The following is a 57,671-nucleotide window of genomic DNA, read 5'->3' as shown; positions in this document are numbered from 1 at the left end:
TTTAATTTGCATAAGTTCAGCAAGTACATTTAAGCTTTCGCCTTGACCTACCGCCATATCACGCGCTAAAGACTCAGCATTTTCATTGGTAAACGTCACAACTTGTGCAGTAACAGTTCCACCTTGACGGCAACCTAAAGTACCGAAAGTAATACCTAGTAATTGGTTAGTAAAAATACCATTGGTGGTCGCAGCAAGAATTTTAGGTCCAACACCTTTTTTACCAGCCCATACCTGTGTACCAACACCACAACCAACATCATTATCAGCCATTGCCATGGTTGAACCAGCAGCGAGTAATGCAGCTAATGCAATTTTTTTTAACATAAGAAAGTCTCCAGTATCAATTATTCTTCAATATTTGTTATTGCTATCGTGCCGTGAAAGTCACACACACAAAATAAAATAGCGAGGTTCAACTTTTTTAGCAAATGAAATTTGAAATATCGCTGAAATATTTATACAGATCCGTTTATAAATAAATTGATTAAATCAAAGAAGCGCCTATTTATTTCAATCGCCAAGTTCCATTTTTACCTCTAGTCCCTAAGATTTTAAGTACCAATACCAAACTTAACAGGAGCAATAAATACCAAGAACCAAGTTTTCCCCACCCCACCATATGCCAATTATTGACCTGACTCGGATAAAGCCAAATTTTATAAAAAGTACTGATATTTTCCGCAATCCATATGAGAAATGCGAGCAACAGTAAAACAGGCAACATCGGGATTTTAAAACGATGCTGATCCAGTTGGAAATACAATTTGGTTTTCCAAAAAATCAACACACTCCAAATAAACAGCCCCATACGAATATCTAGAATAAAAAATTTGCTCATAAAATTAAAATACGACAACACCGCCAATAACAGCATATTGCCGAAAGTGGGTAGGTTCTCGAATGAAACTTGATATAATCGCAATGATCGAGCAAAAAAACTGCCAACAGCCGAATACATAAAACCAGCAAATAAAGGCACTGTTAATAATTTAAAAATGGCAGGTTGCGGATATTGCCAAGAGGCAATGGCAGGATGAGTTAGAAAAACTTCCATTCCCATTGCCATGATATGAAACAAAGCAATGACTTTGGCTTCTTCCCATGATTCGAGCTTTAAATACAACAAGCAAACCTGAATCACTAAGGCATAAAACAACAGATAGTCATAGCGAAAGAAGCCATAATATTCATGGCTACCCATCGGGGCGGTTAATGCAAATGCAATTAAAAGCAATATACCGAATAAAGCAGCCGAAACTGCCTTAGTCAAAAAACTGAGTACCAATCCAATTAACTGCACAAAATCCGCCCTTCAAATGCGTTTAAAAATATCAGCCTAAATATTTTTGGCTGTATTCATGTACAGTATCAACAAAGATTTTAGGTTGTGCAGGGTCAACCCATTGGGTAATGCCATGACCTAAGTTTGCAACATAACCTGTTTTTTCACCATTGGCATAGGCATCATCAAGCATTGCTTTCACTGCTTTTTCAATCGATGCTGCCGAACCATAAAGTACAGCTGGGTCCAAGTTTCCTTGCAAAGCGGCACGACCAGCAACCACATCACGCGCTGTATAAAGCGGCGTGGTCCAGTCCAAACCAACTGCGTCGGCACCAGTCGTGAGGATGGTTTCTAACCATTGCCCACCACCTTTAGTAAACACGATAATTGGAATACGGCGTCCATCTTTTTCACGTTGCAGCCCAGCAATGATTTTGGTCATGTAATTCATCGAGAACTCGACATACTCACGGTGAGCAAGCGCCCCCCCCCAACTGTCAAAGATCTGAATCGCCTGTGCACCAGCATCTATTTGCGCATTGAGATAATCAATGACTGAATCAGCAAGATGATCTAGTAGAGCATGTAACACTTCTGGCTGGGCATACATCATTTGCTTAAGGAAACGAAACTCTTTGCTCGAACCACCCTCAACCATATACGTTGCTAAAGTCCAAGGGCTACCTGAAAATCCAATCAGAGGAACTTGCCCATTTAATGCTGATCGAATTGTAGAGACTGCATTCATCACATAAGCGAGATCAGATTTTGCATTTAGCTTCGGTAAATTTGCGACATCCTGTTCAGTACGCACGGTTTTATGAAACTTTGGACCTTCTCCAGTTTCAAAATACAGTCCTAAACCTAAAGCATCAGGCACAGTGAGAATATCTGAAAATAAAATCGCAGCATCAAGCTCATAACGACGCAAAGGCTGTAAGGTCACCTCACAAGCAAATTCTGCATTTTTACATAAGGAAAGGAAATCCCCTGCTTGCCCACGAGTTTCACGATATTCTGGTAAATAACGCCCTGCTTGACGCATCATCCATACTGGTGTGGTGTCTACAGGTTCACGTAACAAAGCTCGTAAAAAACGATCATTTTTCAACGTTGTCATTACCAATCTCTAAATTTTTTCAGGTGGCAAGCATGATAGCAAAAATCGTCCCAGATATATAATGCTATGCGGTACATGACTTTAACTGACGAAAAAAACGCTTGATCACAAAATTGCTACTGCAAGCTTGATCATTTTCTGTAATACTTGCAAAGTCTTATATTCCTAAATGAATAATTCTTAAGGTTGAATTACATGTTTGTTCGCTCATTACTCGCTATGAGTTTAAGTTGTATTCTTGCTAATGTTGCTTTTGCTGCGCCAACAACTGAGCAAGCATTAAATCCCCAAAAGATTTCTGCAGTCCAAGATCCGATTGATCCTTTGGCAATTGATTACGCAGCACCAAGTAGTAGTGCTGTTACATCTGCTGCATCTGAACCTCAGCTTAGTCGAAACCCAGCAGCAGATGTTGCTCAAAAAATAGAAAATACACCTGAAACTGCTGTAACAGCAGCGCCAGCTCGTGAAGCAACGTTAGATACAGCAACAACTATATCTAAAACGCCATCACAAGCCCCAGAAGTTCCTGCATCTTGGACCATGGATGCCATTAACTCCGCTGAATGGTATGAAGATATGCCAAGACGCCAATTGCCTGCTTATGCACGTGCACATGTGATGTTAAACAATGCGCATGCTTCACCAGGTGCAATTGATGGTTCAAATGGTCAAAACACGTTAAAAGCAATTGCTTCATTCCAGCAAATGAATGGTTTAACACCAACAGGTCAGCTCACCAAAGAAACGTGGGATGCATTGGTTGCCAAACAAACCAAACCTGCATATGTTGAATACACCATCACTGAAGCGGACTTAAAAGGTCCTTATGTTGACTCAATTCCTTCAGACTATGCTCACCAAGCGAAAATGAAAGGGTTGCACTACACTCGCGTAACAGAAATGTTAGGTGAAAAGTTTCACATGGATGAACGATTCCTTAGACAACTGAACCCAAAAGCAAACTTTAATAAAGTGGGCCAAAAAATTGTTGTTGCAAATGTACGCAACGATTTACCTGAAGATATTCATTTAATTGTGGCGCACAAAGGCGCAAAACAACTTTATCTATTTAACAGCCGTAACCAAATGATTGCGTCATTTCCTGCAACAATTGGCAGTACAAGTACGCCTTCTCCGACGGGTACTTATAAAGTAACGGGTGTTGCTAAAAACCCTTGGTACAGCTATTCGCCATCGAACTTTGTACAAGGAAAAAATCTTAAGCCATTATCACTTCCACCGGGTCCAAATGGTCCTGTCGGTAATATTTGGATTGGTTTAAGCAAGAAATCATTTGGTATTCACGGTACACCAAACCCATCACTTATTTCCAAGACTGCATCACATGGTTGTATCCGTTTGACCAACTGGGATGCCAATGATTTGGGTAATAAAGTTCGTTCTGGTGTAACTGTAAGATTCTTAGAGTAATTCAAATCGTTTGAATAAAATAAAACCGAATATCATTCATTTGATCTTCGGTTTTTTTAATTGTTAATATTTTCTTCGATATTTGGTAATGGTTGATAATAAATCTGATTGCGCCCTAATTGTTTGGCACGATACAACGCTTTATCAGCAGTATGGATTAACACTTCTTGGCTAATTTTTGGATTTCCATTAAAAACGGTAATCCCCAAACTGATGGTGACATGATTTGAAACTAAAGACTTTTCATGCGGAATCAGCTGTCGCTCGATGGCACGATATATATTCGTCGCAACAGCATAAGCACCTTGCGCAGACGTTTGCGGTAAAAGCACTACAAACTCCTCTCCTCCATAACGTGCAACAAAGTCCATATGTCTAATTGAACCTTTTATGGTTTTAGCGATTTCAGAAATCACTTGATCACCCATCTGATGACCGTAAAAATCATTATAATTTTTAAAATAATCAATATCGATAAACAATACAGATAAAGATGTCTGCTCTTGACACGCTAAGTCATAATAATAAGAGCACATCTCTTCAAAAGTACGCCGATTTGAAACATTAGTAAGTTCATCATGCTGACTCAGATGCAATAACTCAGAAGCTTGTAAACGTAGAATTTTTTCATCTATTTCTGAGATTTTTGACTTTAAAAATATTCGTCGCTCTTTAGAGTTGAGCATCACACTAATCGAAAAACCAAGTAATATACTGCCAATCAAGGTTCGCCCGATCATGAGGAAATCACAAGGAATTTTAAATAAATACAGAAATAGTAAAATCGCGATGGCAGCAAGCGTACCGATTACCAACATATGTAGTGGTTTAATACCACTTAGAATAAAACCCAACATATATAAGAAAGCAATCAAGACCATTGCCTGATTTTGAAGAACAACATTTGAAACGCTCATCATCAGTAATGAGGTCAGAAAAATAGTGTAAAAAACAATGGTGCAGGATGCGGGGTAAAATAAAGCATTCAATTTTCTAAAGCGCGCAAACACCCAAAATAGAAACAGTGATATGCCAACCACGATTAAACTCAAAATGCTATAGATAAAATCTGAGACAAAATCTGCACTTTCACGAATCACGATAAAGTTAGAAGGCAAAATCAACAACACAAAAATCGCATAGGTGATCACACCTTGACCAAAAAATTGGATCGCATTTACGCGTGTTCGATCAATATTAAACCGCCAGAACTCATTTTCTAATTTTTCAGGTAAAGCTTGATGGGTTTTTTTTGACTTAAAATGCTGGACAACGAGCTGCTCGAGTGCTTCTTTAGACCGCCTTAACCGCTCAAGATCATATTGATTTTCCATCCTTTTTACTCTTCTTATAATACGGTATTTTTATGCTGGATAAAAATAACACAAATCCACATCCAGTCGTGCACTTTACTTAACCACTTATCCGTAATTGTAGTTACCATTTTCACACTTTATGCATTATTATTTGTATTATTTTTAAGTTTGAAGTACACCTTGAATACTCTTACACTTTTACAACCAGATGATTGGCACGCTCACCTACGTGATGGTTTAGCTTTAAAACGCACAGTACCCGATTTGGCAAAACAATTTGCCCGCGCGATTTGTATGCCAAATCTTGTTCCACCAGTCAAAACTGTAGAAGAGGCTTTAGCGTACCGCGAGCGTATTCTTGCCCATGTTCCTGAAGGGCATAATTTTGACCCTCGTATGGTGCTTTATTTTACCGATTTCACTTCACCTGATGAAGTTCGTAAAATCAAAGAATCAGATCATGTAAATGCCATCAAACTTTACCCTGCTGGCGCAACAACAAACTCTGATAACGGTGTAAGTGATATTCGTAAAGTGTATGCAGTGATTGAGCAACTTGAAGAGCATCAAGTGCCTCTATTACTTCATGGCGAAGTCACGCATAATCATGTTGATATTTTTGACCGTGAAAAAAGATTTCTAGATGAGGTGCTTTCACCTTTACTGAGACAATTCCCAAAATTAAAAGTGGTGTTAGAACATATTACCACCAGTGATGCAGCGAATTTTGTCGTTGAACAAGATCGTAATGTTGCTGCCACAATTACACCTCAACATTTATTATTTAATCGTAATGATATGTTGGTAGGTGGTGTAAAGCCGCATTTCTATTGCTTGCCGATTTTAAAACGTCAAACACATCAAACGACATTGTTAGAAGTTGCCACCAGTGGTAGCCCTAAATTTTTCTTAGGTACGGACAGCGCACCGCATGCTCAAGATGCCAAAGAAAATGCATGTGGCTGTGCAGGTTGTTACAGTGCGCCATCAGCGATTGAACTCTATGCACAAGCATTTGATCAAGTCGGAAAATTAGAGCGTCTTGAGGGCTTTGCAAGCCATTTTGGGGCTGATTTTTATGGATTACCACGTAATACCACGACGATCACCTTAGTCAAAGAAGAACACACCGTTCCTGAGTCGCTTGATTATCTTGCTGACCAGAAAATCATTCCACTTCATGCAGGTAAAACACTGCAATGGAGAAAAGTGTGACACAAGAAAATAAAGCTCCCGTCATAGGGCAGCGCTTTCGCGGTTTTTTACCTGTTGTTGTTGATGTTGAGACAGCAGGTTTTAACTGTCAGACCGATGCACTACTTGAGATTGCATGCATTCCGATTGTCTATGATGAACAAGGGCAGTTTGTACCTGGCCCATCTTTTCAAGCGCATATTAATCCTTTTGAAGGTGCTAATCTTGATCGCCGCTCATTAGATTTCATTGGTATTGATCCTTTCAACCCAATGCGTGTTGCGATGGCTGAAGATGAACGCAGTGCTTTACGCCGTATTTTCAAGTCACTGACTGAGGTACGTAAAGCACAACATTGTACGCATGCCGTACTGGTTGGGCACAATGCGCACTTTGATTTGGGTTTCTTGCAAGCAGCGATTGCACGCACTGGCACTAAAAATCAGAATCCGTTTCATAGCTTCTCGGTGTTTGATACCGTTACGCTTAGTGCAGTGATGTTTGGGCAAACCGTCCTCGCAAGAGCTTGTATTCAGGCTGGAATCGAGTTTGATGGTAAAGAAGCACACTCTGCTTTATACGATACACAGAAGACTGCTGAACTGTTTTGCTATATTTTGAACAAACTGTCTCCTCATCTTCTTGACAGTTTGGTGACAGAACCCTAATATACACCCACCTCAAGAAGTCCCTATCGTCTAGAGGCCTAGGACATCGCCCTTTCACGGCGGTAACCGGGGTTCGAATCCCCGTAGGGACGCCAAATTTGGAAAAGCCACTGCATCTTTTAAGACAGTGGCTTTTTTATTGCTTACAGATTAAATTCCTTTTTGTTCGGTTGATTCTGTTTCAATTACAAATGCATCAGACACAAAATCAGTTTTAGCTAATGTAATAGGCGTAGCTATCGATACGCTGCTCAAACCGACCCCAAAATCTTTTTTAACTTGATCAAAATCAGGCGTCCGTTGATAACGGATAAGTCGATGACCAGCCTCGGCTATCAGCGCATCACGTTCAGCATCTTTCGCTTCCCTTCCTTTATGCGATGAGTCATCAAGCTCTACGATTGCCACAACATTAAACTGTTTATCTAATACAACAAAATCAGCGACCTTACGGTTAAATAAGTTTCGGGTTGCATATCCTTTAGCAGTCATGAATGCACTGAACGCGACCTGAGCTAGAACAATGTGCTCTGGTAGTGCCTCTCTAAGTCTCAAAAATGTTGGTTGTTCATTCATGGAGATGAGACGTCGGCCTTTTATAGGATTACGTTCTCCTTTTTTATTCCCTTTATTTACATTTCCGAAAACAAATACAAAAATTGCGCATACAATTATAAGAATAATGATCCAAATCATAGATACCCCCTTAAAAAGGAATATTCTAAATGAAGATCAAATTATTTATACATCAAAATTAAAAAGGACTCCGAAGAGTCCTTAAAAGCATTAGGCTGATTTTCGAGAATTAACCCGCCCTTTCACCACGGCTTTGATATTCCCTTTTGCATAATTTAAGAATACCAATAACGGCGACAATTTAGGATTTGGTTTTTTACCTTGTCCAATCGCTTTGAACTGTGCCGCATACCAAATGATTTCCATGATTGCCATTTTATCGACAAAAGGAATGCCTGTTTTGATTTGGTTTACCGCATAACGTACATCATGACCTGCGATTAAACGATCGGTTAAATCTGTTTCAACAGCCAATGGACGAGCAATACCAATAAAATCGCAGGCACCACTTTCAAGCGCAGCATTCATACCAGCAACAGTGCGGAAGCCACCTGTCACCATTAATTTACAAGAAACATGCTGACGGATTTTTTCAGAGAACTCTAAGAAATATGCTTCACGTGCAATCGTGCTTGCCTTACGAGAACTCGCTTTAGCACCAGCCATTGCCGGGGCTTCATAAGTACCACCAGAGATTTCAATAATATCAATACCAGCAGCATCTATAGCCTTGAATACCGTAATCACATCTTCTTCAGTAATCCCACCACGTTGGAAGTCCGCAGAGTTAAGTTTTACAGAAATAATAAAGTTTTCTGAGGTTGCAGCACGGACAGCCTTATATGCTTCAACCAAGAAACGCATACGATTTTCAACCGAACCACACCACTCATCAGTACGTTTATTGGTCAGCGGTGATAAAAACTGGCTAATCAGATAGCCATGTGCACCGTGTAACTGCACGCCTTCAAAACCCGCTTTCTCGCAAATCGCAGCAGCTGTGGCAAAGCGCTGAATAATATCTAAAATTTCTTCATGCTTGAGTTCACGTGGTGTACCAAACATCGTCGCCAACATCGGACTAAATGGAACAGCAGAAGGCGCAACTGTTTCTTTATTCAAACCTTTTGGACATTGACGACCTGGATGAGACAATTGAATCAACTGTACCATACCGTATTTTTTACCGACTGCAGCCCATTGTTGTAGTCTTGCCAAATCACGTTCAGTTTCTATTGCAACGACACCAGGCTCGTTCTTGGCAGCGATATTGACCATGACATTACCTGTAATAGCACAGCCCAAACCACCTTTAGCCCATGCTTCATATAGCCCGATATGCAAATCATTGGGTTGTCCTTCATGATTGGCCAATGCTTCACTCATCGCACCTTTAATAATGCGGTTTTTAAATGTGGTATTACGAATGGTGATACTGTCTGCAATCTGACTCATGGTCATCCTCTGCTACAAAAGTTAGAGTACTTATTCAATTATAATCTGATCACTTGACAATACCACATGTCAACTTAATTACAAGCTAGTACTGACTGGCAGCAATCAACTGACGGGTATATTCTGTTTTTGGTTGTGAAAAAAGTAACGCAGTTGATTGATATTCCATTACTTTTGCATGACGTAATACCATGACCTTTTGACAGAGTGCTTTGACGACTTGCAAGTCATGACTGATAAAAATATAACTAATCTGCTCTTGCTGTTGCAATCGTCTGAGCAACTTCACGATTGCACGTTGTGTTGTTCGGTCTAAGGCTGAGGTCGGTTCATCCAAGATCATCAATTTCGGTTGTAAGACCAACGCACGTGCTAATGCAACACGTTGCCGTTGACCTCCTGATAGCTCGTGTGGATAACGATTTTTAAAATCAATCGGCAATTCCACTTTCTCAAGCGTTTGCTCAATCTGTCGCTCTACAACAACCTGATCTAATGCTTTAAGCGCCAATCCTTCACCGATAATCTGTCCAATCGTCATACGAGGATTTAAGCTACTAAATGGATCTTGAAATACAATCTGAAAATCAGTGCGCAATGGACGTAATTTTTTTTCATTGAGTTGGTTTAAATCTTTCCCCAAAAAAACAATTTTCCCTTCACTCTCAATCAAACGGGTAATTGCTAAAGCCAAAGTTGATTTACCCGACCCACTTTCTCCCACCACACCTAAAGACTCACCCTGCTCTAGCGTCAAATCTAATGGTTCAACCGCAGTAAAATAATCTTTCACTCGATTCAACAATCCTTGTTTAATCGGAAATCTAACCCCTAACTGTTCTAATTCAAGAATGACCTGACCCTCTGTATATGAGAGTGCCTGACCAAAATCATGATCCAGTAAATGCTGGGTATAAGCCGCTTGTGGACGAGTAAAAATCTCATTCACCGCCCCTTGCTCTTCCACTCGCCCTTTATTCATGACAATCACGTCATCAGCATAGCGCTTGACCAGATTCAAATCATGACTGATCAAAATCATCGCCATATTGCGTTGCTGCTGTAGCTGTTTCAGCAAATTCAAAATTTGTGTTTGTAAAGTGACATCCAATGCCGTTGTTGGCTCATCTGCTATTAAAATATCGGGCTCTAGCGCCAAAGCCATCGCAATCATCACCCGTTGACGTTGTCCGCCAGATAACTCATGCGGATAACGACGTAATTTTTGTTCTGGTTCAGGTATACCCACATCGTTCAATAAGGCAATGACTTTTTCTTGCACCTCGGCTTTAGACCAACCTTGCAATAACAAACTTTCTCCAATGATTTTTTCTACCCGATGTAAAGGGTTCAAAGCGGTCATCGGTTCTTGAAAAATCATGGCAATTTTTTGTCCACGAACTTGTCGTAAAGCTGGCGTATCTAAAGCCAATAAGTCTTGATCCTGTAGCCATGCTTGCCCTTGTATTTTTAAATGGTTAGGCAATAGCCCCAACAAAGCCAAACTACTGACAGATTTGCCTGAACCACTCTCACCCACTATTGCTAAAGTAGCTCCAGCACATAAATCAAAGCTCAATTGATCAACCAAAACCTGACCTGTCGCTGTGGAGACGGTGAGTGCTTTGACCTTGAGCACATCATTTTTTATAGAATCATTGTCTTGGATCGAATGCATCACGTGTCGCCTCCCCAATATAAATCAATAATGACAACACAATTGCAAGCGTAAAAAAGCCTGACAATGCTAACCACGGGGCGTTGAGATTATTTTTTCCTTGTAATAACAATTCACCAAGAGAAGCCGCATCTGGTGGTAAACCATAGCCTAAAAAATCCAATGCCGTTAATGCCGTGATATTTGCAGTCAACATAAATGGGAGTTGTGACAAACTCGAACTCATGGCATTGGGTAAAATATGCCGAAAAATAATGGTTCGATCAGTCACCCCAAGCGCACGTGCGGCCCGAACATAATCAAAGTTTCTGGCGCGTAAAAATTCTGCACGAACCAATCCAACCAATGCAGTCCAGCCAAATAACAACATAATTAGAAATAGCCAATAAACGTTGGGGGTGAACATACTCACAAGGATCATCACCATAAATAACATTGGCAACCCCCCCCAAACTTCGAGAATACGCTGTCCAATTAAGTCAATCCAACCGCCATAATAGCCTTGGATTGCACCCACAATAATGCCTAATACCGCCGCGCAAATGGTTAAAGCAAAACCAAATAGCAAGGACACACGTAAACCATACAGTACCCGCGCCAGTACATCCCGTCCTTGATCATCCGTCCCCAACCAGTTTTGTGCAGTCGGCTTAGAGGGTACAGGTACGGTTAAATCAAGGTTTGGTGTCTGAAATGAAAAAGGAACGATAGGTGTGAGCATCCAGCCATGAGCAGAAATCAACTCACGCACTGCTGGGTCTTGATAGTCGGTTGCGGTCTCAAACACACCACCATAAGTGGTTTCTGGATAATCTTTAAAGACAGGAAAATAAAAACTGTCTTGATACTTCACGATCAAAGGCTTGTCATTGGCGATAAACTCAGCAGCCAATGACAAAATAAAAATGATCATAAATAGAATAAAACAGCGGAAACCGAGTTTATTTTTCTTAAAGCGGTTTAAACGTGCTTGCATCACGGGAGACATTATTTCACTCCTCGCGCATCAAAGTTAATACGAGGATCAATCACCTGATACAGTACATCACTGACTAAACGTAGAATCAGTCCAAGTAAAGTGAATAAGAACAATGTACCAAAAATCACAGGATAATCACGCTGCACAATTGCTTCAAAGCCGAGCAGCCCAAGTCCATCAAGATTAAAAATAATCTCAATAAATAAATTACCAACGAAAAAGATTCCAACCAATGCTTCAGGCAATCCAGCAATCACAATCAACATGGCGTTACGAAAGACATGACCATACAACACGCGATTTTCAGTCAGTCCTTTAGAACGTGCCGCAAGTACATATTGTTTGTTTAATTCTTCCATGAAAGAGTATTTAGTCAGGTAGGTTAAACCTGCAAAACCACCCAACACGATACTCAACAATGGCAAACTCATATGCCAAAAATAATCTTTAATTTTGTCGAGCATACTGAGTTGGGAAAAATTCTCTGATACCAATCCTTGCAGTGGGAACCATTGGAAATAACTGCCACCCGCAAAGAACACAATCAATAACACGGCAAACACAAAAGATGGGACGGCATAGCCTACTGCCAATAATAACGATGTAGATTTATCAAAAATCAAGCCATGCTGTTTGGCCTTACGTATTCCCAATGGAATAGATACCAAATAAATTAACAGCGTACTCCATAAACCCAATGAAATAGTGACTGGCATTTTTTCATAGAGTAGTTGGGTAACAGGCTTATCTTTAAAAAAACTGGTGCCAAAATCAAAAGATAGATAACCTTTGAGCATAAGCCAAAAGCGTTTGGGCGCTGATTTATCAAAGCCATACTGCGCCTTGATTTGCTCCACCATGTCCGCACTCAGCCCTCTGGCGCCCTGATATTGAGTCTGGGAACTTTGTTGTGCTGTTTCCCCTCCAGACAACCCCACACCTTGGAAATTTTGCGCTTGCTGAATCGCTTGCTCAACAGGTCCACCTGGCGCAATTTGAATCACTGCAAAATTAATCAACAAAATAAAAAACAGAGTTGGAATAATCAGGAGTAGCCGTTTGAATATATATGTTCCCATCAATCTTATCCCTATTGTCCAGACTGATTATTTTTTCCGCAAATATTGACTTACTTTCTTTGCTTTTTCAGTATCCACCCACCAGTAATCAACACCAATCGATAGTTTTGGTTTTTGCGTTGGTTGTTGGTACATATCCCAATACGCCAACCATGTTTCGGGCTTTCCATACGTTGGAATATGATAGTAGCCTGCTCGCAATAACCGATCTAATACACGAGTATGCAATACCACTTGTTCACGACTCTCGGCAGCAATAATTTTTTGGATCACTTGATCAATGGCTGGGTTTTTAATACCTGCAAAATTATAGTTTCCTTCCTCATCTGCAGCCTTTGTTCCCCATAACTGTGCTTGTTCCTTACCAGGTGTAATGGTCTGAGGTAAGCGCATGGTGGTTATATCAAAATCACTGCGTCGCATTCTCTCAATATACTGTGGCACATCGACATGCCGAATAGTGACTGTGATGCCCAAACGTTTCAAATTACGAACAAAAGGCATTAATGTCCGTTGCATACCATCTTGGTGAATTAAAAGTTCAATTTCAATTGGCTTAGCTTGACGATCAAGTAAGCGACCATTTTTGACTGTATAACCTGCATCTTGCAAGATTTGGCGAGCAGACAATAAATTTTGTCGATTGAAACCGCTGGCATCCGAAGCTGGAAATTTCCAATCCGCCAAGACACCTTTTTGCATCAATGGATTTAATTTAGATAAGTAAGGATTGATTACTGACATTTCTGCTGCGGATGGTCTTCCAACTGCGGCTAACTCACTGTTGGCAAAGTAACTTTGTAAACGTTGATATTGTCCATAAAACAGGGCTTTATTTTGCCACTCAAAATCATAGGCATAGCTTAGTGCTTTACGTAAATTAATATCATCGAATGGTTTTCGTCTGGTGTTAAATACAAAGCTCTGAAAATCTAAGGGCTTTGCTAAATTTACTTTATATTTCTTGACCAAGCCATCTCGAACTGCGGGAAATTTATATTCAGTCACCCAACGACGCGAAATATTTTCTTCCTGCAAGGTAAATTGCCCAGATTTAAATCCTTCAAAGGTCACATCCAAATTACGATAGTACACATATCTGAGGCGATCAAAGTTATAACGTCCCCGATTGACAGGTAAATCCTTCGCCCAATAATTTGGATTACGTTTATAAGTAATACTTCGACCTGCATCAATCCGATCGATCAAGTATGGCCCTGATCCCAAAATTGGCTGCATGGTGACACGGGTAAAATCTCTATTTTGCCACTCTTGCTTGGAATAGATCGGTAAGCTTGCGACGATTAACGGCATTTCAGCATTGTCATCAGATTTAAAAGTAAATTTGACTTGGTATTTAGATAACACCTCTGTCTTTTCTAAATCTGACAAATACATTTTCAAGCCTGGATTGGCTTTTTCTTGATAGGTATCAAAAGTAAATTTGACATCATCAGCAGTCAAAACATCGCCATTGCTAAACCGCGCTTTGGGGTTCAGATAAAAAATAACAAATTTAGGCTTATGTGGATCATATGTGGCCCTTTCCGCCAGCAATGGATACATGACATTCGGCTCATCTAAGGAAGAATCCATCAAGGTATCAAATAAATAATTGACCCCATCGGTTGAACTGCCTTTGCCATTCATACTGTTCAGATTATCAAATGTTCCATTACTCGACTGGCTCAGCATCCCACCTTTAGGTGCATTTGCATTTGCATAAGGCATCACTTTTAAATGCGAATATTGAGGTGTTGCATGCACAGCCAAAAAAGGCGTGGTTTGTTGAGTAGCCAAACTGAATTGGCTACTCAACCCCAAACCAAACAAAAGGATGAGGGTTTGTGCTCTTCCATGAGACAAGTTCATATTTATCCTTATAAATTTGGAACTTTAATGACGTCACCGATACGTAATTGAGTATTTGGAGCTAAATCATTCATTTCCGCAAGTGCGTTGGTTTGTAAACCATATCGACTGGCTAGACCGATTAAAGTATCACCCCGCTTAACTTTATATTCCGTCACAGTTTTAGGGATCAAAATGGTTTGACCACGTTGTAAACCTGTATTGGCGCGCAATTGATTTAAATCTGCTAACTCACGCCCAGTCATCCCCAAACGGCTCGCAATACTATTCAACGACTCCCCTGCTTTAACGGTATATTGTTCTGTATTTGCAGTATTTCGGTTTGCTGGTGCGTTACTTGCTCTGTTAACTTCTGGTTGAGCTGGTGTTTCGGCTTTAGCCACTTCGCCAGTTAATTTTAAACGTTGACCGATACGCACACCCGAAGTTGGTTGCAAGCCATTCAAGTCCGCCAGATAGCTCACTTGTAAGTTGTATCGACCAGCAATCGCATTCAAACTATCCCCTGACTGAACCACATATTGATCAGGAGTTGTTGAACCTGCAGGAATCTTCAAGCTTTGCCCGAGACGAACACCGCTATTTGACTTCAAATTATTCAGCTCAGCCAATTCATTCAGTGTGATCTTTGATCGGGTTGCAATACTGGATAAAGTATCGCCACGTTGCACGGTATAATTTTCAGTTTTATAGCTGGTCGATGCGGTTACATTTTCATATTTAACCGTACTTTTAGTCTCAGCAACTTCTTGCAGAGGAACATTGATTTTTTGCCCGACCAACAAACTACTACTTGCAGTTAGGCCAGAGGTTAGATCAGCAAGTTCTTGGTTAGATAGCGCATATCGATCAGCGATCAATTTCAAATATTCGCCACGTTTAACCGTATAAGATGTAGTGGCAACTTTTTGTGTGGCAGCAGCTTTTGTTTCAGTCGCGCGGGCTGTTTGTTGCGGAGCACGCGTATTATTTTTTGGTTCTTTGAGCGTTAATCGTTGCCCAACAAACAAACCATCTGTCACCGACAAGTTATTGTAATCAGCCAATTGCTTAAGCGTTAAATCAAAACGAGCCGCTAAGGTGGTTAGGCTATCACCCGATTGTACAACATAGCTCTCAGGTTTAGCTTCAGTTGCTTTTACAGCTTCGGCTTGAGGCTTCGCATCATATAAATATAAACTTGTACCTACAAATAAAGTCCCTGCTGGATCAACTTGGTTCCATTTGGCAATATCACGCCAACTCACACCATTTTTTTGGGCAATCACAGCTAAAGTATCACCCGGCATGACCACATAGGTACTACGCTTGCCTTTTGGTGCAACCACGACAACATCATTGTCAGTGCTGATATAAGGCTTACCCTGATTACGTTTGGCATCATCACTATTCGCCGTCGCTTTGTCTTCAACCAAGTTTTTCGGATAAGCAAAACCTTTACTGACTTCTTGACCTTTTTCGTCGGAGACCGATTGGCTCGTCTGAATCGCAGTTAACTTAATCTTGCCGTCAAATGGATCTACGATTTCAGTGCCTTTGGGTGCAATCGCTTTGATTTCAGCAACAACCTGATCCTTTTCAGCTTGTGTTGCTTGAGGTTCTAATACCTGTGTAGCAGACTTCGGCTCACCTTCGATTTTCATCGCTGCAACAATTTGCTCACGCTCTTGATTTGAAATTGGCGGCTCTATATTTACAGGCTTTACATTTGCAGCTGGAGTGATGGCAACAGGAATACGTGGCGCACTTGGCACATTCGCTGATGCAGCAAATGATGCCAACGCATCAGATCCACGCGGAGTATTTACCTTAACATTGGTTGCTGCTGTCGTTGAGCTTGGACGTGAAGTATTACTCGCGGTCAAAGGTGCTGAGGACTTTGGTGTGGTGCTACTCGTCTGTGCTGGATTGGTTGTGGTACGAATCGTGGTTGATGCACCTGATGAATTGTTCATCACAGGTGGTGGCGTTTTACTTGCCCAAAAACCACCTGAACCAGCTTTATTAGAACGCAATCTTGCATCGATTGAAGGGCTTAGATCTGCTGGAATTAAGATTCGCAATGGACTCATCGGATCCATCGTCTCGCCACGATGCGCAGGGTTTAAGGCATATAATTCCGAACGGCTTAGACCTGTGATCGATGAAATTTCATTCAATGATAAAGGCGCAGCTAAGTTAACTTCACGAAAGTGAGGTCGATTGGCAATCGGTGGTAACGCAACACCATAAGCATTTGGATTTTTAATAATTTGTGCGACAGCTAAGAAACGAGGTACATAGTTCATGGTTTCTTGTGGAAGTTTTAAAGACCAGTAATCCGTCGGTAAACCTGCGGCTTTATTACGGTTAATCGCTTGTTGAATACGTCCTGGCCCTGCATTATAAGCAGCCAAAGCCAGTTCCCAAGAACCGAATTGATTATATAAACTACCTAAGAACTCATAGGCAGCACGTGTAGATTCCACAACATCACGGCGACCATCATATAAACTGGTTTGTTGTAAACCATAGATACGCCCAGTACTTGGAATAAACTGCCATAAACCTGCCGCTGCTGCGCTACTGGTCGCCGCAGGATCATAGGAACTTTCAATCACAGGCAATAATGCGAGTTCGGTTGGCATGCCGCGACGTTCTGCTTCTTTCACAGTGTGATATAAATATCGACTGGCACGTGCGCTTAGACGGTCTAGATAAGGCTGACGAGAAATAAACCAACCACGTTGTGCTTCAATTCGAGAGTCCCGACGATTCAAATCCATCTTGAAACCTACGGTCATTCGCTTCCACACATCACCGTGTTTCAACACCAGTAGGCGATCACCTTCTACTGCTCGCATATCCGTCGCTGAAAGTAAATCTTCAAGTGAATCTAAACTACTTGCATCTAAATAACCCGAGCCAAGTTGCTTAGAAGACGAAGCCTTATTTGATTGAGGTGTTGAGGAACACCCCGTTGTAATTCCCAACGCAGCCAGAGCAGAAGTAAGTACAGTAATTTTGAATAATGATGTTGCAGATGCTTGCCACACCAATGTGTTCGATTTATACATAAAATCTTCCAGTCCACTTACGCGAGTTTATTACTTTGATTTGCCATTGTAGTAAAGCATGTCACTTAGACAAGGCAATAATTTAACGTGATTTGCATGGAAATGTTACAAGAAATTAAAAAAGATGAGTTTTGTAACGCTCACAAGCAAAATTTAGCATTTACAATGCAAGTTATCATGAGGGAATGCTAATATTCTCTATCCACTTGAATGTCTACTTCTGCGTATTTGCATGAGAAAGACATCAAACTTTTCATCCGTTTTATTGTTCAGGTTCAAATATGTCACAGACAATCACGCTTTATGTTGATGGCGCATGTAAAGGTAACCCAGGTCTCGGGGGTTGGGGGGCATACATCATTACTGAACAAGGTGAACATAAACTCTATGGTGGTGAGCCTGAAACCACCAATAATCGCATGGAGCTTCAAGCAGCCATTGAAGGCGTTTCTTTTTGTCCAATGGATGCTCATCTTATTATTTGGACAGACTCTAACTATGTCAAACAAGGCATTACCGAGTGGATTCATGGTTGGAAAAAGAAAAACTGGAAAGACGTAAAAAATCCAGATTTGTGGAAAAAATTAGATGCAGTTTGTGCCAATCGTGATATCGAATGGAACTGGATCAAAGGTCATGCTGGACATGAAGGCAATGAAATGGCAGACCAGTTAGCCAATCAAGGCGCTGAACAAATTGCTCAACAACTCAAATCCCCCACACAGGCTAACGCTGATATAAAAAAGCCTGAAGCTGATTGGCTCTTAAATGATCCTTTTGGCTTAGATCTAGAAGCTGATACAGATGAGATGATCGAGGCGTCAGAACCTGAGGAAATTATAGACAATGTAGAGAAAGCTGAAGTATCTACTGAAGTTGTAATGGATGCGCCATCCACAAATCAGCACCTACATATTGTGATTACTGAGGCGAAAGTACATCTTCAAGGCCCTCGCCAGCTTATTCTCGATACAGAAACCACGGGTTTTTATTTTCAAGATGGTGACCGCATTATCGAAGTAGGCGCGATTGAAATGATCAATCGCAAACTCACAGGCAGCTCGATTCACATCTATATCAATCCAGAAAAACCTGTCGGCGATTCTGAAAATGTGCATGGTATTAGCGATGACTTTTTAAAAGACAAACCTAAATATGCAGAAATTGCCGATACACTATTTGCCTTTTTAAAAGGTGCTGAAATTATCGCGCACAATGCCGCATTCGATATGAACTTCTTAAATATGGAGTTTAAACGTGTTGGTTTGCCTTTACTCTCAGAAGTCTGTGAGGTCACCGATACCTTAGCGCTAGCGAAAAACAAACACCCTGGCCAGAAAAACTCCTTGGATGCACTGGTAAGGCGCTATGAGATTCCTGCACGTGACCGTACCTTCCACGGTGCGTTACTCGATGCTGAAATTTTAGCAGATGTCTATCTTGCGATGACTGGTGGACAAGTCGCATTTGATATGGACACCCTGACCCAAGCAGAACAAGATGAAAAGAAAATAACCCGTCAAAGTGTTCAAGTTGACTTAGTTGTTATCAAGCCATCAGAACATGAGTTAAATGAACATGAGACATGGGTCAAACAATATGAAGAAAAACATGGAGAAGCTTGCCTTTTCGCCAAATAATTTTTTTGATCGAGGTTGGTTTTTATATTTTAAGTGCTCAAAGTTAAGTTATATTAACTGTCAGTGATTTAGACCTCCTGAAAAGGAGGTACATGGATATAACAACTCAGGAAAGGTGTAGGTCATATGTCTTACCAAACCTCGATTCATTTCGACCCAACGGCATTATTAATAATAAAAAATGAGATCGATAACTCGATTAAATTGGTAGAAACCGCAGTAAATACGCTTGCCGAAGAACAAGCCCTACCCTTTGGGATTGATGACGCGCTCAATCAATTTGAACAATGTACGCAAGTACTTGCCTTGATTGATATGCCGCATTTGTCACAAATTACACAATATTCTACTGAGCTTATGCGTAAAATCATGGCTCAACCTGAACAAATCAAGATCAGTGATGTCGTTGCGCTCAGTGAAGGAACAACGATGTTGAGACGTTATATTGAGTTTATCTGTCTCCGAGAAGTTAAAGTTCCGCAATTCTTGCTAGATACACTCAATCGGTTAGAGCTTGCTTTGGGCAAACCGATGACTAAAGAAGGTCAAACCATCCAACCCTTACTTGGATTTATCACACCGAGCTTTAACATTCCTAAAGCACCGAGCTTAGAACAATCCAAATATATTCATCAGCTTTATAAGCTATGTTTAAATAAACTGATTAAACAAGTCGAAACACCATTAGATTTGCAAGGAATTAAACTGGTTGGCGTTTATCTAGCTGGCTTAGCTTCAAACCTTCCTAGCCAACAGTACTGGCAATTGGTAAATGTCGGCTTAGGTCTCATTGATGAACTTTCGATTACAGAAGCGCGTCTGCGTACCCTGATTCAAATTGAAACCAATATCGGTAAGTTCTTAGCAGCACCGCCTGCTTTTCAAAGTAACATTGTCGATCTCGCCGATATTTTATCGATTTGTATTAGCCAAGAAGATCATATTTCGCAGCATATTCGAGAACAACTCAATATTGGTGATGAGCTATTAAGTGATACACAACTTCAAGTTTTAAGTCGTCATTTATACGGCCCTGACTATGAAACCATTCATACCATCAGCCAATTGATGACGGATGAAATGGCTCAAATTCGCAATGAAATTGAGTACAATCACCAAAATATGTCGAATGAAAAAACCCAAGAAATTCAGCAAAAATTAAATCAGCTTTCTAATGTATTCAAGGTGCTGAATTTAAATGAAGCATCAAGAGAACTTACACAACAAGCTGAGAAATTGAGCCAATCCAATACCTTGACTGATGCCACCTCAGTTCAGCAGTTGATGAATAGTATTTTAGCATCCATGAATTCAATTGGAATTTTGGAGCGTAATTACACCTCTAGCCGTCTACAGTTACGCGTCAATAATATGCATATCTCGCTAGATCGGTTGGATGAAGCCCATAAAGCCTTGTTGACTGAGACAAAGTCACTTGTGGAAACATTGACGCAAACTTTAAGCCTTTATGTTCAAGACCCAACTGCGCACAGCTTGGAAGCCTTGCCTAAATACTTAAAAGAGCTTTCTGGTGCTGCCCAATTCTTAGGAAGCTCTGCGCAACAAACGGCGCTCTTAGGTGCAGCACATTTTGCCGAAAATCGTTTGGCACAGAACCTTGTGTTCGATGCAGAACAAATCAACTGTATTCTGAATGTCGTCGCAGGTTTAGATTTACTTGTTGATAACTTAAGAAACAAACAGCCTGTATTGCAATCTATGTTCGATGTGGCATTATCAAATAGTCAGCAATTACAAACTTTAGCAGCCTAATGTCTCAACTATCACTTGCTTATATTTTTCAACATCAAAAACTTTTAGTAGATGAAAACTTCCAACTACCCAAGGTTGAAAAATTAGCAAGTGACTTGCCGATACACCACAATGATCGTGTCGTCGCACGTGATCTTTTTGACGGCGAATCAATTCCCGAAGGGTATCAACTTATCCCCATTCGGGAACTGATCCAAAGATGGTCAACCGCAGATTTTTTACAAGCAAGTCGCGCCGTTCAACTACTTGAGTGGCGACGCAATCACAAATTCTGTAGTCATTGTGGACACGCAACTGATATTCATACCAAAGAGTATGCAATGGTTTGCCCTGCTTGTGCATATCATCAATACCCACGTGTACAGCCTTGCATCATTACCATCATTACCAAAGGTCATGATGAAGTGTTATTGGCTAAATCAGCGCATAACAAAAGCAATATGTATGGGTTAATTGCAGGATTCGTTGAAGTTGGTGAAACCTTAGAAGAAGCAGTACAACGAGAAACATTTGAAGAAGTGGGTTTAAAACTTAAAAATATTCGCTACATGTCAAGCCAACCGTGGCCCTTTCCGAGTAATCTCATGATCGCGTTCCATGCGGAATACGATTCTGGTGAAATCGAATTACAGCTTGAAGAGATCAGTGATGCTCAATTCTTTAGATTTGACCAATTACCAGAGATTCCTTTCAAGGGCAGTATCGCACATGCCATGATTATGCAGATGATGGAAAATAAAAAAGCATCTTAATGATGCTTTTCCTTTAAGGTTCTAACGCCTCTTCCATAAAATGTAAAATCGTACGCTTGGTTTTAAAATAATGACTCATCAGACTTGCTAATGTCGCCAAAATCGTAACATGCCCCGTCTTTGGGATCACGGCAATATGACTATGGTTGCCTTTTTCTCTTAAAGCATTATCAAGCTTATAACTATTTTCTTTACCGACTAACTGATCTTGTTCAGCCATTAATAAATAATGCTTAATTTGGTTTGGCTCAATAAAATAGCAAGGCATGACTTGTTGATAAGGAATATTTAAATTAAAAGCATGTTCTGATAAAGGATCACCGACATAATCAAAATGATAAGGTCCAGCCAATCCAATAATCGCTTTAATCTTATCTTTGTATTTAAAACTTTGTGCTTGAGCAGAATACACCACTGACATGACATTGAAAGCGCCAGCAGAATGCCCCATCAAAATCAAATTCTCCGTAGAGATATTTAACTTACTTTGATTCTGATTTAAATAGTGAATGGCTTGTGCAATATCATCAATAAATGTTGGAAAGATATGCTCAGGTGCAAGATGATAATTAATGACTGCAACATCATAACCTTCTCGCGCAAATGTTTCTCCAATAAACAGATAATCACGTTTATTGCCATGCTGCCACGAACCACCATGAACAAATACAATCAACGGTCTCTGTTTCTTCGGATTTTTGGTGCGATATAAATCTAAACGCTGTCTCGCTTTCAAGCCATAAGCAAGATGTACTTCTTTTTCAAAGGTATCTTTAGGCGTCAAATAGTTAATTGAATAACTTGCAAAATCATACAGGCGAAACTCTTGATAAAAGTTTTTCGCCCGCATTACATTTTGTTGTACTTGTTGAATAATTTGTTTCATAAATTAGGGAGTAGTTGGAGTAATAGTCACTGGCTCAGCTTGATCTGGATCAATTGCCACAGGTGTTTCAACCAAAGGTTGTGTTGTCGCAGCACCGACCATCGGCATCGCAGCCGTCGAGCTTGCCATTGTTCCTGAAGACTGGTCAATATTGTCAATCAGAGTAACAATTCTACTCACATTACCAACTTTTTGTAAAACGTCGTCTAAATCTCTGATCTCAGCAGTATTTAAACGCCCCATTACATACAACACACCATTTTCAGTATGCACAAGAACTTTACTGTCAGAGACAACTGGTGCTCTCATGAGCAAACCACGTGTGTTCGCAGTCACCGTACCATCTTGCATAATGGTGCTATAACCGACTTTGTCACCGACAGTAATGTAGTTATGCACTGCTTTGACATCAGTCATTGCACGAACATTGTCTTCAGCCAATTGTTTCAAATAAGGATCAGGCACTTGGCCTGTCAATAGAACATTGCTATGGAAGCTTTCGATATTAATCCGAGACTGTCTAAAGCGATTATCGAGTTTATATAAATTGACATTTGCAGTACGTTTGATTGAAGAATCAATAAAAACCTGCCCTAGACTACGCTCACCGCTACTTGTCCCAACAGGTGCCGTTCCCGTTCCACCAGAAATAAAACTTGCACATCCCGATAAACTTGCAGCACAAAGCAGCGTAATCGATAAACGTTTTAACACTTGGCCAGACTCCCTATTCACACATTTTCTCAATCTTCCACATTTATCTTCAGACCGTTATTGCCACAATTAATCTAAAATAAATGCATGTTCAATCCATTGCTGATCATACTGCAATTTTGAAAAATCTGGTTGTACTGTTTTTGCAATTTTCTGTGGAAAATCAAAACAAATCACATCAAAACGACAATCAAAGTCTCCATAACTCGGATATCTTTGTAAAAAGAACTGAGCAGTTTTAATAATCTTACGTCGCTGTGCGTTTGAAATCACTTCGAAAGCCTGTGCATAACTCCCTGCCGACCTCGCTTTTACTTCAACAAAAACAAGCTCTTTCCCACGTTTTACAATTAAATCAATTTCACCAAACCGTGAATGATAGTTTTGATTTACACATTGATAACCATGTGAACGGAGCAATGACATTGCGGTTTGTTCTGCCCATTGCCCCAATAAATTTGACTGTTGTTTCATTATTCAGTGATCTTATTTTAAAATATGAATCCCATTTTTTTGTTGTTCATAACAAAATGGCTGTCTGTTAATCACCCCAGCTTTCACATTGATTGCACCCGTCCGACCCTCAAATGAAAACTGCGGATCTATCGGACTCGATAAAAACTGTTGACTGATCGTCCATGCATCTCCACCAAAGGCAAGTAGTCTTTGAAATGCCATATTTTCAGGTTGTTCTTTATAGGCTTCAATTAAATCTGCCCATTGCCCATTGTACAAAGCTGGAGTATCGCAAAAACGCAATCCATTTGGTATATGCTTGCCCTGCTCGATGCTGAGTGGTGTCGCATAAATATTTTGTTTGGGTAATGAACCTAATTGCTCCATCCATTGATGATCACCAAGCAGTAGCAGGCCTGTTTTTTTTGCTAATTTTTTCGGCAGCTCATTGATAACTTCGATCTCAGATCTAGATTCAGACATCAGCGCCATCATAAGCAATTCAGTAGCAGATTCTGTTCCCGCTTGGCGTAAGATCAATAGTTTCTTGATCTGGTCTTTTTCAAGTAATTTGTTTAAAGCCACTGCATCATGTTGTTTGGCTAAGCTAAATTGCCAGACATTGTTTGCTTGCGTATTGACATCATTTAAGCTTAAAACTGGAATTTTCGGCTTCAATTTTATCACCGTTTCAATTTCAGATCGTGCCAATGGCCCAACCACCAACCGCGTCTTCTTATTCACCCTTGTCTTAAAAATTTGTTCGATGCTACTTTTTGCTGAATCAACAAAAATAATTTTTTCTTTACTGCCTGATGCTGTATAAGCACTCAAGTAACCTCGTTTGATGCTGTCACCAGCTCGCGCCATTGCACCAGATTCAGGTAGAATCACCAACACGTCCGCATAAGCGGGGCTAATCAATGCTGCCAAACTGAGTAGCAGCCAATATTTTTTTAAATACATTATGGAGTTACCTTTTATGAGTGCTCAATTATTTGTTGTAGCAACCCCGATTGGGCACTTGGATGATATGACTTTCCGTGCAATCGATATTTTAAAATCAGTCTCGGTGGTTGCAGCAGAAGATACTCGTCAATCTGCTCAGTTATTCAAGCACTATAATATCGCAACTCCGCTTACGGCGTGTCATGATCACAACGAAAGTAACAAAATTGATCAACTTCTCCAAAAAATGTTAAAAGGCGAATCAGTTGCTTTAATTAGTGATGCTGGTACGCCCCTTATTAGTGATCCCGGTTTTAAATTGGTTCGCGCTGCCCAAGCACATGGTATTCGCGTGATTCCTGTACCTGGTGCATGTGCGGCTATTGCTGCTTTAAGTGCAGTGGGTTTACCAAGTGATCGTTTTAGTTTTGAAGGATTTTTACCGTCAAAGGCATCGCAACGCATCAGCCAACTCGAAAAACTTAAAAATGAAACGCAAACCTTGATTTTCTATGAAGCGCCGCATCGGATTTTAGAAAGTATTAAAAATATGGCTCAGGTCTTTGGTGAAGATCGACCCGTTGGTTTTGCGCGTGAAATCACTAAAACCTTTGAAACCATCAAGAAAATGACCCTCAAAGAATTGGTCAGTTTTATTGAAAATGATCATAACCAACAAAAAGGTGAAATTGTCGTTGTTGTTGGTGGGGCATTAGAAGTTAAAGACATGGAACAAGAAAAATTAGACGAGTTGCTCAAGCGTTTATTGCAAGATCTCTCGGTTAAAGCTGCATCACAATTGGCTGCGGATTTGACAGGAATCAAAAAGAAAATCGCTTATCAACGTGCTTTGGAGTTGACCCAAGCGTAGTCGTCTTGATTTGAGCAAGGTGATGAACACTGCACAGCATTACCTTGCATCTCTCTTAAACAACATAGATTTCTTAGAAAATCCCAAATAACTATATCAATATTTTTTTAGCTGCCTGCACAATCGTTTCGGTCAACAGATCAAGTTGTTTAGACTGCCGTTTCCAGTGATGCCAATATAAAGGAATGTCGAGTTGAGCTTCTGGCATGATCTCTACAAATGCACCACTGCTTAATAAAGATTGAACCTGAATTTCAGGTGCCATTCCAAAACCTAAACCGAGTTGAATTGCTTTCACAAATGCATCTGTTGACGGAATAAAATGATAAGGATAACTTTGCATTGGCAATCCAAAACACTTCAACAGCATCTCTGAGTGCATCAGATCTTTATGGTTAAAAATCACCGCGGGCGCTTTTCTTAGACTTTCCCTATTCACACCCTGTCTAAACCAATACGCAGCAAAATCTGCAGAAGCCAACATTTTATAACGCATTTTGCCTAATGGCTGAGCCAAACAACCTGACATAACCTGCTCTTCCGCCGAAATACAGGCATTGACCTGTCCCGTTTCTAGTAACGTGTGCGTATGCGACTGGTCGTCAATTTTCAATTCCAACACGATTTTTTCTTTAAACAACGTGGGCTGAATACTCGGCAAAAGCCAAGTTGCTAATGAGTCTGCATTTGAAGCCAATGCAATCTTATAAAATTCGGAATCAGATGATTTTCCCATCAAACCTTGTAAAAGATTTTGTTCCATGAGCCGCGTATGACGTAAATGCTGCAACAAGGTTTGTCCAGCTTTGGTGAGCACACTTGGTCGACCACGGATAATTAAAATCTGACCTAAATATTTCTCTAAGGCCTGCACACGTAGCGAGACGGCGGAAGGCGTAATATATAATTGCTCGCCAGCAGCATCAAAACTTCCTACTTCTGCGACTGCAAGAAAGGCTTCACATTGCTTACTATCCAACATAGACAAACCTAAATTATTTTTAGTTAAACCTAAATATTCTTAATTTTACTTATTTTGTATTTAAAAGTCAGATAATTCTCACATCTGTTTTTTTCGTTTTATTGATATGCTCTCTCTTAGCGTTTTTTTTAAAGGTTTTGGTATTGGCAGCGGTCTCATTGTTGCGATCGGCGCTCAAAATGCTTTTGTTCTAAAACAAGGACTCAAGCAACAATATGTCTTTTGGTTGTGTTTCCTGTGCGCACTCTCTGACTCGATCTTAATTGCACTTGGTGTGTTGGGTTTCGCTGAATTGATGACGGCATCACCGCTTTTAGTTACGATCGCCAAATATTTAGGTGCAACATTTTTATTGGTTTATGGTGCTAAAGCATTTTATGCTGCATTTAAAACGACTCAAACGATGCAACTGGAGAGCAACCATAAACAGACTTTGACTCAGGTCCTCTTAACAGGTCTTGCCTTTACTTGGCTAAATCCACATGTCTATCTAGATACCATCGTACTGATTGGATCAGTTGCAACTCAATTTGAAGATAAGATCAGTTTTGCACTCGGGAGTATTGTGGCTTCATGGATTTTCTTTTTTAGTCTGGGTTATGGCTCAAGACTCTTGAAACCGCTGTTTAGTAATCCGAAAGCATGGAAAGTTTTAGATTTTATGATCGGCTGTATGATGTGGAGCATTGCAGTATCTCTGCTGCTCTAATTCATTTTCGAAGCAAAAAAGTATCATGGCGGTATGATACTTTTTTGCTGACTAAATTGATTTATACATTATGACCTAACACAGCTTTGGACTGCTTTCTTTCTCGCAGCGACTGTTTAATCACAGAGTAACCTGAAGAGACACCTAGATAAGCAATAATAAATGCTACGATTAAGTCTGGAAACATTGTTCCTGTTCCAAATACACCGACTGCAGCGATAATAATCGCTAAGTTCGCAATCGCATCATTGCGGCTACAAAGCCAAACTGAACGCATATTGGCATCCCCATCGCGGAATGCATACAACATCAATGCTACTGCTACGTTCACCACGAGCGCCAGCACACCAATGAGTCCCATTAACATCGGTTCAGGGATCACGCCAAGCCACCATGACCAAAGTACTTTTACGATCACAAAAATACCAAACGCCGCCATCGTCAATCCTTTGAGTAATGCTGCTGTTGCTCTCCAATATAAACTCATAGAGAGCACTGCCAAAGAGATTGCGTAGTTTGCAGCGTCACCAGCGAAATCCAGCGCATCTGCCCATAAAGCAACTGAACGTGCATGAGAACCACCAATAATTTCTACAAAAAACATCCCAGTATTCAGAAACAAAGCAATCCACAATGCTTTTCTAAACCTTGGACTAATGATTTGCGTTGAAGGTGTTGTATTACATCCACATCCTGCCATGACTTTTCTCACACTATGTTTTATAGTGATTTAAAACCCTAGAGTAACTCCAGAGTCAAGCATGGCAAATTTTACAATTGGACAATTGGCAAAAAAGTCAGGGGTATCAGTCGATACACTTCGTTATTATGAAAAAATTGGGCTTTTAGAAAAAGTACAACGTACATCAGGAAATTATCGTTATTATTCTGAACAGATACTTTCGGATTTATTTTTCGTTAAACATTGCCGGGAACTCGGAATCACCATACAGGATATCCAAAAGTTAAAAGATTTAGCAAAAAGTCCAAATCAAACCTGTAAGGAAGTTGATCATCTCATTGATCAATACCTTGCAGAAGTTTCCCAAAAAATTAAGAACCTAGAACATCTCAAGCAAGATTTAACCCATCTCAAACAGCAATGTTCACAGCATCGTACCATTGAACAATGTGGGATTTTAAAAGAATTAAATCACCCGCTTGAGTGTAAACATGAATCGCATCAACACAAGAAAGCATAATATCCATTGAAATCCCTCCCAACCTCCCTTTCTAAAAGGGAGGAGTCCCACTGTAATTGGGATTGGGTGCACTGTGTTAACCACAGCACAAGGGAGATAAAAACTTAATCTTCGTGTTCGCCTGGCGGCACTTCGACAATTCGCCCACCACGTGCCAAGAATGCAGCAACTTCATCCTCTAATGCTTGACGTTGTTTTTGCTTGGCAGTCACGGTTAGGCTTTCTGCTTCGGCAAGATCAATATCATTGGCAGCAGAAGATTCTTCACTATCTGCACCATTTTCGGCAGCTTTTGCCTCATCATCGTCAACAGCAGAGTCTTCTGTGTTTTCGTCGTAATCATTCATTTCCGTCATATTACTCTCCCCACAATGACTGATCTTTCATCATCGTTATTTGGTCATCAGAACTTGGTGAAATTTAACAAGCTCTCATCATTTCGCAAAGCACAATATTTGTTAAATCGTGTTTTTTTCGACCAAATTCACTCTGATTTATAAATGATTGTTTAAAAAATATCTACTATTTTTTAGCAAGCGTATCTCGTTGCTTGTAAGGCATTTAAACCATTCGCTTGCTGCATAAAACGATCTTTGAACCAATCGAATTGCTCAACCTGTTTTAAACCGAAGTTTCTCGCCCACACGAACGGAAATAACTCAGAACTTTCCAACCAACCAATCGCAGACATACTATGCATCATGGCGTCATTCTGCCCTTTACGTTGGTGCTCGTAACGCAACAAAGTCTGCTCATTTGCCCACACACCACGTTTTAGATCGTGCAGCAAAACATCACAAAGCACCGCTGCATCTAAGCAACCAATATTGACACCTTGCCCAGCTAAAGGATGAATCACATGTGCTGCATCCCCAATCAATGCCAAGCCTGATTTAATGTAGCGCTGTGCAGCACGAGCTTTGAGTGGAAACTGTGCGCGTGAACGCACTTCAACCACTTCACCAAGCATTTGTAAGCTTTCTCGAGTCAGCAATTGCATAAACTCTTGGTCAGAGAATGCTGAATATTCATCGGCATAATCATCAGGCAAAGTCCAGACAATCGACTGCCAATAGCCATTTTCTTGGGCATCAAAACTTGCCATTGGTAAATAAGCCAGTGGCCCAGTCGGCAAGAAAATTTGACGTGCCACAAACTGATTAGGTTGTGTTGTTTTAATCGCACAACTGATCGCAGCTTGTTGATAGTCCAGTACATCTAAATCGATATAAGCCTGTTCACGGACAAATGAGTTCGCACCATCTGCGCCAATTAATAATTTGGTTTTAAGCGTAGTCCCATCAGCCAATTCAATCGACCAACCTTGCGGAATTTGCTCGATCCGAATGACTTTGACTTGGGTACGGTAGTCTTTGAGTTGCTGTAGCATTTTTTGTTGAATCGCAACATTCAGGACACTTGGCTCCACCATCGAACCTAAAGCTTGATCAGGTTGTGGTGGTTGCTCAGATGCATGTCCAAAATTGATCTCACCATAGCCATTTTTATTCCAGACTTGCATGCCTGAATATGGCATTTGACGCGCCAAGTCATCCCACACATTGACTGTTTTCAGTAAATGAATGGTGGCTTGACTGAGTGCCAGTACCCGAGGATTCATCACCGCAAGTGTTTTTTGTTGATCCAGTACAGGCGCAGCATCCAATACTGTTGCTTGCACGCCTCCTTGTGCCAATAGCAAGGCGGTTAAGCCACCAACCAAGCCACCTCCGACAATGACCACATCTAACATTTCACTCATGCTTTCAGCCCCATTGCATAATTGGCAACCAACGGCTTAATGCCCGGAATCACGTCAAAGGCAACCAATCCTGTATTACGTATTAATTTGAGGATTGGGTTTTGATTGCTAAAACCACGCACCACGGAATCACAGAACTTAATCACACGTTGCTGATCTTTTAAACGCGCTTGTTCATAAGCGAGTAAATTATCTGGCTGACCAATATCATCAGACTTCGCCAATTGTTCCATTAAGAAGCGAACCAAGACATCAGCATCACGCAAACACAGGTTAAAACCTTGTCCTGCGACGGGATGAATGGTATGTGCCGCATTGCCCATCAACACCACACGTCCAACAGCTTGTTTATGCGCTAAGACTTGTGACAATGGATAGCAGAAGCGTTTACCTGTTTTTTCAAACTTTCCTGCACGATCACCATAGGTGTGTTGCAAGGTATCAAGGAAATATTGATCATTTTCCTCACCTAAGAATGGCTGTTCTGTGCCTTTTTTTACAGGAAATACCACAGAACGACGGTACTCACCCGGTAAAGGTAAGAGTGCCAATGGTCCTAACGCACTAAAACGTTCAAAACCGACTTGTTGATGTGGTTTAGAGGTTTGTACGGTGGTGACAATCGCAACTTGATCATAATCATGTTCATCTACACCAACACCTATTGCTTGACGACAGAATGAATCACGACCATCCGCAGCAATCACTAATTTTGATTTCAATGAATGGATATATTCACCATTACGCATAGCTTCGATCTGCACCTCATCCGCATCTTGCGTCAATGAAGTCACTTGGACACCATCAATCAATTCAATCAATGGGTGTTGACGAACTTGGGTCAACAATACTCGACCAAGCCAAGCGTTCTCAATCACTTGTCCAAAGCTTTCTACTTTTTCTTGTTCTGCAACTAAGCGCGCCTTACCAAAGCTGCCCTGTTCAGTGATATGGACTTGAAGAATTGGTGTTGCATGTTGTTGCAAGGCATCCCATAAACCTAGTTTTTGGTAAATCTGAACACTACGGCGTGACAACGCTGTGTTACGCGCATCAAAACTAGTATGATAAGGCGCAAGGTTTTCATCGTCATAATTTGGATATTTCACAGCTTCTAATAGCTTTACCTCGATATTAGATTTTGCCAACATTAAGGCTAGGCTGAGTCCAACCATACCCCCACCGACAATGATGACTTGTTGCTGCATAATATTATTCCTTATCAGTTTTTCATGACTTGATGTTTCGGGACTATCTTACTCTAACTCAACTCAGGAAGGGAATTTGTACTTTGTTTGGTCTGTGTGTTCTAAGCGATCGGCAAAAGTTATTTTAAGTATCGAAGAAAAGAAAGAGGCTTATCTATTGATAAGCCTCTTTGATAAATATTGGACTAATTACTTGCCATCAAGCTTTCAATTTCCTCAACCGTTTTCACTACATTCTTAGTCAAAACCAACGGTCCATTTTCAGTGACTACAATATCGTCTTCAATACGAATACCAATACCACGCCACTTGGCATCAACCGTTTCATCATCTGGTGCAACATATAAGCCCGGCTCAACTGTGACCACCATACCTGCTTCATAAACACGCCAGTTTTCACCAGTTTTGTAGGCACCGACATCATGCACATCCATACCGAGCCAATGACCTGTCCCATGCATGAAGAATTGACGGAAAGCTTCGCTTTCAACCAGCTCATCTACATTACCATTGAGTAGACCAAGATCAACCAGACCTTGAGTTAAAATCTTTACAGCGACTTCATGCGGATATTTATAATTATTGCCAATACGGGTGGCATCGATTGCAGCAAGCTGGGCATCTAAAACAATATTGTAGAGTGCTTTTTGCTCAGGACTAAATTTACCATTTACAGGGAAAGTACGGGTGATATCCGAGGCATAAAATTCATATTCACAAGCTGCATCAATCAAGACTAAATCACCATCTTTCAACGGTTGATTATTTTCAACATAATGCAAAATACAAGCATTTTCACCGCCACCCACAATGCTATTGTAAGCAGGCACACAACCTTTTTTTCCAAAAATATAATTGAGCTCTGCTTCAAGTGCATACTCCATCATATTCGGCTTTACGGTTTGCATGGCACGAGTATGGGCTTCTGCGCTGATATTGGATGCGATCTGCATCAGCTCAATTTCCTGCGCTGATTTTTTCAAACGCATTTCATCGACAATACGATCAAGTTGAATCATTTCAGCAGGTGCAGTGCCACCACGACGCTGTTGTGCATCCACTTTCTGAATCCATTGGCTTACTTTCGCATCAAATTCAGCATTTTGCCCCATACGATAGTAAAGACGTTGTTTATTTAACAGCTTCTCGATAATTTCTTCATCTAATAAATCAATTGCATAAGCTTCATCTGCATCATAGATTTCAACTGCACCATCGACTCCAGCACGATAACCATTCCAGATTTCCATTTCACGGTTACGTTCACGACAAAACAGGCTATAGCTATACTCTTCACCTTCTTCAAAGGTTTCGATAATGGCAACTGCTTCTGGCTCTGCAAATCCAGTGAGATAATAAAAACTACTGTCTGCACGATATTTATAATCAGCATCACGATTACGATACATTTCTGCTCGGGTCGCAATCACGGCAATGCTATTACTGCCCATTTTCTCAGCGAGAAGATCGCGGCGTTGTTTAAAATCTGCTTGATTGAGTTTCATATCGCCCTACTGATGAAGATGAAGGATTGTAAGTATCTTTAATGATAAAGTTTCAAGGCAGCGCCCGAGTTAACTCGGACGATGTGGGGTAAACATTTCAACGACTGTTTGCGGATCAACTGCAGTATCTTGGTTTCTGCTTTTCGCATGAAAGTTTTGTAGTAAAGAACTTTCAGCTATAGGCATTTTTGTCCGACCAATTGATAAACTTACTGGTATAAGACGCACAAACTCATACAGCTCCAGATAACTTTCCTCACCCTCTTCATCGTTATCTGAATCTTCAAACTCAACGGCTGCAACTTCTTGTAAATGTTCAATCAGTTCTTGTTCATCGCCACGAATACGACCGCAAGCTAAACCAAAACCCAAAACCACCCCTGCACACCAATCTGCCAATGCGCTTACACGTTCTTCAAGCGAATGACTATCATCTGGTAGCATCGGTAAATAGTCGAGTTCATCATCAGATAAAGCATGCGATACATCCTCTGCTTCAACCGTTAAACTTTCTAATGCTTCTGCTGTCAATGCAGGTACATTTAAGGTGTTTAAGATTTGTGACCATTCATCAGTTGTCGGCGCTTGTGTCACACAAACTATACCTGTTAGCAACCCATGTAACTCACTTGGGCTTGAAATTTCTTCAATTCCTTGAAAATGAGCATTCCATTCGTTCCAACCTGAAATATCGTCTTGCATTCGTTTATCCAATCTCTATACTGCTGTATATATTACCTTTGATTGCAACTCTGTGCGACCTTCGTTATGTTAGAACAATTACAGCGTCTACAAGCGCATATTGGCGTTTTAAAAACACGCCTACGCCATATAGAGCGAGAAAACACATCGCTTACTGAAGCTAAACAATTAGCTGCAACTGAACATCATGCACAAATTGTGCAGAAGAATAGCATCATCACGCAAAAACAGGATGAAGTTGATAACTTAACTGAACAACTGACTCAGTTACAAGATCAATTTAAACAACTGAATAATGATGCAACAACTTTGGCTGAACGCTATAGCCGTTTAGAGAAAAGTACCACTGATCTAAAGAATCGTTTCCAAGAAATCTTGGCTGAACGTAATGATTTGCGTGTAATGAAAGAAAAGTTACAAGCGCAGCAACGTAATAATCAGCAAGAAATCCAAGATCTACAACAAGATCGTGACCGCTTATTACAGAAAAACGAATTAGCGAAGGCTAAAGTTGAAGCGATTATTCAACGTCTCGCAATCTTAGGTACAGCACAAGATCAACATGCACAAGAAATTCAGCAGCTTGCCCACCCGATTGCTGAAACTCACGAGGAATCTTAATCATGAGTGAACCTATCGTTGTTGAACTACGTTTAATTGAACAGACTTTCCGCTTAAATACGACTGAAGATAAACGTGAAGAGTTAGAACGCGCTGCTGAATTGCTCAATCAAAAATTTCATGACATGCGTCGAAGTGCGCCACGTGTAGAACACAATAAGTTAGTCATTATGGTTGCACTACAAATGGCTCAGGAAGTATTTGCTTTAAATAAATCTTTACAGCAATACGCACACTGTGAACACCTACTCCAAACGATTTTGGAAGATGTAGAGCAAACTGTTCAATAAACATGGTGATTGCACAAAGCCTCATCAATTAGTAAGTATCTTTACATGCAAACATTGTCATCAGGTCAAGATCAGTTATACTAAGTCTATCTCTAGGATGTTCGCCAGCGGGTCCGATTCCCCTGAGCCGATATCATCACTTTAGGATGGTGTTCTGTATATTTAGAGTGTATGTCTGCCCCGTGCAGAAAACCCAGCAAGTATGCGGCGCCCTCCACCTTGAACTTTAGGGTTCAAGGGTAACGACATGCAGCGGCATCTCTGGAGTGTTTTTTATTTTTCTAAATCTCCCTCTGCACCACATATTCAAAAGCCAAAACTTGTTGCCATGTTGCAGGCCGATTCAAGCCTATCTTCTGTTTTTGTAGTTTATTTTTGAGTTCAAGAATAATACTCATGATTTATCTTATAAAAGAATATCTCTCATAAGATAAATCATTTCTGTAATTTTAATGATCAATTCTTTAGATATTAGACTTATGATTAAACTAGCATCTGTTGATATTTCATCAATGCTTGCTGCGGCTGCATAATTTAGATTATTTTGTCCGCGTATCCAGATATTCAATATAACCAGTACCTTCTATTGTTTGACCTCGAAACGTACCTTTATATTGATAACTTCCTGCGTAACCACCTGCCATACCATACTGAAAATCACCATTTGCTAGGCCATCAATACACATTAAAGGCTTACCTTTTTCATCATTCACACTCCATGAAAAAGTTCGAGGTAAACGCATCGATAAACCATTAGGCGTTATAGAACGTTGTGATTCAAACTCATGAACTTCCAATTTAAAGTCTTCAGAATGAATACTTCCATGATTATCAATCGCACGAATATACACACGGCGTTGTAAGACAAGATTCAATGGACCAAGTACCTCAACTAAAAGAACCTGAGTTTTCTCATCGATATTTAAAATATGATATGTAAAATAGTTCATATGCAAATTGAAATCTATTGCACGTGCATATTCATAGGTACACAAACCTTCGACGTGGGTTTTCTTGCCTTGATATTCGAGATAACCTTCGTATTGGCAGAGTAAAGCCCAATGATTATATAAACCGAAAGTTAACTCAGCAAAGTTTGCAACTTTATCAGTTGCAGTGATTTTCAAATCAAAATTAAATTCATGCCCTTCACGATAAGCATGAAAATTAGGATAAGTCCCTTCTAACAATAAATCTCGACCAAAACATAAAGATGAACCATTACTTACTAAAGCACAGTCATTTTTGACGCTATAACCATTAAAATAGTCTTTTGTTCCTATAGCTGTACCAATTAATACATTTGCTGTATCAATACTTGAAGTTTTAATTAAATGTTCGTTACGAAAAATTTTAACTCGAGGTTGTCCAACCACGGTTAAAAGGTTCAAAAAATTAAAGGGTGCAGGGAGATTAGGAATCATCACACCATAGTGAACACAAGTATATTTTCCTTGAGGTGTATGCGTTTCCGTTTCGACATCAAAAGGTCGACCATTTCTTTTTCCTGAATAGTCAATCATCTCATGCAATGGTTTTGGAGCAACAATTTGTTTTGGGAATAATCGTGACATTTCAGAACCTCTATTAAACTTTACTCAATATTTCAGCTATCCCCCCTCTCATATATCTTTATGTCTAACATGCTTTGTAGTACAAATTTGACCAAAAATAAAACGAATTAAAGGGTTAACATCATCTTGAATTTATCAAGATATTTTAAGTATGAGAGAAAGAGCTAAAAAAAAATTGACCGAAGAGGAAGACTAATTGATGTCAAAAATGTCAAATTAATAAACTGGCTAATCTCTTATTTTACTTGAATTTATCATAGCGAGCGACGAATCTGGCTTGAACATTAAATTGCTTAGTCTTGCTATAATTTCATACTTTAATGGAGCGGCAACAATCTCTAGACCACTTAAATAAAATGCCATAAAACTCTCATCAGAAAGCTTTATGGCATATCCCAACATTTACATTACTACTGATCGTATGAGCTAACAGCTCGCTAATAAAATTTTATATCTAAATAACCTCTACTCTTTCCGTAGAATTCTAGACATTGGTCTGACTATAAAAATCACTCATCATTCAATGCACATTCATAATGCGTCGGCTGCTGCGAACAACGGACTTGTTTCAGCAACTTCATCATGTCTTTATCGTAGTAACCTTCTTTGGTCATTTGAATACGTGCTTCTCGCATCAGTCGCATATAACCAGGTTTTTCACTCTCATAAATATCCATCCAGTATTTTTCAGGAATATCTTTTTCAATTTTATCTACAAAATCAAATGCAGGCTGCAATTGTTTAGAGATGATTTCTCGTGCAATCGGTCCCATTCCAGCTGGGAATTTATTACGATGCATGATCAAAGTACCTGTAACCTGTACAACAGGAAAACGAATAATCCCACCTGCAATTTTTCCTGATTTATCCGTCATGCCCTTATGTAATTCTAGTGGATCAAACAAAATCGCTGGGCCAGCCATGATTTCGACTTCTCTATTGTTGAATTTGGGTCCAACAGTTGCTAAATCTACTGAAATCGCTTGTGCACCGACATTTTGAGCTAACTTCTTTTGTGTTGGATCAAATGAAAATACTGCGATTTTTCGTCCAGCAGCTTTTGCGAGTGTATTAATATTTCGATCACTCACCATAATATAAGCAGCACCAAGCGGCACAACGCCCACGACCTCATAATCATGATTGATCATTTTATCGTCGAATTTAGGATGAGCTAATAATTGAATCACTGAGGTCAGTTGCTTGTAATTCTGTAATGCACCAATCGCATCAATACTTCCCACAAATGGATTAAACTGTCTTGCTCTTAAATTACTAATCCCCGCACCATCACAGCGTTTGCTGCGAAAGTCTTCCGTTAATACACCCTCATTGGTATAGACTTTGAGTGTCACCATGGTTGATGCATTTTGTTTTAGTTTTGGATAGTCCAGATCAATCTTGAGCTGTAAATTGGAAGGTCGAGTAATATTCATATTGACCCCATATTGTTTGGCAATACGTACAATACGGGGTAATTCACTGATATAACTGGTGGCTTGTTGAAATGCCTCACCATGTTCCCCATTCGGTGAATACACACACAAAGTCACTTGTTTGGGAATCTGTTTCCAAATCTTTGGATCATTGAGCAAAGTTTTGATTTTATTCTGCGAATGTTGAGACAAAGTGAGATCAAGCTTCTCGGCTGGCGTAGCGTGTAAGCTAGATGAGATCAACAATGAAGCTGCTAATGTAGTTGCAAGCGAGAATGATCGGATCAAAGTGTTGTATTGCCATTTTTGTTGTTGTCGCACAAACATTTTTTCACTCCTGTGAATTATCATTTGACACTAAGCAAATCACACGCAAATAAAATTGACCCAATGACTTTAGCTTCGGGCAGAATAGTCATATTAGCCCATAAAAAAGCTGTCTAGCTATAAAACCAGACAGCGAACTTACAACAATGAAAAGAGAAAGCTTAAGAGCGGTTTAGGCGCAAGGCATTCACTACAACAGACAATGAACTCAGCGACATCGCCACTGCTGCAAACATTGGTGTAAGTAATAACCCAGTCAATGGAAAGAAGATCCCTGCTGCAACGGGCACACCCAATCCATTATAAACAAAGGAAAATGCAAGATTCTGTTTCATGTTTCTTACACCAAGTTTCGCCATATGCAATGCTTGACCAATCCCTTGCATATCACCTTTGACTAAGGTGACTTGCGCCGTTTGTTTAGCAATATCAGTACCTGTACCCATTGCAATCCCAACATTGGCCTGTGCAAGTGCGGGTGCATCATTAATTCCATCCCCTGCCATTGCGACGATCTTGCCTTGCGCTTGCGCCAGTTTGACGATCTCAAGTTTTTGCTTTGGATCAAGATTTCCATGAACCTGCTTGATTCCTAAAACATTAGCGACCATTTGTGCATTTTTCTCATGATCACCTGTCGCCATAATCACTTCTATGCCATCGGCATGGAGTTGGTCGATTACCGCTTTGGCATTTTGTTTAATCGCATCATGAATCGAAACATAAGCAATCAACTCCTGTTCTGACATCAGGAAACTAATCACATCGCCTTGCGAACGTTTTTGGTCTAGCATTTTGCTTAAGTCATCACTGAGTGTTAAATCAAGCTGCTCAACCAATTTCTGACTGCCAATATATAGCGTTTTGCCATTAATATTGCCCTTTACACCAAAACCAGTCACATCTTCAAAGTCAGCCACATTAAGCAATTGATTTGCATCCACCAATTTAGTCAAAGTCTGAGCAATCGGATGGCTTGAATATTGTTCAATCGAAGCAATCCACAGTTCAATTTGGGCTTGAGTATAGGTTTTTGATAAAGGCTGAATTTCTTTTAAGCTTGGTTTACCTTCAGTCAATGTGCCTGTTTTATCAATAATCAGGGTGTTTACTTTGCTTAATGCTTCAATCGCTTCAGCATCTTTGAATAGCACGCCTTTTTGCGCTGCGCGACCTGTAGTTGCCATCACTGACATTGGCGTTGCCAAACCTAAGGCACATGGACAGGCAATAATTAAAACGGCTACCGCACACATCAAAGCCAAATCAAACTGTGCTTGACCAAAAACCATCCATGCGATGAAGGTCAACACGCTGATCGTGAGTACCGCAATCACAAAGTATTTCGCTACAACATCCGCGATACGTTGCAATGGTGCTTTGGAACGTTGTGCATCCGCTACGGTCTGGATCATTTTGGCTAAAGTGGTATTGGTCCCGACAGCTGTGGTTTGAATACGAATAGAACCTTGCTGATTAATCGTTCCACCAATCACTTGATCGTCTTTTTGCTTTTTCACAGGTACAGGTTCGCCTGTCATCATCGACTCATCGACATATGTTTTTCCATCAACCACAACACCATCTAAAGGGATTTGTTCACCCGATGAAATTTGTAAAATATCACCTTGTTTGACCATGGCAATATCAACATCCACAACTTGGTCGTGCTGCACCAATTTGGCTTTGGCAGGTTGTAAACGTAGCAATGCTTTCAATGAGTTTGCCGTTTGGGAACGTGCTTTAAGCTCAAGAACCTGTCCGAGTAAACTTAAGGAAACAATCATACAGGCCGCTTCAAAATACACAGCGACCCCATGTCCTGTCTTGGCTTCAACAGGAATGACAGATGGAAAGACCGTTGCAACCACGCTATAAATAAATGCAGCGAGCACACCCACACCGATCAGACTCCACATATTCAGATGCCCTGTTTTATAAGACACCCAACACCGTTGTAGAATCGGATAACCTGCCCACAACACCACAGGTAAACTGAGAACCAACTCAATCCACGGTTGAATATGCGGTGAGATAAAAGCGTGAATATGTGAGCCCATCGCTAAGATCATCACCAATAAACTTAAAGGTAAGGTTGTCCAAAAACGCCGACTAAAATCAACCAGTTCAGGATTTGGACCTTCATCTAAAGTCGGTTGCATGGGTTCAAGTGCCATACCGCAAATCGGACAGGTACCCGGCCCTTTTTGCACAATCTCTGGATCCATTGGACAGGTATAATCCATATCCATTGCCCCTTCGAGTACTGGGCGTTGGTCCACAGGAACTAAATAAAACGCTGGATCATGTTTAAATTTCTCTAAGCAAGATGGGTTACAGAAATAGTAAGTTTTCCCTTCATGTTCCGTTTTTAAATCAGTCGTGGTCTTGACTGACATGCCACAGACTGGATCGATCTCGGTTTGGCCATCGGCGGCGACATGGTGTTGATGGCTTTGTCCTCCACCGCAACAGGATGATTTTTTTACTTGTTCTTTAATAGGTTGTGATTCAGTTTTAGAACCACAACATGAACTTTTCTTTGGTTCAGTAGGTTTGGGGGCACAACAAGATGAAGCCGTGATGGATTCATTTACTTGCGCTGTTTTAGCATCATCACTGGCATTTTTTTTAACTTGCTTGTCTTTTGAACAGCATGATGAAGTCTCATGTTGAGTCATGGTTCGACCTATCTTTTATTACGCGATAGGTTTAGGATAAAGTCTGTACCTAGGTACAGAGTCAAGCACTTTTGAGAATGATTTTTAAATGCATGATTTTAGGAGCATAGCGTGGACCTTACCATCGGTAAATTAGCAAAGGCATGTGATATCAATGTCGAAACGATTCGTTATTATCAACGGATTGGTTTAATGCGCGTGCCTGAAACCAAGCAAAGCTATCGTTATTATCATCAACAAGATTTGGAGACATTGAGTTTCATCCAAAAAGCAAAAGATGCAGGCTTACAACTCAATGAAATTAAAGAATTATTGACCTTAAATTTAGACGATCGTATCCAAGTTCGTCAGGTCATTGAGCAACGTTTAAGCAAGATTGATGAAAGAATTCAGGAGTTACAAGGACTCAAACAGCGTCTTGCAACTTGGCTAGATGACTGTAAAAGCACTGAAAATGATTGCTGTCCGATATTGGTAGAACTTAAGAAATCAAATTAAATATTTAATTGGACAAGTATCTACATACAAACATAAGGTACATATTATTTATCCATTAGAAAAAAGACCAAACAACATTTTCATCTTGTTGTTTTAATACGAAACTGGTCTGATGATCATCTTCTACGACAATATGCTGATTTGAAATCATTTTTACTTTAAGCAACGTATCATTTTCATACACTAAATCATGTTTGCCTTCTTTGGTTAAGACAAGTGTTTGATCTAGGACGATTAGATTTCTCGATTCCAACATAGCTTTCCCCTTCGAAACTGCTCTACAAATCTTGCGTATTACGATCAAGCCAACAGCCATTTATATTGCAAAAGTTTTTTAAATAATTTGCAATAAACAACAGAGTGCCATTCATAAAAGTGGCATCTTGACCTGTTCGTTCTTGCTGTGCATTTTAGATCATTTCTCAACCAATTGTATAAATATTGTCAAACAGTTCACACAAATACATATTTATGCAAAAAAAATACATAACCATAAATTGCAAAAGCTAAATCATTCTGTTTTTAATTGTATGGGAAGATTAATTTGCATCCTTAGTGTTAAATCACAGATATAAACTAGCCGTAAAATTAAATCTGTATTCAATCGTGTGGTAGCGAGAATCAGGTCGATTTGTTTAGCTAATAGACTCAACCCTGCATCCTGAGCTAGTTGGCTGTGCCGCTGTAGCGTTTCAATCTGCGAAGTACTCAATTGCAAACGCCCTGAACAAGCAAGACTGAGTAATACTTCTAAAATCGGTTCACACACCTTTTGGCTCAAACTGATTTGGGTAGAAGCAAATTTTGCTTGCTGTTTTTTCTTTGCCATTAATTGTTCAATACGTCCAATCAGACTTTCTTTTAAGGTCTTTTTTGGTTCAGCCAATTGATCAAAATCGAGATGAAACAGTCGAGTTTTATCATTTTGAGTGATCAGTAAACTGATTGGTGATAAAACCAGTTGATGTCCCTGTATTCGAGCATGAGCAAAGATCGATGAAACTTGAATCATTTGCCCACAAAGACGTTCAAGCTGACGAATTTTATCCAACTCCTGCATTTTCCAGTCCAGACGTAAATGAATCACAGAACCTTGCTGATCATAGACATTCCACCATAGACATTGTTCGATTTCATCCACTTGCGGTGCATCATAACGGGAAATATTCAATAAAATTGTATGATCAATCCCCTCTACAGTTTGCATTTGTTGTTGCCAGTGCTGTTGTACGGTCTGCCAATGATTGAAACCCATCTGTTGATATAGGCCAAAATCTTCAATCTTGCTTAGGCTATTTAATGGTAATGCACGACTTTGCCCCGATGCCGATAGCCGTCCATCTTCACCAAAACGTGGTTGTTGCAAACGTACGATTTTCTGCATCAGTTGTTGAGCGGTCAGCATCCAAATACTGTGCTGTGACCACGCATTATAACGATTAAAATTCGGGTCATTATTTTCTGCCCGCGCCACCGTGACTTCAAAAGTTTTAGCGTTTTCTAATTCAGAAAAATACAGCGTCAGTCCTCTTGCACCACCTTGGGAACGCCACCAACGTGCACCTAGAGGAAGTAATTCCAAATCAGACTGTTGTTCATCGACTTGGTATTGCTGTCGGATTTTTCCTCTTAGGGAAAGTAATTGTTCGCCTTGTGCCTGTTGTAGTTGATAGAGATAAGCACGCATTTGCGCTAGATACAGTAAAGTGTCTTGCTCAGAACTATGCTCATCCCGTTGCAATAAACGGCTGACTTGACCACTGAGTTGTCTCAACATGGCTGCTAATCGTGGCAAGGCTTCGCTACGTGCTGACATATTGAGTAAGTGCAGTTGTCGAGCTGTACTATCATTGACATGCGATAAACCAAATTCTAATAATTGATTTAAATCATCTTGTAATTCAACAACAAACTGGCGTTCACTTTCGCTTAAAATTGCTGGGTTTTCGACCTCACTGAGCTGCAATGCTGCCCATGATTTACCTTGTAATCTTTGAACTTCACTCAGCGCTGCTAAATGGTAAGCAGGTTGATCTTTTTCCAGATTGGATAGCATGCCTGCAAAACCTGTACCTGCTATATAGCTGATGTCTTCATTAATACTGGCAATATGAATCTTTAAACGATAGTCATCTTCAAACAATTCAGTTTGCTGTTCTTGCTGCCAAAGTCGGGCATATTTAATGGCTTTTTGGGCTTGTACCCTGCCTATTTTTTTAGCGATGTGGTCAAGGTCTAATGCCAAAATTTCATCTAGTGGATTGATTTTTATCTGTTCAGTTACATTGTTTTTGGGTTGATCTTTAGGAGTAGAAATTTGATTTTCTTGAGCCTGATCATTGGATTCATCTTTCGATTGACAATGTATTTGAAACCATAATACGGCTGCCACAATATGTTTACACGCACCTGTGGCAGGACAAGAACACACTGCATTGACCAGACCTGTGGCAGATAAACAAACCTGTTGCCCATCACTTTCAATGCTGACTTGATCAGCTTGCTCAGTACGTAACACCACCTTTTCTGCTTCTATATCCTTTAATGCACGGCGCACTAAACCTGCGTTGGCATAAGTCGCAAGACTGTCTTGATCATAGGCTAAATATTGTTGTTGCCAACTCATTGCATCACCTCTGCCATCCATTCAGCAAAATGTTCAGGCGTTAAAGCTGCCACCGACATGCCTCGCTCATTGAGTTTTTGTGCCATTTGAATATCGTAGACAGGATTTGCCTGTTCATCTAACGCTGCCAAACCTAGCAATTTCACTTGTTGGCTATGCAATCTACTCACTGCATTGAGTAAATGTGCCACCGACCCGCCTTCCTCAAAATCACTGATCAAGGTAAAAATGGTGCGATGGGGTTGGGTAATTAAACGTTCACAATAATTGACTGCTTTAGCAATATCAGTGCCGCCACCCAACTGTACCGTCAGCAACACTTCAACAGGGTCGGATGCCATGTGGGATAAATCGACAATATTGGTATCGAACAGCACCAAATGCACTTTGACCGCAGGCAAACTGGCTAAAATACTGGCACAAATGGCACTATACATGACGGAGTTCATCATCGAGCCACTTTGGTCGACACAGAGCACCACTGTCCACGGTAAATGGCGTTGCACGCGTGCATTAAAAAAAGGCTGCTGAATAATCAGCTTATTCATATCCTGATTATAATGTTTTAGATTTTCCCGAATGGTTCTGCGCCAATCAAAATTTTGGCTATTGGCTATCAGAGAACGACGAAAACGGTTCCGGCGACCATGAATGGCATTGATAAAATTCGGTTTTAATCGAGCTACAATCTGCTCGACCACAGTTTTTATAATCTCACGCACCGCATCCCGAGTGTTTGCATTCAGTCGTCCACGCATAGTCAGCAAGGCTTTTGCCAATTGTGGTGTCGGTTCTAAACTGCGTAAACTTTGTGGGTCTTTGAGCAAGGCGTCCAGTTGATAGCGTTCAACCGCTTGGGTTTGTACACGTTCAAAAGTACTCTGCGGAAAGAGTTTACGAGCATTATTGAGCCAATTAATTGCAGTTAATTGCGAATCATCCAATGAGCCATGACGAGACTCTCCTGCAACCTGCCCACGTCGTTCATATTCACGGTTATATAAATAATCTAATGTTCGCTCTAAGCGTGATTGATCCGCGTCAAGTTGAACCTGATTCAACGCACGATCACTATAACGTCCTAAAATTAAACGCCAACGTGCCGCAAGGTCTTGCGAATTTGAATCATTCATTATGCAAACCAACCTTGTAAATTCTGTTCAACCAGAAACTGCTGTAGCTGCTGATTTAACTGCACCCCTTGCAACATTTCAGCTTGAGAAATTTCACTGCTATATTGGGAAATATCCAAACTCGATACACCATTCAATTGCGCCACCTGTTCTGCAAAATTCGCTGTTTCTTTCGGTTTAAAATGCGTAAAAGCTTGGCGTAAATCAGGCAAGATCGCGACAAAGGCTGCATCATCCCATTGATCTAACAGTTGATTGAGTAACTGTGCCATCACTGGATAACGCAATAATAATTCTGGTGCGCTTTGCATCATGCCTGCGAGATAAGTCACTGCATATTCAGGACTTGCGCCCATACCGAAATGTTGCTGAACCGATTGCTGTAATTCATGTTCAGATAAATTTCCATCAATAAACCGCAACGCATCTACCGCACCTGCCAACAGATCGAGCTGCTGCCAGTCGGCATGTAAACGTTGTAAAGTTTGATAAAACTGGGCTAATAAATCTGTTTCTGCACCACTGCTTTTCACGCCAATAATCCGTTGAATTTGCTTCGCCAAACTCCGCAATTGCAACAGTTGATTTAAAATCTGTTGCTGCTGATCTTCAGGTGGTGTTGCCAATTGGGAAAGTAAAAACAAGGCTGTTTGAATAATATTTTTCAATAAAGCCTTGAGTTCAGGTTGTTGCTGAAAAGCCAGAAAATCTTTACCTGTCCATAAATTCAGCAATTTTTGCCCACATTGAATCACTGAATCTAAATCAGGGTCGTTGGGCAAATATTGTTCAACTTCGGCAAATAAAATGGGGATTTGTTTTTGTAATCCCATCAATGCTGCACGAATTAAAAGCTGTACGGCAAGATGTGAAGATCGTCCTTGCCCTGACTGAGAAAAAGATGCTTTCAGTTGCAATAATTTCTGTATTGCAATGCGATGCAAATCATTGCCTAATTCTGATAATTCAATCAGTTGTGCTTCAACATGCGGTGTCCACGCATAATCCCATTCTTCAAATAACACATGTAAACGTCCACCACCTAGAAAATCGGGTCCACTGACAGGCTTGGCAAAACCGACTTGTAAAAAATCGAGTAAATGTAAAAAACGGCTACGCAAACGGTGTTTAGCATTCCGAAACACATCTAGTTTTGCTCGTTTGGTGGTGGTTTCATCCAGTTTAAAACGATGAACTTTTGCTAATTCATAGACCTGCGCTAGCAAAGGCGGTGTTTGTGTCGATTGCACCACCTGTCCTAGACTTGCCCCGCTGAGAATCTGCCGAAGCAATTGCTGAAATGCCTGTTGCCCATCATCCAAACTGCCTTTGACAAAGCTGCTTTGACAGGCATCAATCAAATCAAAACGACCAATCAGATGATGCCCTCTTAAAGCCGCCAGACCAATCGCCTGTTCAGTGGCATTCTTCACCGTAATAAAACTACTGTCTAAAATCTGTTGCTCTCGAAGTTGCTTGGAAAAATCAGATAATAATTCAACGGTTAAGGCTTGCCTTTGTTCAATTTCATTTTGCGAATCATCAACAAGCTGTTGCCAACAACGTTGGTAAAATGCAGGTGATGGCATTCCCGATGCATAACCATTTAAAGCATCGAGACGATCAAAACTATATCGAATCAACCAAGATTGATCATCTGTATCTGCGGATTTTAGTTTTTTTATTTTCTTGGTTTTTTCATTGGCTGTTGATTTTTCTGTCAATAACTGTGCTGCTAACTCTTCAATCAATGCCAAGGTATGAAAACCACCCGTAACCACACAAATCTTGCCTTTTTTTTGTGCCTCGCATTCTAAAATGCTTTGCAACATACATTGTTCACGAATCAAGGAAGCATCAGCCTCTAACACACTGTCTTCATAATCCAGTCGTGACATGGCACACCAGACCAACACCTCATGGAAAAATGCTTGCCAGTCCTGCATCTGCTGTTTGGGTTTTAACTCAAATAAATGATCCCAGAGTTCATCATGATTACGACAATGCAGCTTGTGTGCCAATGCTTGTAAATATTGGCTATGCGCTAAATAGCGTTCCTGTTGCAAACTCCGTGTTTGCCATGTTTGTTCTGCAACATTTTGCTGTTCATGTGCCACCTGACTCGTCCAAGCCAAATCAATAAATTCGACCTTGGCATTAATTTTCGGTGCGTAACGTAACGCTACCCATTCAGGCGAATAATCACAGAATGGAAAATAGGCAGTGCGGGTTTGTTTTTGTTCACCTATATCCTCTTTTTTAGCATCAGCTTTTTGTTCAATAATTTCTGTTTGACACAATACCGCTAAGGGTGGCCGACTATCGGTATGCTGCAAATCTGCAATCAAACGATTAAATGAGCGTGGTGCTTCAATCAAAATATGCTGAGGCTGTAATTGTTGCAATACCTGTAAGGTGGCATAGGCACAGGCAGGGCTATGATGGCGAATGGGTAAAAAATAAATCCCCTTTTCTGCCAAAGCTGCTTGCTGTTGTAAGGCGTTTTGTAACCGTATTGGAATCGTCATATTGATTACTGCCAAAAAGCCTTCCCAGCATCAAAAAAAGCCTTCCATGTTGCATCCTGTTTGGCCCGTTCACGCGCCACATTATCCATATAGAAACGCATCCGCTTGGCATCATCAGTATTATCTTTTAACACCACACCAATGAGTTGACGAGCAATCGCCGCCCCATTTAACGATTTATCACCGAGATAATAGCCCTCCAAAGCAGCTGCATAAGCAATATTGACTGCTTCCGCTGTAGACATCACCGCATCTGGGGTTTTGATCGAAGTACCATCTTTAGTTGTGCCTTGACGTAATTCCTGAAAAACCGTGACCAATAAATCAATCACCGAATCAGACATCTGAATCTGATCAGATAAATCGCCTAGCTCTTGTTTCAACTGAGTTAGTACAAGCTCACGTTCAAAAACAGGATCAGCAATCGGTCGCACAGTTTCAAAATTAAAACGACGTTTCAATGCTGATGACATCTCATGCACGCCACGATCACGCAAGTTTGCTGTAGCAATAATATTAAAACCTGCTTTGGCATACACTCGCCCCTGCTGACCCAGTTCCGGAATCATCATGGTCTTTTCAGACATCAACGAAACCAGTACGTCCTGAATTTCAGGTGGACAACGGGTGATTTCTTCAAAACGGATGATCTTGCCTTGTTGCATTGCTTGGTAAATAGGTGATGCAACCAAAGACTTTTCATTTGGGCCTTCCGCAAGTAGCAAGGCATAATTCCACGAATATTTTAAATGGTCTTCGGTCGTCCCTGCTGTACCTTGTATGGTTAAACCTGAATCATCACTAATCGCAGCCGCCAATAATTCAGAGAGCATGGATTTTGCTGTGCCCGGTTCACCGACTAACATTAAGCCTTGTTTACCCAATAAAGTCACAATGGCACGATCAACTAATGCATCATCACCATAGAATTTACGGCTAACTCCAAGTTTGTCATCACCTAAAATAAATTGGCGCACCGCTTTGGGTGAACGCAACCAGCCTTGTGGTTTTGGGGCATTGTCCTGGTCAGTTAAAATTGCCAATTCCTCGGCAAAACGTTGTTCAGCACTTTGTTTAATGATGTTTTGTTGGGTCATATATTTACCATTTCTTCTTAAAATCTTGATCAGATTGATCTAAATCTATTATAAAAATCTTTAATTCCCATATCAGCTATGGTGGAAGCGGCATGGATGCCGCCTCTACATTGCAAATCCTGATTACGAATTTAAAATAAGATCAATCATATTTTACCAAGGTGTTTTCTTCTGCCATTCAGGATCAAACCCAGAACAAGCATCTGCCACTTTTAAATAATCCGCATAGGTTTCAGCCAATAATACAGGCGGAACATCTGCCAAGCTCATACTACTCTCACGCCTTGACCGCACATTCTTTTTCTCAAAACTCAAGTCATACAACACTGCTGCAAGATTTTCCTCTGGCACATAACTACCACTAAAACGAATCACCGCAGACAAACCAATTTGGCTAAATGATTTAAAGTAACTATCAAATGAACCGCCATCTTCAATCGACGCACGTTGATAGCCCAATTTAGTAATAACACCGCGCAAAGTAAAAGTATCGGTCAACCAACCTTTTCGATCCTCAATGATTTCAGCATGAGTATCAAATGTCGGTAGTTGACGCGTCATTTGTTCAAATAAAAACTTCACTTTATAGTCTTTAAAATGCGCTTGCCACGCCTCTGCATCATCGGTATTGATCAAGACCACATGTGCAATTTTGATTTGACTATCAGCTTGTAATTCAACTTCATCATCATCCAGATTGAGTAAACTGCCATCATCACTAGGACGGAAACTTTGTAAAATTTCACCTTCTGCTGATATTTCCAACCACACTAAACGCTGAATCAAACGCTTCATAATTGGATGAGCAAATAAGTATTCCTGCCAATCTGCACTGCTCCAAGTCCGTTCGCTACACATCGCTTCATACAAACGTTGTGTTTGTAAATCAATCACCTGCTTAAATTCTTTTTTGCTACTGCTAAATAATGATTTTGCTTCTTTAATTAGCGCTTCGTCATCGCCTTGTCGTGCAGTTGGTAAACTTTTGATAATCTTACTATCTTCATTTTTCAATACAAATTTATCCTTATCATCGACATAAGCCGTCAAAACGCGTGAACCATATTCAAGAGTTAAAATGCCTGAATCATCCAGTCCCGCTGTTGGAATGGTACGATCCGCAAGCTCATCACTACTCCATTGATTACGTGCTGCAATTTGCTCAACCAATTGTTTTGCAAGATTTTGAACCGATGCAGTACGATAACGACGTGAAAGACTCAGTAATAATTGAATGATCAGTGGATCATCGCTGACCGAAAAACTACTCAACATCGCTTCGATTTGTGCACGACGTTGGTAATGTTGCTTCATATAATCTTGCAGCAATTTCACTGCAACACTACCTTGCGTTTTAAAGGTCAACGCCAACATACCTTTGCTTTTTATCGCAGAGCCTAGATAAATCGCTAAACGCTCGCGTTTAATTTCTTCAACCACTTCTTCCAGTGTGATGTGCTCATAGCGCCCGTAATATTCTGGGTACTTCTGCCCCCATCGTTGAAACGAATCCTGATAAGAGGCCAAACGGCTCGGTGCTTCCTTATTGGCAATATCCATCGCCTCTTCCAAACTTGGGTTACGAGTATCTTGATGAATAAAGCTTTGCAATAAATATAATGCCAATGTCTGTTGGCTCTTTTCATTCAACAAACCAACATAACGTTGCAGCAAGGCATTCGGAATTGGATCTTTGAGTTTATCGGCTAAAACCACCCACCATTGAATAATTTTAGTATCGACTGCTGTGCCATCCTGCCATTGCACTTGTGGTAAATGACTCAAATCAAACCATGCAAAGCTACTGACAATTTTGCCTTTTAAACCTTTCTCAGCATCTTTGAGTAAAGCTTCAGCTGAAAGATAGACACTAATGTCCTCACCTAACTGCTCCAATGCTGTCAAAATCGCAGCAATAACAACTTCTTTTTTCTCTTTTTTCAATAAATCATAAAGCGCTGACACCGCAGTTGGATGTTGTAATCGAGCTAGCCATTCAATCGCAGTAATCCGAATTTCTTGCTTACCATTTCCTAAAGCTTCAATTGCTCTTAAGTGAATATCAGGTAATTTTCTCAACACTTCCTGAGCATCAAAACGTAAACGTTTGCTATCACCTAATGCAAATTCGAGTAATCGAGGAATAAACTGTTTGGGTAATTGCGGAAAACGCTGTAATACACCAATCGCACGCAAAGGCTCAAAACTACGATACCGTGATTCACTTTTATCTGGAGATAAACCTAAAGCCTCAGCAAGCAGATCAATGTGTTCAATAAAAAATGGAACTATTTTGTTATCTTCATTGATATAGCTATTCAAGGTTTCATAATAATAATTTTCTAAATAATTCTCGGCAATCATACGTTCAGGTTTTTCAAAACCCACTTTTCGCATCAGTTGCTCAAGTTGACGTAATTCTAACTGTTCATAATGATGTGGCTTGAGCAAAATACTAAATAAATCATTCCAATTCATCCAGTTACGCCCATGATAACTTAAACGTAAGGCATGCTCTAGACCATATTCAGGTAAGTTTTGCAGCCTATTTTGATAGGTCATGATGTTGTAGTTATAACCATGAATTTGTGTTTTTTTCTTACCATTAATCGCAGCAAATAATTGCTGACTGACTTGCTCAATTTTCAGTTTTTGTAAATCTTTATAATTGCTCTGTGCCCACGTACTTTTATAACTTGCAGTTTGATTATCTTCAATTTCCTGTTCAGCTCGTTGCTTGGCTTTTTCCAATAACGCCTGATAATTTTCGATAATGACAGGAATAAAACTTTCAGGAATCTCCTGCGTTTCAATCTCGGTTATCTCGGGTACCGCATGATCCATGTCAACCACTTGTTCCAATGTCTCAAGACGTTGTAAAGCAGATAGAATATTGACCTGTACTGATTTTAATTTTTCGTTTTCTGCTGCTTGTTGCAGGATTTCTAGATTTTTCTCACCTAAACGTGCTAACAAATCCGCTGCAAAGCTACGCTGTTTACTCTCGCCATTAACGAGGAAATACTGTAAATGTTGCTGGCTTTCAGCCTCATCGAGATGGGAAAGTAACACAGTGGCTTGTTCACGAACGTTCTTACTCGAACTTAATGCAAGAATAATGATCAGCTCGGTTTGTAGTTGCAGTAACTCCTGATGTTGAGCAATAAATTCGAGGAAAATCCCCTGAGCCGTGGCAGATAATTTTGGCAGAACTGCTCTAATCATTTGTAGATGCTCTGTGAAAAAAACAACACTATCTGAAAAGTTAAAAAGTACATTAAGTTGATCATGGTGATAACTATTTACATCACCACGTTCAAATAAAGTCGCGATAAAATCCTCAGTATTATTTTCAGATTCAGACAAATAGAGTTGTTTTAATACAGCCATTGTCCAAGTCTGACGGTGTGATTTTTTCTGTCGATCATCAAAATGTTGATGGTTGAAACTCGTTACCAGTCCATCTACCAAAATATAGCTAAACCATACAGGTGTATTCTTTGAAAGCTGTGGATAATTTCGTTGCTGAGTAGCTGCTTCTAAAAATTTACCATACCGAACCGTTTGTCCACGACTGAACTTTGAAAAAATATTGATATATAGCTTATAGCGTGCATTCTGCGATGCTTTGCATAATTTTTCTTGGGCTTTGGTCAATTCAGATGACGGCCAAAACCATCCATAAGTTCCCGGACTACCCAGTAAAGCACACACCTTATCCGTCGCTTGCTGTTGTAAGGTCAGTAACACCTCAGGATTTTGCCCATTGACGATATAATTTAAGACCTGATTAGCCAATGAAGCATTCACTTCCGCTAATGGTTCTACAATGGTGCTAAGTAATGCTAAAGTTTCGGAGTCTATTATATTTTGACCTTGTAGATTGATGAACTGATTTACTCTATTCTTAATACTTTCAAACATTGAATTGCCTCTTATTTTCCCCAGTTTTAAACTTAATATTTGATTTTTAATTTAAAAATCACGATTACTTTTTTCTAATTCAAAGATTTTACAATAATGCATAGCAACCCACTGAGTATATTTTTGATGGCTTCATTATAAGAAATTGAAAATCAAAAGCATCCCGAAAATTGGGTTAGTACGACAGTTATTGTCGCAGACCTTATTTTTAGGACATAAAAAATGGCTACTTTAAAGTAGCCATTTTTCATTAAAGATCAATTACCAACTTACGTTTACACGTCTGTTTGGTGCCAAACAACCAACGAGTTGTGTGTTGGCTTTGTTGCCCGCGCATTGCTGATATAAATCAGTTTGGCTATTGGCTTGAATTTGAATGCGACTCGCATCAATACCTTCATTCACCAATAACTTTGCAACGGTATTGGCACGTTGTGCCGACAATTGGTGATTATAGGCAAATTTACCAAGCGGATCTGCAAATCCAGCTACAATAACAGGGCTATTAGATGGATTCTGTTTGATACGTTGTGCAATTGCAGCAACTGTATTAGAACCTTGTTGAATAGCATTAGCATTTGAACGATCAAATGCAAAGAAGACACTACCTGAGCGTGCAGTATTTACATTGGCATCACTTGATACCAGATTGTTTGCACCCCAAGCCATTAAGCCTTCGCATGCTTCACCTTTCCAAGTTAAACGCTCTGACAAATTGTCTTTACCAAAGTCGACACGGAGTTGGCAACGCAAGTAATCCTGACTATTTGGCTGGCGAATATCTAAAACATAATTCCAAGTTTTCACAAAGAATAAACCTTCACTAAATTGAGGATTTCCCAATAAATGACGGATTTGGTCTTTGGTTAAACCTGTATCTAAACGTGCAACATTATCATATTCATAACGTTTCACTTGTTTTAAATAGCTGTTTTCAACTACTGGAAATTTGATTTCATCTTGTTGTACAACAACCTGTTCTTCTGCAAATGCAGAAACAGCAAAACTAGATGCAACCCCTAAAACCAATGCTTTTATCATATTTTTCATATTCAAACTCACTTTATCTATTGGTGATGAGGAGAACCCAAGCCTTTAGGTTCTCCCTAACAACTATTCCTTAGTCAATTACGCCACTGATACCGATACGTACACTTGGATCACCTTGTGATGCAGCAGCTACACCACCCGTAATAGACCAACGCCCATTGTCAGCAGTCTTACGTAAAGTTACGCCGACTGCATTTTCGCCACCATGATATGAAGCACCAGCCGCATAGGTATATTTACCAGCAATATATGGCGCAGCTTCTAAAGCCATTGCCGCTGCAATACCTGCATTTGCTCTTTTCTCAACATTATCAATACGTTGATTTGTTGAATAGAAGGCTTGCTCAAGACGATTGCTTACATTGTCAATTTTACTATCCAATGCTTGATCAGCCTTGTTCAATGCATCAATTGCACCACCAACATTATTATGTGTTGTATCACCTACTGTGTAAGTTGGATTGGTAAAGCTATTGGTAATATTGTCATAACCAGCTCCGCCACCTAAGAATTCAACCACTTTGTTGTTCGTAGCATTAAGCTGAGAACCGTTCACGGCATCTTTAGAGGTTGCACTAATCGCTCCATCTTTAACACCAGTCACAACACGATCACCATCCTTACCAGCAACATTTACTGTAGTACCACCAGTGTCTTTACCAATGGTAATATCACCTGTCGGTGTTTGTTGCTGAACTAGACCAGATTTACCATCATTAATGTTGTTAATATTGGTTTGGATGTTTGAAATATCACTTGTGTTTTGGTTCACTTGTTCTTGAACATTCCACAATTGACCGCCATTTACAGCATCCTTAGAGTTTTGCTCAACTTTGCCATCTTTTACATTGGTAATCGTAGTGCCATCAGCGCCGCCTAAAGTGATCTTATCTTTCGATGCATCATCATATTTAACAGCATTATTGGCAAGCTCATTAACATTGTTGTTCACATTGCTAATAGCAGTATCTAATTGACCTTTGTTCACGGCATCGGTAGCATTTGTTCCTGCTGCAACATTGGTAATTTGCTTACTGCCTGCATTAATGCCTTGTGTTGTTACACTTGGACCACCAGCAATCACTAAACCTGTATTGTTCAACACAACCGTATTATTACCAATGCTAATACCAGCATTATTTAAAACAGTATCACCTGCTTTAATCGAATCTACTGTCAAATCTTTTGCAGTTGATACTTCATAGTTATCAGAACCATCTGCATTTTTTGATTTGTTAACAACAATATTTTCGCCATTCGATACTGTTGTTTTAGATGTGGTTGCAGCCGAACCAATAGCTTTATCTAAAGCATCTAAAGCATCACCAACATTCGACTGAGTACTTTGTGCAACATTATAAGTTGGACCTGTAATTGTGCCATCGGCATTCACTTTCGCACCGCCACCAAGGCTATTCACAAGTGATGTTTGTGTAGTTACAACTTGATTTTCCACTACCTTCAATTGTTCTTCAGTAGCAGCTCTACCTTGGGTAGCAAAATCACTACCATTCAAGTCTTTATTACTTAAACCTGTGATCGTATTCGTTGATTTATCAACAACAACACTACCTACCTGAAGCTGATTGGTCGTCACGCTGTTCAAATTCAAATTCTGGCTTAATGCGAATGCAACATTATTGCCTGTCTTCGTTGCAGTAAGGTTAGTATCTGCTGGATCAACCACACCGATATCAACTGTGTCACCTGCTTTGATTGCGCCACTGTTTGAACCATTGGTTTGTAGGTTGAAACCACCTTTTAATGTGGTGATTTCATTACCTTGATTAGTAACAGTGGTGTTCAGTGTACTGATGTCGCCTGTGTTCTTCGTAATGTTGCTGGTGTTTTCATCAACCTTTTGATTGGTTGTAAACAATTGACTGCCATTCACCGCATCGGTTGAAGTCGCTGACACATCACCTGCTTTCACATTGGTCAGTGTCGTACCGCCTGCACCCGCTAAAGTCACTTTGTCTTTAACTGCTGCATCGTCGTATTTAACTGCTGCATTGTCATTTTCTGCTTGTTGCGCTGCCAATGCATCTAATTGACCTTTGTTCACCGCATCTTTAGTGTTTGTACCTGCTTCAACGCCACTGATTTGGTTTGTAGTCTTGTCGATCACTACATTGCCAACAGTTACTTTGTCTGCTGTCACACCAGCGTTGTTGATTACAGTGTTACCCGTAGTCACACTGGTCAAACTCAAGTCTTGGCTTAATGCAAACGCGACATTATTGCCTGTCTTCGTTGCAGTTAAGTTGCTATCCGCTGGATCAACTACACCGATATCAACCGTATCACCCGCTTTGATCGCACCGCTGTTTGCACCATTGGTTTGTAGGTTAAAGCCACCTTTTAAGGTTGTGATATCACCAGTGTTAGTCGCAATATTATTGGTGTTCGTCGTGATGTTATTGGTATTGGTGGTGATATTCGCTGTGTTGGTTGCAATATCTGCGGTGTTTTGAGCAACGTTGTTATTGGTCGTTGTTAATTGACCAAAGTTAACTGCATCATTCGGTGCACTACCATCTGCAACATTGGTGATTACTTTACTACCAGCATCAATGCCTGCTGTTGTAACGCTTGGCCCACCTGTGATCACTAAGCCATTTGTGTCTAACTTGCTGTTGCCCGCTGTTACGCTATCAACAGTAATGTCAGAGGCTAAACTGAGTTGTACGCCATCTGCTGTCGTTTCACTATTTACGTTACTATCACCTTTGACATTGATCGTCTCGCCTAGGGCATAGTTATTGTTTGTTGTGCCATCACCAAAGTTAATACCTTTTTGTGCTTCAGTCAGTGCCGTATCTGCTGTGCTTTGTGCTGCATTAGCTGAAGTCTGGGCATTATTAGCATTAGTTAATGCCGTATTTGCTGTGTTCTGTGCTGTCGTAACGTTGTTATTGGTCGTCGTTAATTGACCAAAGTTAACTGCGTCACTCGGTGCACTGCCATCTGCAACATTAGTGATTACTTTACTGCCAGCATCAATGCCTGCTGTTGTAATGCTTGGTCCACCTGTGATCACTAAGCCATTCGTGTCTAACTTGCTGTTGCCTGTTGTAACAGTCGTTAAGTTTAAGTCTTGGCTTAATGCAAATGCGACATTATTGCCTGTCTTCGTTGCAGTTAAGTTGCTATCCGCTGGATCAACCACACCGATATCAACCGTATCACCCGCTTTGATCGCACCACTGTTTGAACCATTGGTTTGTAGGTTAAAACCACCTTTCAAAGTCGTGATGTCACCAGTGTTGGTCGTAATATTATTGGTGTTCGTTGTGATGTTCGCTGTGTTGGTTGCAATATCTGCGGTGTTTTGAGCAACGTTGTTATTGGTCGTGGTTAATTGACCAAAGTTAACTGCGTCATTCGGTGCACTACCATCTGCAACATTGGTGATTACTTTACTGCCAGCATCAATTCCTGCTGTTGTAATGCTTGGTCCACCTGTAATCACTAAACCATTCGTGTCTAACTTACTGTTGCCTGCTGTTACGCTATCAACGGTTAAGTCTTTTGATGTTGCAACCGTGATGTCGTTACCACTACGGGTAATCTCGATGTTATCGCCATCAATGAATTGAACTGTATCACTCGATGCTACTGCACTCGCTGTATCACCATTCGCTTGTAGCTTGAACGTTTGACCTTGCAAGTTACTAATATCACTCGTGTTGGTCGCAATGTTATTGGTGTTCGTCGTGATGTTATTGGTATTGGTCGTAATGTTCGCTGTGTTGGTTGCAATATCTGTGGTGTTTTGAGCAACGTTGTTATTGGTCGTGGTTAATTGACCAAAGTTAACTGCGTCATTCGGTGCACTACCATCTGCAACATTGGTGATTACTTTACTGCCAGCATCAATTCCTGCTGTTGTAATGCTTGGTCCACCTGTAATCACTAAACCATTCGTGTCTAACTTACTGTTGCCTGCTGTTACGCTATCAACGGTTAAGTCTTTTGATGTTGCAACCGTGATGTCGTTACCACTACGGGTAATCTCGATGTTATCGCCATCAATGAATTGAACTGTATCACTCGATGCT

General features: G+C 40.4%; 45 protein-coding genes, 1 tRNA gene, 1 other RNA gene and 1 pseudogene (1 of these 48 running past the window's edge). 15 read left to right on the top strand and 33 right to left on the bottom strand.

The genetic code is table 11. From position 1 onward, the window contains the following. The 3 genes from J2Y37_RS13540 to hemE all read right to left on the bottom strand — a co-directional run. On the bottom strand, positions 1 to 327 hold the 5' portion of the coding sequence (locus tag J2Y37_RS13540; RefSeq protein WP_004670517.1) for a DUF3015 family protein. The gene continues 144 nt to the left of window position 1, outside the view; the window shows 327 of its 471 coding nt (coding positions 1-327); it begins with the start codon at positions 325 to 327; its stop codon lies off the left edge, out of view. Positions 328 to 508: 181 nt separating this feature from the next. Beyond that, a complete protein-coding gene (locus tag J2Y37_RS13535) occupies positions 509 to 1,303 on the bottom strand; it encodes a DUF817 family protein (protein WP_349033143.1) in 795 nt (264 codons plus the stop codon). 31 nt (positions 1,304 to 1,334) lie between these two features. Beyond that, positions 1,335 to 2,408, bottom strand: coding sequence for a uroporphyrinogen decarboxylase (hemE, locus tag J2Y37_RS13530; RefSeq protein WP_349033142.1), 1,074 nt, complete (start codon positions 2,406 to 2,408; stop codon positions 1,335 to 1,337). Between the two features lie 195 nt (positions 2,409 to 2,603). Between hemE and J2Y37_RS13525 the strand changes: the two genes are divergently transcribed. Beyond that, the gene (locus tag J2Y37_RS13525; RefSeq protein WP_349033141.1) at positions 2,604 to 3,842 is read left to right on the top strand and encodes a L,D-transpeptidase; all 1,239 of its coding nucleotides are present in this window, start codon (positions 2,604 to 2,606) and stop codon (positions 3,840 to 3,842) included. 56 nt (positions 3,843 to 3,898) lie between these two features. On the opposite strand, the gene J2Y37_RS13520 is transcribed toward J2Y37_RS13525, so the two are convergent. Further along, positions 3,899 to 5,176, bottom strand: a complete 1,278-nt coding sequence (locus J2Y37_RS13520) for a GGDEF domain-containing protein (protein WP_349033140.1) — start codon at positions 5,174 to 5,176, stop codon at positions 3,899 to 3,901. Between the two features lie 162 nt (positions 5,177 to 5,338). On the opposite strand from J2Y37_RS13520, the gene pyrC reads away from it, so the two are divergent. The 3 genes from pyrC to J2Y37_RS13505 all read left to right on the top strand — a co-directional run bounded on the left by pyrC (position 5,339) and on the right by J2Y37_RS13505 (position 7,115). Next, the gene (gene pyrC / locus J2Y37_RS13515) at positions 5,339 to 6,373 is read left to right on the top strand and encodes a dihydroorotase (protein ID WP_349033139.1); all 1,035 of its coding nucleotides are present in this window, start codon (positions 5,339 to 5,341) and stop codon (positions 6,371 to 6,373) included. Then, positions 6,370 to 7,020 (top strand): ribonuclease T, encoded by a 651-nt coding sequence (gene rnt / locus J2Y37_RS13510; protein ID WP_349033138.1) that lies wholly within the window; start codon positions 6,370 to 6,372, stop codon positions 7,018 to 7,020. The genes pyrC and rnt overlap by 4 nt, the downstream gene beginning before the upstream one ends. Positions 7,021 to 7,039: 19 nt before the next feature. Continuing rightward, a tRNA-Glu gene (locus tag J2Y37_RS13505) sits at positions 7,040 to 7,115 on the top strand. A 55-nt stretch (positions 7,116 to 7,170) separates the two neighbouring features. On the opposite strand, the gene J2Y37_RS13500 is transcribed toward J2Y37_RS13505, so the two are convergent. From J2Y37_RS13500 to J2Y37_RS13470, 7 genes are all read right to left on the bottom strand, one after another. Then, positions 7,171 to 7,716: a DUF2726 domain-containing protein gene (locus J2Y37_RS13500; RefSeq protein WP_349033137.1), complete on the bottom strand. Its 546-nt coding sequence runs from the start codon at positions 7,714 to 7,716 to the stop codon at positions 7,171 to 7,173. Between the two features lie 90 nt (positions 7,717 to 7,806). After that, positions 7,807 to 9,051: an NADH:flavin oxidoreductase/NADH oxidase family protein gene (locus J2Y37_RS13495; RefSeq protein ID WP_349033136.1), complete on the bottom strand. Its 1,245-nt coding sequence runs from the start codon at positions 9,049 to 9,051 to the stop codon at positions 7,807 to 7,809. Between the two features lie 85 nt (positions 9,052 to 9,136). Next, complete coding sequence (locus tag J2Y37_RS13490; RefSeq protein ID WP_349033160.1) at positions 9,137 to 10,729, bottom strand: dipeptide ABC transporter ATP-binding protein; 1,593 nt, start codon at positions 10,727 to 10,729, stop codon at positions 9,137 to 9,139. Continuing rightward, entirely contained in the window at positions 10,707 to 11,717 is a 1,011-nt protein-coding gene (locus J2Y37_RS13485) for an ABC transporter permease (protein WP_004670508.1), read from the bottom strand. The genes J2Y37_RS13490 and J2Y37_RS13485 overlap by 23 nt, the downstream gene beginning before the upstream one ends. Continuing rightward, positions 11,717 to 12,787: a microcin C ABC transporter permease YejB gene (gene yejB, locus J2Y37_RS13480; protein WP_349033135.1), complete on the bottom strand. Its 1,071-nt coding sequence runs from the start codon at positions 12,785 to 12,787 to the stop codon at positions 11,717 to 11,719. The genes J2Y37_RS13485 and yejB overlap by 1 nt, the downstream gene beginning before the upstream one ends. Before the next feature lie 27 nt (positions 12,788 to 12,814). Continuing rightward, on the bottom strand, positions 12,815 to 14,659 hold the full coding sequence (locus J2Y37_RS13475; RefSeq protein WP_349033134.1) for an extracellular solute-binding protein: 1,845 nt from the start codon (positions 14,657 to 14,659) through the stop codon (positions 12,815 to 12,817). Between the two features lie 8 nt (positions 14,660 to 14,667). After that, positions 14,668 to 17,715, bottom strand: a complete 3,048-nt coding sequence (locus J2Y37_RS13470) for a LysM peptidoglycan-binding domain-containing protein (protein ID WP_349033133.1) — start codon at positions 17,713 to 17,715, stop codon at positions 14,668 to 14,670. Between the two features lie 281 nt (positions 17,716 to 17,996). Between J2Y37_RS13470 and rnhA the strand changes: the two are divergent. The 4 genes and pseudogenes from rnhA to nudC form a co-directional block, all read left to right on the top strand. Next, positions 17,997 to 18,416, top strand: a pseudogene (rnhA, locus tag J2Y37_RS13465) (ribonuclease HI); the annotation flags it as partial. A gap of 108 nt (positions 18,417 to 18,524) precedes the next feature. Further along, a complete protein-coding gene (gene dnaQ / locus J2Y37_RS13460) occupies positions 18,525 to 19,355 on the top strand; it encodes a DNA polymerase III subunit epsilon (protein ID WP_349033159.1) in 831 nt (276 codons plus the stop codon). A 126-nt stretch (positions 19,356 to 19,481) separates the two neighbouring features. Then, a complete protein-coding gene (locus J2Y37_RS13455; RefSeq protein WP_349033132.1) occupies positions 19,482 to 21,128 on the top strand; it encodes a hypothetical protein in 1,647 nt (548 codons plus the stop codon). Next, a complete protein-coding gene (gene nudC, locus J2Y37_RS13450) occupies positions 21,128 to 21,880 on the top strand; it encodes an NAD(+) diphosphatase (RefSeq protein ID WP_004670502.1) in 753 nt (250 codons plus the stop codon). The genes J2Y37_RS13455 and nudC overlap by 1 nt, the downstream gene beginning before the upstream one ends. Positions 21,881 to 21,893: 13 nt before the next feature. Here the strand turns inward: nudC and J2Y37_RS13445 are convergent, their stop codons facing one another. The 4 genes from J2Y37_RS13445 to J2Y37_RS13430 form a co-directional block, all read right to left on the bottom strand. Then, positions 21,894 to 22,766, bottom strand: a complete 873-nt coding sequence (locus tag J2Y37_RS13445) for an alpha/beta hydrolase (protein WP_004670501.1) — start codon at positions 22,764 to 22,766, stop codon at positions 21,894 to 21,896. A 3-nt stretch (positions 22,767 to 22,769) separates the two neighbouring features. Next, positions 22,770 to 23,480 (bottom strand): BON domain-containing protein, encoded by a 711-nt coding sequence (locus J2Y37_RS13440; RefSeq protein ID WP_004670500.1) that lies wholly within the window; start codon positions 23,478 to 23,480, stop codon positions 22,770 to 22,772. 69 nt (positions 23,481 to 23,549) lie between these two features. Next, entirely contained in the window at positions 23,550 to 23,954 is a 405-nt protein-coding gene (locus tag J2Y37_RS13435; protein ID WP_004670499.1) for a YraN family protein, read from the bottom strand. 12 nt (positions 23,955 to 23,966) lie between these two features. Then, positions 23,967 to 24,902: a penicillin-binding protein activator gene (locus J2Y37_RS13430; RefSeq protein ID WP_349033131.1), complete on the bottom strand. Its 936-nt coding sequence runs from the start codon at positions 24,900 to 24,902 to the stop codon at positions 23,967 to 23,969. A 16-nt stretch (positions 24,903 to 24,918) separates the two neighbouring features. Between J2Y37_RS13430 and rsmI the strand changes: the two genes are divergently transcribed. After that, positions 24,919 to 25,755: a 16S rRNA (cytidine(1402)-2'-O)-methyltransferase gene (gene rsmI / locus J2Y37_RS13425; protein ID WP_005197689.1), complete on the top strand. Its 837-nt coding sequence runs from the start codon at positions 24,919 to 24,921 to the stop codon at positions 25,753 to 25,755. Positions 25,756 to 25,846: 91 nt separating this feature from the next. Here the strand turns inward: rsmI and J2Y37_RS13420 are convergent, their stop codons facing one another. Beyond that, positions 25,847 to 26,737 (bottom strand): LysR family transcriptional regulator ArgP, encoded by an 891-nt coding sequence (locus J2Y37_RS13420; protein ID WP_349033130.1) that lies wholly within the window; start codon positions 26,735 to 26,737, stop codon positions 25,847 to 25,849. A 106-nt stretch (positions 26,738 to 26,843) separates the two neighbouring features. Between J2Y37_RS13420 and J2Y37_RS13415 the strand changes: the two genes are divergently transcribed. Continuing rightward, positions 26,844 to 27,446, top strand: coding sequence for a LysE/ArgO family amino acid transporter (locus J2Y37_RS13415; RefSeq protein WP_004670495.1), 603 nt, complete (start codon positions 26,844 to 26,846; stop codon positions 27,444 to 27,446). A gap of 61 nt (positions 27,447 to 27,507) precedes the next feature. Here the strand turns inward: J2Y37_RS13415 and J2Y37_RS13410 are convergent, their stop codons facing one another. Next, positions 27,508 to 28,146 (bottom strand): cation transporter, encoded by a 639-nt coding sequence (locus J2Y37_RS13410; RefSeq protein WP_349033129.1) that lies wholly within the window; start codon positions 28,144 to 28,146, stop codon positions 27,508 to 27,510. A gap of 61 nt (positions 28,147 to 28,207) precedes the next feature. Between J2Y37_RS13410 and J2Y37_RS13405 the strand changes: the two genes are divergently transcribed. After that, positions 28,208 to 28,648: a MerR family transcriptional regulator gene (locus tag J2Y37_RS13405; protein WP_349033128.1), complete on the top strand. Its 441-nt coding sequence runs from the start codon at positions 28,208 to 28,210 to the stop codon at positions 28,646 to 28,648. 104 nt (positions 28,649 to 28,752) lie between these two features. On the opposite strand, the gene J2Y37_RS13400 is transcribed toward J2Y37_RS13405, so the two are convergent. From J2Y37_RS13400 to J2Y37_RS13380, 5 genes are all read right to left on the bottom strand, one after another. Further along, positions 28,753 to 29,004 carry a hypothetical protein gene (locus J2Y37_RS13400; RefSeq protein WP_004670492.1) on the bottom strand — a complete coding sequence of 84 codons (252 nt, stop codon included), beginning with the start codon at positions 29,002 to 29,004 and terminating at the stop codon, positions 28,753 to 28,755. Positions 29,005 to 29,177: 173 nt separating this feature from the next. After that, positions 29,178 to 30,410, bottom strand: coding sequence for an FAD-dependent monooxygenase (locus tag J2Y37_RS13395; RefSeq protein ID WP_349033127.1), 1,233 nt, complete (start codon positions 30,408 to 30,410; stop codon positions 29,178 to 29,180). After that, positions 30,407 to 31,618: a 2-octaprenyl-6-methoxyphenyl hydroxylase gene (gene ubiH / locus J2Y37_RS13390; protein ID WP_349033126.1), complete on the bottom strand. Its 1,212-nt coding sequence runs from the start codon at positions 31,616 to 31,618 to the stop codon at positions 30,407 to 30,409. Before ubiH ends, J2Y37_RS13395 begins: the two co-directional genes overlap by 4 nt. Positions 31,619 to 31,803: 185 nt before the next feature. Then, entirely contained in the window at positions 31,804 to 33,123 is a 1,320-nt protein-coding gene (gene pepP, locus J2Y37_RS13385) for a Xaa-Pro aminopeptidase (protein ID WP_349033125.1), read from the bottom strand. A 69-nt stretch (positions 33,124 to 33,192) separates the two neighbouring features. Next, positions 33,193 to 33,825: a UPF0149 family protein gene (locus J2Y37_RS13380; protein WP_349033124.1), complete on the bottom strand. Its 633-nt coding sequence runs from the start codon at positions 33,823 to 33,825 to the stop codon at positions 33,193 to 33,195. A gap of 66 nt (positions 33,826 to 33,891) precedes the next feature. Between J2Y37_RS13380 and J2Y37_RS13375 the strand changes: the two genes are divergently transcribed. The 3 genes from J2Y37_RS13375 to ssrS all read left to right on the top strand — a co-directional run bounded on the left by J2Y37_RS13375 (position 33,892) and on the right by ssrS (position 35,008). Beyond that, the gene (locus J2Y37_RS13375; protein WP_004670487.1) at positions 33,892 to 34,446 is read left to right on the top strand and encodes a hypothetical protein; all 555 of its coding nucleotides are present in this window, start codon (positions 33,892 to 33,894) and stop codon (positions 34,444 to 34,446) included. A 2-nt stretch (positions 34,447 to 34,448) separates the two neighbouring features. Further along, the gene (locus J2Y37_RS13370; RefSeq protein WP_004670486.1) at positions 34,449 to 34,736 is read left to right on the top strand and encodes a cell division protein ZapA; all 288 of its coding nucleotides are present in this window, start codon (positions 34,449 to 34,451) and stop codon (positions 34,734 to 34,736) included. An 86-nt stretch (positions 34,737 to 34,822) separates the two neighbouring features. Further along, positions 34,823 to 35,008, top strand: a non-coding RNA gene (ssrS, locus tag J2Y37_RS13365) — 6S RNA. Positions 35,009 to 35,275: 267 nt separating this feature from the next. On the opposite strand, the gene J2Y37_RS13360 is transcribed toward ssrS, so the two are convergent. From J2Y37_RS13360 to J2Y37_RS13350, 3 genes are all read right to left on the bottom strand, one after another. Then, positions 35,276 to 36,310, bottom strand: coding sequence for a DUF6670 family protein (locus J2Y37_RS13360; RefSeq protein WP_349033123.1), 1,035 nt, complete (start codon positions 36,308 to 36,310; stop codon positions 35,276 to 35,278). Positions 36,311 to 36,819: 509 nt separating this feature from the next. Beyond that, positions 36,820 to 38,073 (bottom strand): putative solute-binding protein, encoded by a 1,254-nt coding sequence (locus J2Y37_RS13355; protein WP_349033122.1) that lies wholly within the window; start codon positions 38,071 to 38,073, stop codon positions 36,820 to 36,822. A gap of 161 nt (positions 38,074 to 38,234) precedes the next feature. Next, positions 38,235 to 40,754 carry a heavy metal translocating P-type ATPase gene (locus J2Y37_RS13350; RefSeq protein WP_349033121.1) on the bottom strand — a complete coding sequence of 840 codons (2,520 nt, stop codon included), beginning with the start codon at positions 40,752 to 40,754 and terminating at the stop codon, positions 38,235 to 38,237. Between the two features lie 111 nt (positions 40,755 to 40,865). Here J2Y37_RS13350 and J2Y37_RS13345 point away from each other — a divergent pair, with 111 nt between their 5' ends. Then, positions 40,866 to 41,252 carry a MerR family transcriptional regulator gene (locus tag J2Y37_RS13345; protein ID WP_005197715.1) on the top strand — a complete coding sequence of 129 codons (387 nt, stop codon included), beginning with the start codon at positions 40,866 to 40,868 and terminating at the stop codon, positions 41,250 to 41,252. A gap of 55 nt (positions 41,253 to 41,307) precedes the next feature. Here J2Y37_RS13345 and J2Y37_RS13340 read toward each other — a convergent pair whose 3' ends face one another. From J2Y37_RS13340 to J2Y37_RS13305, 8 genes are all read right to left on the bottom strand, one after another. After that, the gene (locus J2Y37_RS13340) at positions 41,308 to 41,508 is read right to left on the bottom strand and encodes a hypothetical protein (protein WP_241323578.1); all 201 of its coding nucleotides are present in this window, start codon (positions 41,506 to 41,508) and stop codon (positions 41,308 to 41,310) included. A gap of 255 nt (positions 41,509 to 41,763) precedes the next feature. Next, positions 41,764 to 43,878, bottom strand: coding sequence for a hypothetical protein (locus J2Y37_RS13335; protein WP_349033120.1), 2,115 nt, complete (start codon positions 43,876 to 43,878; stop codon positions 41,764 to 41,766). Continuing rightward, entirely contained in the window at positions 43,875 to 45,011 is a 1,137-nt protein-coding gene (locus J2Y37_RS13330) for a VWA domain-containing protein (RefSeq protein WP_349033119.1), read from the bottom strand. The genes J2Y37_RS13335 and J2Y37_RS13330 overlap by 4 nt, the downstream gene beginning before the upstream one ends. Beyond that, on the bottom strand, positions 45,011 to 47,539 hold the full coding sequence (locus J2Y37_RS13325) for a DUF5682 family protein (protein WP_349033118.1): 2,529 nt from the start codon (positions 47,537 to 47,539) through the stop codon (positions 45,011 to 45,013). The genes J2Y37_RS13330 and J2Y37_RS13325 overlap by 1 nt, the downstream gene beginning before the upstream one ends. A 5-nt stretch (positions 47,540 to 47,544) precedes the next feature. Continuing rightward, positions 47,545 to 48,636, bottom strand: a complete 1,092-nt coding sequence (locus J2Y37_RS13320; protein WP_349033117.1) for an AAA family ATPase — start codon at positions 48,634 to 48,636, stop codon at positions 47,545 to 47,547. Positions 48,637 to 48,789: 153 nt separating this feature from the next. After that, positions 48,790 to 52,560 (bottom strand): DUF4132 domain-containing protein, encoded by a 3,771-nt coding sequence (locus J2Y37_RS13315; protein ID WP_349033116.1) that lies wholly within the window; start codon positions 52,558 to 52,560, stop codon positions 48,790 to 48,792. Between the two features lie 261 nt (positions 52,561 to 52,821). Next, entirely contained in the window at positions 52,822 to 53,610 is a 789-nt protein-coding gene (locus J2Y37_RS13310) for an OmpA family protein (RefSeq protein ID WP_349033115.1), read from the bottom strand. Between the two features lie 70 nt (positions 53,611 to 53,680). Then, positions 53,681 to 57,671: YadA-like family protein (locus tag J2Y37_RS13305; RefSeq protein ID WP_349033114.1), on the bottom strand; the 3,991-nt coding region annotated here is incomplete at its 5' end.

It is taken from the genome of Acinetobacter sp. 3657, assembly GCF_031456775.1.
Classification (GTDB): Bacteria; Pseudomonadota; Gammaproteobacteria; order Pseudomonadales; family Moraxellaceae; genus Acinetobacter.
Note: the sequence above shows the minus strand (reverse complement) of the source record. Positions and strands in the feature narration are given on the sequence as shown.

Coding starts and splice junctions, on each gene's coding strand:
- hemE (WP_349033142.1), bottom strand. CDS start 2,408: ATGACAACGTTGAAAAATGATCGTTTTTTACGAGCTTTGTTACGTGAA.
- J2Y37_RS13525 (WP_349033141.1), top strand. CDS start 2,604: ATGTTTGTTCGCTCATTACTCGCTATGAGTTTAAGTTGTATTCTTGCT.
- J2Y37_RS13520 (WP_349033140.1), bottom strand. CDS start 5,176: ATGGAAAATCAATATGATCTTGAGCGGTTAAGGCGGTCTAAAGAAGCA.
- J2Y37_RS13500 (WP_349033137.1), bottom strand. CDS start 7,716: ATGATTTGGATCATTATTCTTATAATTGTATGCGCAATTTTTGTATTT.
- J2Y37_RS13495 (WP_349033136.1), bottom strand. CDS start 9,051: ATGAGTCAGATTGCAGACAGTATCACCATTCGTAATACCACATTTAAA.
- J2Y37_RS13490 (WP_349033160.1), bottom strand. CDS start 10,729: ATGCATTCGATCCAAGACAATGATTCTATAAAAAATGATGTGCTCAAG.
- J2Y37_RS13485 (WP_004670508.1), bottom strand. CDS start 11,717: ATGTCTCCCGTGATGCAAGCACGTTTAAACCGCTTTAAGAAAAATAAA.
- yejB (WP_349033135.1), bottom strand. CDS start 12,787: ATGGGAACATATATATTCAAACGGCTACTCCTGATTATTCCAACTCTG.
- J2Y37_RS13475 (WP_349033134.1), bottom strand. CDS start 14,659: ATGAACTTGTCTCATGGAAGAGCACAAACCCTCATCCTTTTGTTTGGT.
- J2Y37_RS13470 (WP_349033133.1), bottom strand. CDS start 17,715: ATGTATAAATCGAACACATTGGTGTGGCAAGCATCTGCAACATCATTA.
- dnaQ (WP_349033159.1), top strand. CDS start 18,525: ATGATCGAGGCGTCAGAACCTGAGGAAATTATAGACAATGTAGAGAAA.
- J2Y37_RS13455 (WP_349033132.1), top strand. CDS start 19,482: ATGTCTTACCAAACCTCGATTCATTTCGACCCAACGGCATTATTAATA.
- nudC (WP_004670502.1), top strand. CDS start 21,128: ATGTCTCAACTATCACTTGCTTATATTTTTCAACATCAAAAACTTTTA.
- J2Y37_RS13445 (WP_004670501.1), bottom strand. CDS start 22,766: ATGAAACAAATTATTCAACAAGTACAACAAAATGTAATGCGGGCGAAA.
- J2Y37_RS13435 (WP_004670499.1), bottom strand. CDS start 23,954: ATGAAACAACAGTCAAATTTATTGGGGCAATGGGCAGAACAAACCGCA.
- J2Y37_RS13430 (WP_349033131.1), bottom strand. CDS start 24,902: ATGTATTTAAAAAAATATTGGCTGCTACTCAGTTTGGCAGCATTGATT.
- rsmI (WP_005197689.1), top strand. CDS start 24,919: ATGAGTGCTCAATTATTTGTTGTAGCAACCCCGATTGGGCACTTGGAT.
- J2Y37_RS13420 (WP_349033130.1), bottom strand. CDS start 26,737: ATGTTGGATAGTAAGCAATGTGAAGCCTTTCTTGCAGTCGCAGAAGTA.
- J2Y37_RS13415 (WP_004670495.1), top strand. CDS start 26,844: ATGCTCTCTCTTAGCGTTTTTTTTAAAGGTTTTGGTATTGGCAGCGGT.
- J2Y37_RS13410 (WP_349033129.1), bottom strand. CDS start 28,146: ATGGCAGGATGTGGATGTAATACAACACCTTCAACGCAAATCATTAGT.
- J2Y37_RS13405 (WP_349033128.1), top strand. CDS start 28,208: ATGGCAAATTTTACAATTGGACAATTGGCAAAAAAGTCAGGGGTATCA.
- J2Y37_RS13400 (WP_004670492.1), bottom strand. CDS start 29,004: ATGACGGAAATGAATGATTACGACGAAAACACAGAAGACTCTGCTGTT.
- J2Y37_RS13395 (WP_349033127.1), bottom strand. CDS start 30,410: ATGAGTGAAATGTTAGATGTGGTCATTGTCGGAGGTGGCTTGGTTGGT.
- ubiH (WP_349033126.1), bottom strand. CDS start 31,618: ATGCAGCAACAAGTCATCATTGTCGGTGGGGGTATGGTTGGACTCAGC.
- pepP (WP_349033125.1), bottom strand. CDS start 33,123: ATGAAACTCAATCAAGCAGATTTTAAACAACGCCGCGATCTTCTCGCT.
- J2Y37_RS13380 (WP_349033124.1), bottom strand. CDS start 33,825: ATGCAAGACGATATTTCAGGTTGGAACGAATGGAATGCTCATTTTCAA.
- J2Y37_RS13375 (WP_004670487.1), top strand. CDS start 33,892: ATGTTAGAACAATTACAGCGTCTACAAGCGCATATTGGCGTTTTAAAA.
- J2Y37_RS13370 (WP_004670486.1), top strand. CDS start 34,449: ATGAGTGAACCTATCGTTGTTGAACTACGTTTAATTGAACAGACTTTC.
- J2Y37_RS13360 (WP_349033123.1), bottom strand. CDS start 36,310: ATGTCACGATTATTCCCAAAACAAATTGTTGCTCCAAAACCATTGCAT.
- J2Y37_RS13355 (WP_349033122.1), bottom strand. CDS start 38,073: ATGTTTGTGCGACAACAACAAAAATGGCAATACAACACTTTGATCCGA.
- J2Y37_RS13350 (WP_349033121.1), bottom strand. CDS start 40,754: ATGACTCAACATGAGACTTCATCATGCTGTTCAAAAGACAAGCAAGTT.
- J2Y37_RS13340 (WP_241323578.1), bottom strand. CDS start 41,508: ATGTTGGAATCGAGAAATCTAATCGTCCTAGATCAAACACTTGTCTTA.
- J2Y37_RS13335 (WP_349033120.1), bottom strand. CDS start 43,878: ATGAGTTGGCAACAACAATATTTAGCCTATGATCAAGACAGTCTTGCG.
- J2Y37_RS13330 (WP_349033119.1), bottom strand. CDS start 45,011: ATGAATGATTCAAATTCGCAAGACCTTGCGGCACGTTGGCGTTTAATT.
- J2Y37_RS13325 (WP_349033118.1), bottom strand. CDS start 47,539: ATGACGATTCCAATACGGTTACAAAACGCCTTACAACAGCAAGCAGCT.
- J2Y37_RS13320 (WP_349033117.1), bottom strand. CDS start 48,636: ATGACCCAACAAAACATCATTAAACAAAGTGCTGAACAACGTTTTGCC.
- J2Y37_RS13315 (WP_349033116.1), bottom strand. CDS start 52,560: ATGTTTGAAAGTATTAAGAATAGAGTAAATCAGTTCATCAATCTACAA.
- J2Y37_RS13310 (WP_349033115.1), bottom strand. CDS start 53,610: ATGAAAAATATGATAAAAGCATTGGTTTTAGGGGTTGCATCTAGTTTT.